Source organism: Pseudoalteromonas sp. KS88 (assembly GCF_004766475.1).
GTDB lineage: Bacteria > Pseudomonadota > Gammaproteobacteria > Enterobacterales > Alteromonadaceae > Pseudoalteromonas.
On sequence record NZ_PYHV01000004.1, the window covers coordinates 87,378 to 145,048 of the forward strand.

At 41.2% G+C, this 57,671-nt stretch carries 52 protein-coding genes, 5 tRNA genes and 1 riboswitch (1 of these 58 only partly in view); of the genes, 45 read left to right on the forward strand and 12 right to left on the reverse strand.

The genetic code is table 11. The features are described from left to right. The first annotated feature begins 865 nt into the window (after positions 1-865). Positions 866-1,105, forward strand: a complete 240-nt coding sequence (locus tag C7Y70_RS01570) for a helix-turn-helix transcriptional regulator (RefSeq protein ID WP_058560149.1) — start codon at positions 866-868, stop codon at positions 1,103-1,105. A gap of 46 nt (positions 1,106-1,151) precedes the next feature. Here C7Y70_RS01570 and C7Y70_RS01575 read toward each other — a convergent pair whose 3' ends face one another. The 4 genes from C7Y70_RS01575 to C7Y70_RS01590 are packed head-to-tail and all read right to left on the reverse strand — an operon-like array spanning position 1,152 to position 4,921. Next, entirely contained in the window at positions 1,152-2,534 is a 1,383-nt protein-coding gene (locus tag C7Y70_RS01575; protein WP_135473139.1) for an MFS transporter, read from the reverse strand. A gap of 58 nt (positions 2,535-2,592) precedes the next feature. Then, on the reverse strand, positions 2,593-3,213 hold the full coding sequence (locus tag C7Y70_RS01580; protein WP_099294887.1) for a peptidylprolyl isomerase: 621 nt from the start codon (positions 3,211-3,213) through the stop codon (positions 2,593-2,595). Positions 3,214-3,215: 2 nt separating this feature from the next. Next, positions 3,216-3,770 carry a YajG family lipoprotein gene (locus C7Y70_RS01585; RefSeq protein ID WP_099294886.1) on the reverse strand — a complete coding sequence of 185 codons (555 nt, stop codon included), beginning with the start codon at positions 3,768-3,770 and terminating at the stop codon, positions 3,216-3,218. A gap of 2 nt (positions 3,771-3,772) precedes the next feature. Next, complete coding sequence (locus C7Y70_RS01590) at positions 3,773-4,921, reverse strand: methyltransferase (RefSeq protein WP_135473230.1); 1,149 nt, start codon at positions 4,919-4,921, stop codon at positions 3,773-3,775. A 42-nt stretch (positions 4,922-4,963) separates the two neighbouring features. Between C7Y70_RS01590 and C7Y70_RS01595 the strand changes: the two genes are divergently transcribed. From C7Y70_RS01595 to ung, 21 genes are all read left to right on the forward strand, one after another. Further along, positions 4,964-5,560 carry an alpha-ketoglutarate-dependent dioxygenase AlkB gene (locus tag C7Y70_RS01595; RefSeq protein ID WP_135473140.1) on the forward strand — a complete coding sequence of 199 codons (597 nt, stop codon included), beginning with the start codon at positions 4,964-4,966 and terminating at the stop codon, positions 5,558-5,560. A 74-nt stretch (positions 5,561-5,634) separates the two neighbouring features. Further along, positions 5,635-5,946 (forward strand): BolA family protein, encoded by a 312-nt coding sequence (locus C7Y70_RS01600; protein ID WP_099294884.1) that lies wholly within the window; start codon positions 5,635-5,637, stop codon positions 5,944-5,946. A 100-nt stretch (positions 5,947-6,046) separates the two neighbouring features. Beyond that, on the forward strand, positions 6,047-7,240 hold the full coding sequence (gene fabV / locus C7Y70_RS01605) for an enoyl-ACP reductase FabV (RefSeq protein ID WP_099294883.1): 1,194 nt from the start codon (positions 6,047-6,049) through the stop codon (positions 7,238-7,240). A 380-nt stretch (positions 7,241-7,620) separates the two neighbouring features. After that, positions 7,621-8,964: a Na(+)-translocating NADH-quinone reductase subunit A gene (locus C7Y70_RS01610; protein ID WP_099295067.1), complete on the forward strand. Its 1,344-nt coding sequence runs from the start codon at positions 7,621-7,623 to the stop codon at positions 8,962-8,964. Between the two features lie 4 nt (positions 8,965-8,968). Beyond that, complete coding sequence (locus C7Y70_RS01615; RefSeq protein ID WP_099294882.1) at positions 8,969-10,171, forward strand: NADH:ubiquinone reductase (Na(+)-transporting) subunit B; 1,203 nt, start codon at positions 8,969-8,971, stop codon at positions 10,169-10,171. Next, entirely contained in the window at positions 10,164-10,916 is a 753-nt protein-coding gene (locus C7Y70_RS01620; RefSeq protein ID WP_135473141.1) for a Na(+)-translocating NADH-quinone reductase subunit C, read from the forward strand. Before C7Y70_RS01615 ends, C7Y70_RS01620 begins: the two co-directional genes overlap by 8 nt. Then, positions 10,916-11,548: an NADH:ubiquinone reductase (Na(+)-transporting) subunit D gene (locus C7Y70_RS01625; RefSeq protein ID WP_099294880.1), complete on the forward strand. Its 633-nt coding sequence runs from the start codon at positions 10,916-10,918 to the stop codon at positions 11,546-11,548. Before C7Y70_RS01620 ends, C7Y70_RS01625 begins: the two co-directional genes overlap by 1 nt. 10 nt (positions 11,549-11,558) lie before the next feature. Then, complete coding sequence (nqrE, locus tag C7Y70_RS01630) at positions 11,559-12,167, forward strand: NADH:ubiquinone reductase (Na(+)-transporting) subunit E (protein ID WP_058560140.1); 609 nt, start codon at positions 11,559-11,561, stop codon at positions 12,165-12,167. A 19-nt stretch (positions 12,168-12,186) separates the two neighbouring features. Beyond that, the gene (gene nqrF / locus C7Y70_RS01635; RefSeq protein ID WP_099294879.1) at positions 12,187-13,416 is read left to right on the forward strand and encodes an NADH:ubiquinone reductase (Na(+)-transporting) subunit F; all 1,230 of its coding nucleotides are present in this window, start codon (positions 12,187-12,189) and stop codon (positions 13,414-13,416) included. Positions 13,417-13,512: 96 nt separating this feature from the next. Continuing rightward, positions 13,513-14,544: an FAD:protein FMN transferase gene (locus C7Y70_RS01640; RefSeq protein WP_135473142.1), complete on the forward strand. Its 1,032-nt coding sequence runs from the start codon at positions 13,513-13,515 to the stop codon at positions 14,542-14,544. 81 nt (positions 14,545-14,625) lie between these two features. Next, positions 14,626-14,838 carry a (Na+)-NQR maturation NqrM gene (gene nqrM, locus C7Y70_RS01645; protein WP_135473143.1) on the forward strand — a complete coding sequence of 71 codons (213 nt, stop codon included), beginning with the start codon at positions 14,626-14,628 and terminating at the stop codon, positions 14,836-14,838. 65 nt (positions 14,839-14,903) lie between these two features. Beyond that, a complete protein-coding gene (locus C7Y70_RS01650; protein WP_135473144.1) occupies positions 14,904-15,521 on the forward strand; it encodes a histidine phosphatase family protein in 618 nt (205 codons plus the stop codon). A 27-nt stretch (positions 15,522-15,548) separates the two neighbouring features. Beyond that, positions 15,549-15,680: riboswitch (cobalamin riboswitch) on the forward strand. Positions 15,681-15,767: 87 nt separating this feature from the next. Continuing rightward, positions 15,768-16,589, forward strand: coding sequence for an ABC transporter ATP-binding protein (locus C7Y70_RS01655; protein WP_135473145.1), 822 nt, complete (start codon positions 15,768-15,770; stop codon positions 16,587-16,589). Beyond that, positions 16,573-17,583: an iron ABC transporter permease gene (locus C7Y70_RS01660; RefSeq protein WP_210114649.1), complete on the forward strand. Its 1,011-nt coding sequence runs from the start codon at positions 16,573-16,575 to the stop codon at positions 17,581-17,583. The genes C7Y70_RS01655 and C7Y70_RS01660 overlap by 17 nt, the downstream gene beginning before the upstream one ends. After that, positions 17,583-18,644 carry a nicotinate-nucleotide--dimethylbenzimidazole phosphoribosyltransferase gene (cobT, locus tag C7Y70_RS01665; protein ID WP_135473147.1) on the forward strand — a complete coding sequence of 354 codons (1,062 nt, stop codon included), beginning with the start codon at positions 17,583-17,585 and terminating at the stop codon, positions 18,642-18,644. Before C7Y70_RS01660 ends, cobT begins: the two co-directional genes overlap by 1 nt. Positions 18,645-18,647: 3 nt before the next feature. Beyond that, positions 18,648-19,451 (forward strand): adenosylcobinamide-GDP ribazoletransferase, encoded by an 804-nt coding sequence (locus tag C7Y70_RS01670; RefSeq protein ID WP_135473148.1) that lies wholly within the window; start codon positions 18,648-18,650, stop codon positions 19,449-19,451. Continuing rightward, positions 19,448-19,972: a bifunctional adenosylcobinamide kinase/adenosylcobinamide-phosphate guanylyltransferase gene (gene cobU, locus C7Y70_RS01675; RefSeq protein WP_135473149.1), complete on the forward strand. Its 525-nt coding sequence runs from the start codon at positions 19,448-19,450 to the stop codon at positions 19,970-19,972. The genes C7Y70_RS01670 and cobU overlap by 4 nt, the downstream gene beginning before the upstream one ends. After that, positions 19,972-21,447 (forward strand): cobyric acid synthase, encoded by a 1,476-nt coding sequence (locus C7Y70_RS01680; protein ID WP_135473231.1) that lies wholly within the window; start codon positions 19,972-19,974, stop codon positions 21,445-21,447. Before cobU ends, C7Y70_RS01680 begins: the two co-directional genes overlap by 1 nt. An 11-nt stretch (positions 21,448-21,458) precedes the next feature. Beyond that, positions 21,459-22,058, forward strand: coding sequence for a cob(I)yrinic acid a,c-diamide adenosyltransferase (gene cobO, locus C7Y70_RS01685; protein WP_099294869.1), 600 nt, complete (start codon positions 21,459-21,461; stop codon positions 22,056-22,058). Then, complete coding sequence (locus tag C7Y70_RS01690) at positions 22,058-22,915, forward strand: cobalamin-binding protein (RefSeq protein ID WP_135473150.1); 858 nt, start codon at positions 22,058-22,060, stop codon at positions 22,913-22,915. Before cobO ends, C7Y70_RS01690 begins: the two co-directional genes overlap by 1 nt. Next, the gene (ung, locus tag C7Y70_RS01695) at positions 22,912-23,574 is read left to right on the forward strand and encodes a uracil-DNA glycosylase (protein WP_135473151.1); all 663 of its coding nucleotides are present in this window, start codon (positions 22,912-22,914) and stop codon (positions 23,572-23,574) included. Before C7Y70_RS01690 ends, ung begins: the two co-directional genes overlap by 4 nt. Positions 23,575-23,620: 46 nt before the next feature. Here the strand turns inward: ung and C7Y70_RS01700 are convergent, their stop codons facing one another. Next, on the reverse strand, positions 23,621-23,809 hold the full coding sequence (locus C7Y70_RS01700) for a DUF3545 family protein (RefSeq protein WP_099294866.1): 189 nt from the start codon (positions 23,807-23,809) through the stop codon (positions 23,621-23,623). Between the two features lie 190 nt (positions 23,810-23,999). Next, entirely contained in the window at positions 24,000-24,950 is a 951-nt protein-coding gene (tal, locus tag C7Y70_RS01705; protein ID WP_099294865.1) for a transaldolase, read from the reverse strand. A 223-nt stretch (positions 24,951-25,173) separates the two neighbouring features. Here tal and yaaA point away from each other — a divergent pair, with 223 nt between their 5' ends. The 3 genes from yaaA to C7Y70_RS01720 all read left to right on the forward strand — a co-directional run bounded on the left by yaaA (position 25,174) and on the right by C7Y70_RS01720 (position 27,337). Continuing rightward, positions 25,174-25,953 (forward strand): peroxide stress protein YaaA, encoded by a 780-nt coding sequence (yaaA, locus tag C7Y70_RS01710; RefSeq protein WP_135473152.1) that lies wholly within the window; start codon positions 25,174-25,176, stop codon positions 25,951-25,953. A gap of 108 nt (positions 25,954-26,061) precedes the next feature. After that, positions 26,062-26,970 (forward strand): mechanosensitive ion channel domain-containing protein, encoded by a 909-nt coding sequence (locus C7Y70_RS01715; protein WP_135473153.1) that lies wholly within the window; start codon positions 26,062-26,064, stop codon positions 26,968-26,970. 172 nt (positions 26,971-27,142) lie between these two features. After that, positions 27,143-27,337: a DUF1289 domain-containing protein gene (locus C7Y70_RS01720; RefSeq protein ID WP_135473154.1), complete on the forward strand. Its 195-nt coding sequence runs from the start codon at positions 27,143-27,145 to the stop codon at positions 27,335-27,337. Positions 27,338-27,718: 381 nt separating this feature from the next. Here C7Y70_RS01720 and C7Y70_RS01725 read toward each other — a convergent pair whose 3' ends face one another. Beyond that, the gene (locus C7Y70_RS01725) at positions 27,719-28,048 is read right to left on the reverse strand and encodes a BON domain-containing protein (protein ID WP_099294861.1); all 330 of its coding nucleotides are present in this window, start codon (positions 28,046-28,048) and stop codon (positions 27,719-27,721) included. A gap of 418 nt (positions 28,049-28,466) precedes the next feature. On the opposite strand from C7Y70_RS01725, the gene C7Y70_RS01730 reads away from it, so the two are divergent. Next, a complete protein-coding gene (locus C7Y70_RS01730) occupies positions 28,467-30,554 on the forward strand; it encodes a S8 family serine peptidase (RefSeq protein ID WP_135473155.1) in 2,088 nt (695 codons plus the stop codon). A 102-nt stretch (positions 30,555-30,656) separates the two neighbouring features. On the opposite strand, the gene srmB is transcribed toward C7Y70_RS01730, so the two are convergent. Continuing rightward, positions 30,657-31,889, reverse strand: a complete 1,233-nt coding sequence (gene srmB / locus C7Y70_RS01735; protein ID WP_099294859.1) for an ATP-dependent RNA helicase SrmB — start codon at positions 31,887-31,889, stop codon at positions 30,657-30,659. 75 nt (positions 31,890-31,964) lie between these two features. Here srmB and C7Y70_RS01740 point away from each other — a divergent pair, with 75 nt between their 5' ends. Both C7Y70_RS01740 and C7Y70_RS01745 read left to right on the forward strand, forming a co-directional pair. Beyond that, positions 31,965-32,663, forward strand: coding sequence for a methyltransferase (locus tag C7Y70_RS01740; RefSeq protein ID WP_135473156.1), 699 nt, complete (start codon positions 31,965-31,967; stop codon positions 32,661-32,663). A 62-nt stretch (positions 32,664-32,725) separates the two neighbouring features. Next, a complete protein-coding gene (locus C7Y70_RS01745; protein WP_135473157.1) occupies positions 32,726-34,453 on the forward strand; it encodes a DUF4153 domain-containing protein in 1,728 nt (575 codons plus the stop codon). Positions 34,454-34,595: 142 nt separating this feature from the next. Here C7Y70_RS01745 and fldB read toward each other — a convergent pair whose 3' ends face one another. Further along, positions 34,596-35,117 (reverse strand): flavodoxin FldB, encoded by a 522-nt coding sequence (fldB, locus tag C7Y70_RS01750; RefSeq protein WP_099294856.1) that lies wholly within the window; start codon positions 35,115-35,117, stop codon positions 34,596-34,598. Between the two features lie 79 nt (positions 35,118-35,196). Between fldB and xerD the strand changes: the two genes are divergently transcribed. From xerD to C7Y70_RS01805, 11 genes are all read left to right on the forward strand, one after another. Then, entirely contained in the window at positions 35,197-36,150 is a 954-nt protein-coding gene (gene xerD / locus C7Y70_RS01755) for a site-specific tyrosine recombinase XerD (RefSeq protein ID WP_135473158.1), read from the forward strand. Positions 36,151-36,212: 62 nt separating this feature from the next. After that, the gene (dsbC, locus tag C7Y70_RS01760) at positions 36,213-36,941 is read left to right on the forward strand and encodes a bifunctional protein-disulfide isomerase/oxidoreductase DsbC (RefSeq protein ID WP_135473232.1); all 729 of its coding nucleotides are present in this window, start codon (positions 36,213-36,215) and stop codon (positions 36,939-36,941) included. Between the two features lie 77 nt (positions 36,942-37,018). Beyond that, complete coding sequence (recJ, locus tag C7Y70_RS01765; RefSeq protein WP_135473159.1) at positions 37,019-38,740, forward strand: single-stranded-DNA-specific exonuclease RecJ; 1,722 nt, start codon at positions 37,019-37,021, stop codon at positions 38,738-38,740. A gap of 131 nt (positions 38,741-38,871) precedes the next feature. Further along, positions 38,872-39,970, forward strand: a protein-coding gene (gene prfB / locus C7Y70_RS01770; protein ID WP_135473160.1) for a peptide chain release factor 2 whose coding sequence is annotated in 2 segments (ribosomal slippage) — positions 38,872-38,946 and positions 38,948-39,970 — 1,098 coding nt in all. Because the reading frame shifts where the segments join, the coding sequence is not laid out codon by codon here. A gap of 26 nt (positions 39,971-39,996) precedes the next feature. After that, positions 39,997-41,532: a lysine--tRNA ligase gene (lysS, locus tag C7Y70_RS01775; protein WP_058560114.1), complete on the forward strand. Its 1,536-nt coding sequence runs from the start codon at positions 39,997-39,999 to the stop codon at positions 41,530-41,532. 296 nt (positions 41,533-41,828) lie between these two features. Beyond that, positions 41,829-42,017, forward strand: a complete 189-nt coding sequence (locus C7Y70_RS01780; protein ID WP_135473161.1) for a hypothetical protein — start codon at positions 41,829-41,831, stop codon at positions 42,015-42,017. 129 nt (positions 42,018-42,146) lie between these two features. Next, positions 42,147-42,239: transfer RNA gene (locus C7Y70_RS01785), tRNA-Ser, on the forward strand. Positions 42,240-42,276: 37 nt separating this feature from the next. Next, positions 42,277-42,353 (forward strand) — tRNA-Arg (locus tag C7Y70_RS01790). Between the two features lie 24 nt (positions 42,354-42,377). Further along, positions 42,378-42,454: transfer RNA gene (locus tag C7Y70_RS01795), tRNA-Arg, on the forward strand. A 67-nt stretch (positions 42,455-42,521) separates the two neighbouring features. Further along, a tRNA-Arg gene (locus C7Y70_RS01800) sits at positions 42,522-42,598 on the forward strand. A gap of 110 nt (positions 42,599-42,708) precedes the next feature. After that, positions 42,709-42,785 (forward strand) — tRNA-Arg (locus C7Y70_RS01805). A gap of 846 nt (positions 42,786-43,631) precedes the next feature. On the opposite strand, the gene C7Y70_RS01810 is transcribed toward C7Y70_RS01805, so the two are convergent. Next, positions 43,632-45,647 (reverse strand): TonB-dependent receptor, encoded by a 2,016-nt coding sequence (locus C7Y70_RS01810; RefSeq protein ID WP_135473162.1) that lies wholly within the window; start codon positions 45,645-45,647, stop codon positions 43,632-43,634. A 184-nt stretch (positions 45,648-45,831) separates the two neighbouring features. On the opposite strand from C7Y70_RS01810, the gene C7Y70_RS01815 reads away from it, so the two are divergent. Beyond that, positions 45,832-47,007 (forward strand): DUF1343 domain-containing protein, encoded by a 1,176-nt coding sequence (locus tag C7Y70_RS01815; RefSeq protein WP_135473163.1) that lies wholly within the window; start codon positions 45,832-45,834, stop codon positions 47,005-47,007. Positions 47,008-47,051: 44 nt separating this feature from the next. Here C7Y70_RS01815 and C7Y70_RS01820 read toward each other — a convergent pair whose 3' ends face one another. Next, the gene (locus tag C7Y70_RS01820; RefSeq protein ID WP_099297846.1) at positions 47,052-47,840 is read right to left on the reverse strand and encodes an SIS domain-containing protein; all 789 of its coding nucleotides are present in this window, start codon (positions 47,838-47,840) and stop codon (positions 47,052-47,054) included. Between the two features lie 422 nt (positions 47,841-48,262). Here C7Y70_RS01820 and pbp4b point away from each other — a divergent pair, with 422 nt between their 5' ends. The 3 genes from pbp4b to C7Y70_RS01835 all read left to right on the forward strand — a co-directional run bounded on the left by pbp4b (position 48,263) and on the right by C7Y70_RS01835 (position 53,516). Further along, the gene (pbp4b, locus tag C7Y70_RS01825) at positions 48,263-50,707 is read left to right on the forward strand and encodes a penicillin binding protein PBP4B (protein WP_135473164.1); all 2,445 of its coding nucleotides are present in this window, start codon (positions 48,263-48,265) and stop codon (positions 50,705-50,707) included. 394 nt (positions 50,708-51,101) lie between these two features. Further along, entirely contained in the window at positions 51,102-52,478 is a 1,377-nt protein-coding gene (locus tag C7Y70_RS01830) for a Na+/H+ antiporter NhaC family protein (protein WP_135473165.1), read from the forward strand. A 219-nt stretch (positions 52,479-52,697) separates the two neighbouring features. Continuing rightward, positions 52,698-53,516 carry a class I SAM-dependent methyltransferase gene (locus C7Y70_RS01835; RefSeq protein ID WP_135473166.1) on the forward strand — a complete coding sequence of 273 codons (819 nt, stop codon included), beginning with the start codon at positions 52,698-52,700 and terminating at the stop codon, positions 53,514-53,516. Positions 53,517-53,598: 82 nt separating this feature from the next. Here C7Y70_RS01835 and C7Y70_RS01840 read toward each other — a convergent pair whose 3' ends face one another. Beyond that, on the reverse strand, positions 53,599-54,735 hold the full coding sequence (locus tag C7Y70_RS01840) for a PQQ-dependent sugar dehydrogenase (RefSeq protein ID WP_135473167.1): 1,137 nt from the start codon (positions 54,733-54,735) through the stop codon (positions 53,599-53,601). Between the two features lie 205 nt (positions 54,736-54,940). Here C7Y70_RS01840 and C7Y70_RS01845 point away from each other — a divergent pair, with 205 nt between their 5' ends. Both C7Y70_RS01845 and C7Y70_RS01850 read left to right on the forward strand, forming a co-directional pair. After that, positions 54,941-56,023, forward strand: coding sequence for a hypothetical protein (locus C7Y70_RS01845; protein WP_135473168.1), 1,083 nt, complete (start codon positions 54,941-54,943; stop codon positions 56,021-56,023). Between the two features lie 1,259 nt (positions 56,024-57,282). Then, positions 57,283-57,671: the start of a tetratricopeptide repeat protein gene (locus tag C7Y70_RS01850; protein ID WP_167850781.1), read on the forward strand. Its footprint extends 400 nt past the window's final position; only the first 389 of its 789 coding nucleotides appear in the window; it begins with the start codon at positions 57,283-57,285; the stop codon falls past the right edge of the window.

Below are 57,671 nucleotides of genomic sequence, written 5' to 3' on the forward strand. Positions count from 1 at the left end.
CTGGAGATAGATTTATTATCTAGAGTTCAGGTTAACTAGCGTTGTTTTGCGTAAATGTATGTTCATTGGGGGATGTTGAGCTGTAAATTGTTGTGAATAACAATATAGTGTTAGTCAAAATTTAAAACGATGTATTTACCTAAAGCGATTAATACAAATAGAGGACGAATGAAAAAAGTCCTAACAATTGTTTATATATTCAGCATTGCACCAAATCTTTAAAAATTTAAATTAATAGTATTAGAGTCTAAAGGGGCATAAACCCAAACGAAATGCTCATTTTGAATAGTTAACCTAAAGACTCTAAGCTCTTTGCCTGCTTATTTTATTGTGTGAAAAAGCACCTTTTAGTATTAAAAACCCCCATTTCTAATTTTGTGTGACTTGAATCATTAGAATAAAAAAGCCTAAGACAAGGGCTGAAAACGCTAAAATGTATATAAAGCCTTTTTTACCTTGTTTAATAGGGACGCCATTTTGCTTAAGAAAAAAGTACCAAATAATGCAAAGTATGACAGGTAATAAAAAGAGTAATCTAAACATAATTCCCTCAATTGGTTGAAACGTGTTCTTTTTCAATTTTAACTTATTGATTTTTAATTTAAAAAAAATTCATCGCAAAGTGAGTTTAAAAAAATAAATTATTTGATACATTAGGGGTATTCAAATAATTTAATATTTTATTTGTTGTTCTATTAACAATAGCTATTTTCATTCGTTAACTTTTAGTTTACCTTTTAGGTGTGCTCAAAGTTTTTTATTTCACATGCTTTTATATAGTATATAATGTATCCAAGAGTGAGACGGGCAAAATTTCATTCTTATTTTAATTTAACTCTAAATCATCTAGTAGGAGATGTTTTTTATGATGGGTAAAACAGTTTCTTCTGAAGAAAACTCAAAATTGACCAAGTGGCTTAAAGTAAAACGTCATGAGAAAGGCCATACAATGCGTAGCCTTGCACAGGTATTAGGTACACCGCATTCTTTTATTGGTAAAATTGAAAATCAAGAACGTCGTTTAGATGTGATTGAGTTTTTACGCTATTGCGATGCATTAGAAGTAGACCCGTATGAAGGTCTAGGCTTGTTAAAAGAAGATTAATCCGTTAATCATTTTTTTTGCTAGTGCAAGGAAGCGCTTTCACACTTTACTTATTATTGTGATAGCTATTTTCAAGCTCATAAAGCTTATGCCTAATGACATATAAAAATATCAAGGACGGTAGTACCATTAACGCAGTTAGAATAAAGAATAAAGACCAGTTCCCACCTAGCCAGTCATCTATCACCACCCCACTGTAACTTGAAAGTAGAGTTCGTCCTAAATTACCCAATGAGGCTAATAATGCATAATGTGTAGCGCTAAATGCACGATCACACAACATAGAAATAAACGCAACCATAGCAACTAAAGACCATGCTTGTGTAAAACCATCTACCACAATTGCCATCGCATACAAATGCTCCTTGGGACCTGCAAGAGCTATCCATGAGAACATTAAGTTGGATGCAGCCATTGCTACGCCACTAATAAACAAACCTTTAACAATACCGTACTTGTGATTAAATATACTCCCTAAAAATGCGAATATTATGGTGATTAGCCCTGTGCCTAGTTTTGAGTAATTGGCAATTTGAGTATTTGAGAAGCCGACCTCTTTATAAAATACAATCGACATACGTGCTAAGAAAGCTTCACCAATTTTAAATAGGAATATAAAGGCAAGCAGCGCTAAAGCTGTTTTTACGCCGTTTCGCGCGAAGAACGTCTTAAAAGGGTCTAAAACAGTTACAGCTAGCCAAGCAACGACTTTTGCTGATTGTGAGTCAGTGGCATTGCTAGCAAGCTTTGCTTGATAGATACGCTCTAACTCTTCGTGGACAGCTTCACGATTTGAAACCGGCTCTTTTGCCCAAAAAACACAACTCATTAGTAGTAGCATCAAACCCGCTAGAAAATAATAAACTTGTGGCCAACCAACGCTGGGAATATCCGCCATATAAAAAGGAATAGCGCCCAGTAATGCATAACCGCTCCACCAACCCGAAGTCGCCATTGCAGCAGCAGCTGTGGCTTTATGGCTTTCGTTCTCCTCGAGAGTATCAATCCTAAACGCATCGATGGCAATATCTTGCGTGGCTGATGCAATAGCAATTAATAAGCATAATGCAGCAGCGATGGCTAAATGTGCTGTTATATCTAAACCGGCTAGTAAAAGCACACCCAATAAGATAAAGCTTTGGCAAAAGAGTATCCAGCTACGGCGCTGGCCAAGCCATTTATACAACAAGGGCAATTTGATGCGATCAACTAAAGGAGACCATAAAAAGTTGATGCTGTAAGCACCAAATACGATGCCAAATAGGCCAATCATACTGCGGCTCAAACCTTCGTCTTTTAGCCACGCAGACATAACTGAGCCAATCAATACCCATGGAAAACCACTGCTCATACCAAATATGAAAACGTTAATTAAGCGTTTGTCTTTAAAGTAAGAAAAATATTCAGTAATTGATAAGTTGTTTTTCATAGCGCCTTCATTGGCAAAGAGGGATACGAGGGGCTTTATTTTTAAGCCCCCATAAATACTATAACGGAGTCGGTTCTAATACTGCCATATTTAAAATTACAACGGGGGTTTTAGGCACAAAATCGTACCCAATCTTTTCGTTAAACCCAGTCTCTACCTGCATGATTTTATCTAAGGTTTCATATCCGTCCATTACCATCCCAAATACCGCAAAGCCCCATTCACGGCCTGGGTTAAGGTGGTCATTATCATCCATATTAAAAAAGAACTGGCGAGTACCCGAGTGTGGTTGACGGTCTTGATAGGCCATAGCAATACTATACATATCATTTTTTGAGCCATTGCCACTTTCGTTAAATATAGGATCGCCTTCGTAAACGCCATCGTATTCTTTGTCGTAACCTCCGCCTTGTATTACAAAGTCACGCTCGTTTTCAATATCGCGTTCAACACGGTGAAATACGGTACCATTGTAGCTGCCATCCATTACATACGTTAAAAAGTTATTGACCGTAATAGGGGCTTTAGAGCGATCCATTTCAACGATGATCTTACCCATTGTTGTACTGATTTCCACTCGTGGGAACATATTGTTTTTTTGTACAAAACGCCCTTCAGTTGCAGCGGTTATGTTTTGGCTAATAAATAATAATGCAAAAAATAAAAAAATACGTTTCATATTTAACCTTCTAAAAATGCTAACAATTCTGGATCTGATACCATGCGTGTTATTAACTGCTCAGTCAACTTATTGAGTTGACCTTCAATTTTTGCTCTGTCGTGACCAAGCGGCGCTTCTAGACTGGCATTGCCACGGTACGTTTTACTAAAGTTGCTGGTACTTTTAATGACGCGCAGACCCAACTCGATTTTTGCGTCACTGGTGTGAGTTAGCATTTTTTCAATAACTACGGCCTGAAGTGTGTGAATATCAACCTCAAATCGTGTCGTTGCTAGATTAGATATACTGGCGCCGTTTCGACTTAACGCACTATCGATCACACTTTTTATTGATTCTGTTAAGCCTTGGCTCGCAATTGTTTGTGTTTTATCGTCGTTTATTAATTTAAGTGTGGCGCTGTCGCCCCTTAAGTCGATTACACTGGTGTTCAAGCTTTGGCTAATTGAGCTTATTTTTCCACCTTGGTATGAAGGGTTGAGAATCAATTGATTAGGTTGGCTACTACATCCGCCAAGGGCTAATAAAATACAGCAAGGTAATAGGTAGTTTTTCATCGTTATAGCATCCCATTATTTTTAGTTGCACTTAAAACAACAAACTTTTTATTTGAGCCAAGTAACTGGCAATTGCCAAACATGCGCTTTAGTTTGTCATGATAGTCTAAATGACGGTTTCCAATAATACGTAATTCTCCACCATTCTTTAAGGTGTCTTTAGCTTGTTTAAACATCTGCCATGCAATATGGTCTGTGACGGCTTGTGCTTGGTGAAAAGGCGGATTACATAAAACTACATCAACACTTTCACGCTTAAAACCAGTTAAACAATCATTTTCGATAAATGAACATTGCTCAAATTTATCTTCCATATTGAGCTCAATATTTAGTCGTGCTGACTCAACCGCCATGTATGACTCGTCAATAAATGTCATTTCAGCATTGGGACAGCGCGATAAGGTCATTAAACCAACAACACCATTACCACAGCCTAGATCAATAATTTTTTTTGTTTTAGTAGTTTGAGGTAAATAGTTAAAAAAGAACCTTGCACCAATATCTAAAGAGTCTCGAGAAAACACATTTGCATGATTACTAATTGTATAGTCAGTGCCTTCCAGCGGCCAATTAACGGGAAAGTCTGCCGCTTTGTATCCACCCTGAGCACTGCTGATTATTAAACGAGATTTTTTTACTGCTAAGCTGGTTTTCGTTTCGCCAATATATTGCTCAAAGGCTTTAATCGTCGAATTATGAATATCTTTGGTTTTACCCGCTGCGATGACAGGCGTTCCTGGCTTAAGTACTTCACTTAACTCTGAAAGTTGGTATTGCAGAAAACCAAGCGTGCGGGGTACTTTTAAAATAACTAAATCAATGTCATCAGGCAATGCTGATAAGCTATCGAGCTGACTAAATGAATGGGTCGAGACTTTGTTTTCAGCTAAATTGTATGCAGCAGCTTGATGACTAATGTAAGAGTCATTAACTGAACAAGCTGTTAACCCTTGTTTAGAAAAGTAACACGATAAAGCACCAAAGCTATCATTAAAAATTAGTAAAGAGCGACAACTAGGATAATGTTCAGTAACATAGTCAATAAGGTATTCGTCAGCTGAATCCCAAGCTTGAAGGCTACGGTTTTTTTGATCTAAAGGAAAACGTTCTAGAGTAAAGGTTGTTTCGCCGAGCTGTGCTTGCGTTGTCATAATAGTTAAGTGATCAGAATCAAATGATAGGTAAATTCTAACATGCAACGGCCAAACGCCAACCCCCAACAGCTACCAAATGGCTTTTCTTATCAAAGAAGTGCCCTCAGTGGACAAAAAAGTCTCGATTTATTTTATTATTTACAGCAAAACCTACCATGGCAACAGCCAGTAACGACGGTTTATGGAAAGACGGGGCCTATTCCAAGGCTACAATGCTTTATTAGTGATAGTAATATTGAATATGGATATTCGCAGAGCAAATTAACGGTAGAGCCGTGGCCAGATATGCTATTGGCTATGCGAAAACGATTAGAGCGCCATTTACAGCAGCCTTTTAACTCTTTATTGATTAATTACTATCGTGATGGCTATGACACGATGGGGTGGCACAGTGATGATGAAATTGAGCTTGGCGCACAACCCACCATAGTATGTATTTCTCTTGGCGCAGAGCGAGCGTTAAAAATAAAAAATAAAGCGAGTAATAAAGTGAGTGAAATAAAATTACACAGTGGTAGTTGTTTAGTTATGCATGGTGATAGTCAGCGTGATTACCAACATGCAATTGCTAAAAAAACGACATTAATTCATCCCCGTATAAGTTTAACTTTTAGATATATAAAGCAAACTCGTTAACTGTAATTTCGTTAGCCAAGGCGCTTTACAACTTGATATAGTAGAGAGATAAATTAGTTATGAGTGGGTCCTTTATGTCAATGCAAGAACAAATACAAAGCAAAATCGCAGATGCAATAGCTTGTAAGCACCTCAATGTAGTCAATGAAAGCCATATGCACAGCCGTGGTGAAGATTCACACTTTAAAGTGATTGTTGTTAGTGAAGAGTTTAGCGCAATGCGCTTATTGCAGCGACATCGAAAAATTAATGAAGTGTTAAAAGATGAATTAGCAAATCACATTCATGCATTAGCAATTCACACATTTACACCCGAAGAATTCAGTGAGCAAAGTGGTCAGATTGCTGACTCGCCAAGTTGTTTAGGTGGTTCTAAATTAGATTAATGGTCAGGTTTGACAGTTAATGTTACTGATCAGACCTGTGTTTTTACAATTAGCCTTTAAACTAGCGCTAATTTTTATTGAGATAGATATAGGATGATCAATGGTCATTAAGCCTAAAATTCGCGGATTTATCTGTACAAACGCCCACCCTGTTGGCTGTGCAGAGCATGTACAAGAACAAATTAACTATGTAAAACAACAAGGAGCATTAAAAAATGCACCTAAAAATGTATTAGTTATAGGTGCGTCTACAGGCTATGGTCTAGCGTCACGCATTACAGCTGCGTTTGGCGGTGGTGCCAAAACCCTCGGTATTTTCTTTGAAAAAGAAGGTACTGAGCGCAAGACGGGTTCTGCAGGTTGGTACAACACAGCTGCATTTCAAAATGCGGCGGACGAAGCGGGTCTTTGGTCTAAAAATATTAATGGCGATGCGTTCTCAAACGAAATAAAGCAAAAAGCGATTGATACAATTAAAGCGGACTTAGGTAAAGTTGATTTAGTAATATACAGCCTTGCTTCACCTCGTCGTACAGATCCAAATACCGGTGAAACTTACTCTTCTACGCTTAAACCAATTGGCGATGCAGTAACAACTAAAAACCTTAATACGTCAAAGCGTGAAATTGACGAGATTACAGTCGAAGCGGCAAACCAAGATGATATCGATAACACCATCAAAGTGATGGGCGGTGAAGATTGGGAAATGTGGATTGATGCACTTAAAGAAGCCGACGTACTAGCTGATAATTTCAAGACCAGTGCTTATACCTACATTGGTAAAGAGCTAACATGGCCAATTTACGGTCACGCCACAATTGGTAAAGCAAAAGAAGACTTAGATCGTGCAACCGTGGCTATTAAAGAGTCTACCAAAGCATTAAACGGTGAAGCGTATGTCTCTTCACTTAATGCGGTTGTTACCCAAGCAAGCTCTGCAATCCCAATTATGCCACTTTATATTTCAGCATTATTTAAAGTGATGAAAGCAGATGGCACCTATGAAGGTACGATTGAGCAGATTCACGCTTTATTTACTGAGAATCTATATGGTGATTCACCACGCTTTGATGATGGTGGGCATTTATTCCAAAACTACAAAGAGTTGGAAGATGATGTTCAAGCACGCATTCAAACAGTGTGGGACAGTGTAACCACAGAAACAATCGATGAGTTAACAGATTATGTTGGTTACCATAATGAGTTCTTACGCTTATTTGGGTTTGGTATCGACAGCGTTGATTACGACCAAGATGTAGAGTCTGTTGCACATATAACGAACATGATTGACTAATCTGTTCGTTAATTAAAAAAGTCGCTACGGCGACTTTTTTAATGCCTGTATTTTATTGTTAGGTTTATTTACAGCGATTTACCGTTTAATTCTCATCCTCACTCGCGAGCAATTGCACTTTGGTCTATATTGAATTTTATTCAAATGTGACTATTGAGCTAAATTACTGCTCCTGTCGTATAAATTTCATATTTCCACTCGCATAGTGACCCTGATTGATGTTAAAATTCGGGCAATATATGTGAGGAGTTTTACTGCGTTGCTTGTTTTGTATCTTAAACAGGCAGTTCTTTGATATCTTGAATTTGCTTGGTAATCAAAATGGCGACGTGGTTGGTACGATTTTTCAGTTTCTTTCCGTTAATGTAGTGCAAGTGCGTATGATCAACATAAAAAAAGGTCTGGACTTACCCATAGAGGGCGCACCTCAGCAAGTTATTCATGATGGCTCTGCCGTCAAACGTGTAGCTGTGCTAGGTGAAGAGTTTATTGGTATGCGTCCAACCATGCATGTTCGTGTGGATGACCAAGTCAAAAAAGGCCAGGTACTTTTTGAAGATAAAAAGAACCCAGGCGTATTATTTACTGCCCCAGCTGCTGGTACAGTAAAAGAAATTAATCGTGGTGCAAAACGTGTGCTGCAATCTGTTGTTATTGAAATAAACGGCAGTGAGCAAATCACCTTTGACTCTTTCAAGGCCGATGATCTTCCTAGCATCGACCGTGAGAAAGCCAAAGAAGTACTTATCCAGTCAGGTCAGTGGACGGCACTTCGTGTCCGCCCATTCAGCAAAGTAGCTGCTGTGGATGCAAATCCTAGCTCTATTTTTGTGACGGCTATCGACACAAACCCTTTAGCTGCAGATCCTGCGGTTATAATTGCCGAGAATGCGCAAGCATTTGAAGCGGGTCTTGCTGTGGTATCTCGTTTGACTGACGGGAAAGTATTTGTTTGTAAACAAGCAGGTAGCCAAGTGCCTAGTTCATCAATTGCTCAAGTAGAAGTACATGAGTTTGGTGGCGTACATCCGGCTGGCCTTGTTGGCACACATATCCATCACTTAGACGCTGTTTCTGCCAGCAAACAAGTTTGGCATATCGGTTACCAAGACGTTATTGCGTATGGTCACCTATTCCTTACTGGTGAAATCAGCACAGACCGTGTTATTTCTCTAGCGGGTCCTCGCGTTAAGAACCCTCGTTTAGTGAAAACTCAACTAGGTGCTTCGCTGGACGATTTAGTAGCGGGTGAATTAGAAGACGGCGATAACCGTGTTATCTCTGGTTCTGTTTTATCTGGTTCTACTTCTGCCGGTCCTCAAGCGTTTTTAGGTCGTTACCATGTTCAAGTATCTGTTTTACTTGAAGGTCGCGAAAAAGAACTGTTTGGTTGGATTCGCCCAGGTAGTGATAAATTCTCTGTAACACGCACTTTCTTGTCTCACCTTACACCAAGTCGTTTATTTAAAATGACTACGTCTACAGGTGGTTCAAAGCGTGCCATGGTGCCAATGGGTAACTATGAGCGTGTTATGCCGTTAGATATTCTTCCAACGCCTTTATTACGTGATCTAATTTCTCGTGATTTAGACGGTGCAATCACATTAGGTGCACTTGAGCTTGATGAAGAAGATTTAGCGTTATGTACCTTCGTTTGTCCAGGTAAATACGAGTATGGTTCAATCCTACGCGATTGCTTGACTACAATCGAGAAAGAGGGCTAGAGAGATGGGTTTAAAGAAATTTCTTGAAGATATCGAGCCGCATTTTGAAGCCGGTGGTAAACATGAAAAGTGGTATGCCCTGTATGAAGCAGCAGCAACTATTTTTTACACACCTGGTTATGTAAATAAAGGCGCGACACACGTACGCGATAACATCGACCTAAAACGCATGATGATTTTAGTGTGGATGGCAACATTCCCAGCGATGTTTTTTGGTATGTTCAATATCGGTCATCAGGCCGCCGGTGCATTAGCGCAAGGTTTTGAACTAGCAAATTCTTGGCAAGTTGGTCTGTTCCAGATGTTTGGTGGTACGTTAACCGCTGAATCTGGCTGGGGCGCTAAGATGTTCTACGGGGCATGTTTCTTCTTGCCTATATACGCAGTGACATTTGCCGTGGGTGGTTTTTGGGAAGTGTTGTTCGCTTCAGTGCGTAAGCATGAAGTTAACGAAGGTTTCTTCGTAACCTCAGTATTGTTTGCACTTATTCTTCCTGCAACTATTCCATTGTGGCAAGTTGCGTTGGGTATCACGTTCGGTGTTGTAATCGCTAAAGAAATCTTTGGTGGTACTGGCCGTAACTTCCTAAACCCTGCGCTTGCTGGTCGTGCGTTTTTATTCTTCGCATACCCTGCACAAATTTCAGGTGACACAGTATGGACAGCAGTCGACTCGTTCTCTGGTGCAACTATGCTAGGTCAAGCGTTTGTTGGTTCTCTTGATTACAGCAACATGGCTCTTTGGTGGGATGCGTTTTACGGTTTCATTCAAGGTTCAGTAGGTGAAACATCTACCCTTGCAGTGATGATCGGTGGCTTGTTCTTAATCTACGTTCGAATTGCTTCATGGCGCATCGTGCTAGGTGTATTCCTAGGTATGGTTGCAACTGCATTCTTATTAAATGCAATTGGTTCAAATACTAACCCTGTATTTGCAATGCCTTGGCATTGGCACTTAGTGTTGGGTGGTTTTGCCTTTGGTATGTTCTTTATGGCGACAGACCCTGTGTCTGCGGCATTTACAGACAAAGCAAAATTCGCATATGGCGCACTGATTGGTGTGATGGTAGTAATGATTCGTGTAGTAAACCCTGCTTTCCCTGAAGGCATGATGCTAGCAATCTTGTTTGCTAACTTATTTGCTCCATTATTCGATCACTTTGTAGTGCAAGCTAATATCAAGCGGAGGTTGGCACGTAATGTCTAGTAATAACGAATCAATCGGCAAAACGCTAACCGTTGTTGTAGCACTATGTTTAGTGTGTGCAATCATCGTATCGTTTGCTTCAGTTCAGCTTCGCCCTTTACAGCAAGCTAACAAAACACAAGATATTCAAAAGAATATCTTGGCAGCAGCAGAAATTGAAAACGCAGGTAGTGTGTCTGAAACATTTAACGCTAAAATTGAAGCGCGTGTTGTAGACATGGATACGGGTGAATTTGTTGAAGGTGCTGATCCAACTACTTTTGATTTTGAGAAAACAAAATTTGACCAAGCTAGAAGCTTTGCGTTGAAAGAAGAGGGCATCAAAGACATCGCGGGTATCCAGCGTATGACTAAGAATTCTCCTGTTTACATCTCGAAAAAAGCAGACGGTACTACCGATGCTATCATTTTACCAATTCAAGGTTACGGCCTTTGGGGTGTAATGTATGGTTTCTTAGCGCTAGAGAATGATGGTGAAACAGTTAAGAACATTAACTTTTTCAAGCATAATGAAACTCCGGGTCTAGGTGGTGAAATCCAAAACCCTCAGTGGACTGCTCAATGGCAAGGTAAAGAGTTACCAATCAACATTGTGAAAAGCGGCGCAACCAATGAGCATCAAATTGATGGTCTATCGGGTGCTACTTTGACGTCTAACGGTGTTGAATACACAGTTGACTTTTGGACTGGCGAAAACGGCTTTGGCCCTTTCCTTGCGAAAGTACGTGAAGGAGCGTTGAAATAATGGCTGATACTAAAGAAATGAAGTCGGTCCTATTCGGCCCGGTATTCGCAAATAACCCAATCGCGCTACAAGTACTTGGTGTTTGTTCTGCGCTTGCAGTTACGTCGAGCTTAAAAAATGCATTAATCATGTCAATCGCATTGACATTGGTTACGGCGTTTTCAAGCTTATTCATCTCTATGATCCGTAACCAGATCCCATCATCTGTGCGTATTATCGTGCAAATGACTATCATCGCATCATTGGTAATCGTTGTTGACCAAGTGTTACAAGCCTTCTCTTATGCTACGGCAAAAGAGTTGTCGGTATTCGTTGGTCTAATTATTACTAACTGTATCGTAATGGGTCGTGCAGAAGCATACGCAATGAAATCACCACCTATCATGTCATTCCTTGATGGCATCGGTAATGGTTTAGGTTATTCAGTAGTGTTACTGACTGTTGGCTTTATTCGTGAACTATTTGGTAAAGGTACATTGTTTGGCGCTGACATCATCCCACTTGTACAGGATGGTGGTTGGTATCAACCTATGGGTCTATTGATTTTACCACCTAGCGCATTCTTCATCATTGGTTTATTCATTTGGGTACTTCGTACTTATAAGAAAGACCAAGTAGAAGCGAAAGGATAAGGGGCAGACAATGGAACATTATATTAGTTTATTCGTAAAAGCGGTTTTCATTGAAAACTTAGCTTTAGCCTTCTTCCTAGGTATGTGTACTTTCCTTGCTGTATCAAAGAAAGTAACAACGTCTATCGGCCTAGGTGTGGCAGTTATCGTGGTATTGGGTATTTCAGTACCAGTTAATAACTTGGTTTACCATGCGGTTCTTGCACCAGGCTCACTTGAGTGGCTTGGTTACCCAGAAGCAGATCTTAGCTTTTTACGTTTCTTAACTTTCATCGGTGTTATCGCAGCATTGGTGCAAATCTTAGAAATGGCATTGGATAAGTTCTTCCCTGCACTCTATAACGCCTTAGGTATCTTCTTACCGTTGATCACAGTTAACTGTGCAATCTTCGGTGCGGTAGCTTTCATGGTAGAGCGTAACTATAACTTCGGTGAATCTGTGGTTTATGGTATTGGTTCTGGTGTAGGTTGGGCGCTAGCAATAACATTACTTGCTGGTATTCGTGAGAAAATGAAGTACTCAGACGTGCCTGACGGCCTTCGTGGTTTAGGTATTACCTTCATCACAGTTGGCTTGATGGGTCTTGGCTTTATGTCATTCTCTGGTATTTCACTTTAATAGGTCGCGAGGATAAATCATGAGTTATGAGATTTTCTTAGGCGTTGGTGTTTTCATCGCTATCGTTGTAATACTTGTTTTAGTCATCATTGGTGCTAAATCTAAGCTAGTTGCAAGCGGTGATATCATTATCGGCGTAAATGGCGATCCAGATAAAGCCATTAAAACATCTGCAGGTAGTAAGCTATTAGGTGCACTATCTGAATCAGGTATTTTCGTTTCATCTGCATGTGGTGGCGGTGGCTCTTGTGGTCAGTGTCGTGTACACATCAAAGAAGGTGGCGGCGATATCTTACCAACAGAGCTTGATCACATTTCTAAAGGCGAGGCCCGTGAAGGTTGTCGCTTAGCGTGTCAGGTAAATGTTAAAACTGACATGGAAATTGAACTTGAAGAGTCAATTTTCGGTGTTAAAAAATGGGATTGTGAAGTTATCTCTAATGATAACAAAGCAACGTTCATTAAAGAACTTGTGCTACAAATTCCAGATGGCGAGTCAGTACCGTTCCGTGCCGGTGGTTATATTCAGATTGAAGCCCCAGCGCATCACGTTAAATATGCTGATTTCGATGTACCAGAAGAGTACCGTGGCGATTGGGATCATTTTGGTTTCTTCAACCTAGAGTCAAAAGTAGACGAAGAAACAATTCGTGCTTACTCAATGGCTAACTATCCGGAAGAAGAGGGCATCATTATGCTTAACGTGCGTATTGCTGCTCCACCGCCAAGAGATTTAAGCTTACCTTGTGGTAAAATGTCATCGTACATTTGGTCACTAAAACAAGGTGATAAAGTAACTATCTCAGGTCCATTTGGTGAGTTCTTTGCAAAAGATACTGACGCTGAAATGGTATTCGTAGGTGGTGGTGCTGGTATGGCGCCAATGCGTTCACATATCTTTGACCAACTTAAACGCTTAAACTCTAAGCGTAAGATGAGCTTTTGGTATGGTGCACGTTCTAAACGTGAAATGTTCTACGTAGAAGACTTTGACGGCCTAGCAGCTGAAAACGACAACTTCGTATGGCATACAGCGCTTTCAGATCCACAACCTGAAGATAACTGGGAAGGCTATACTGGCTTCATCCATAACGTGTTATTTGAGAACTATCTTAAAGATCACGAAGCGCCGGAAGATTGTGAGTTCTACATGTGTGGTCCTCCAATGATGAACGCAGCTGTTATCACAATGTTGAAAGACTTAGGTGTTGAAGACGAAAATATCTTACTAGATGATTTCGGTGGCTAACACTGATACCAAAACACATTAGTTTTGGTTAGAATATCAGCCTCGTAACAATGATTGTTACGAGGCTTTTTTATTTCAAATTTTAAGTAGGCTGCCATGAATAAAGTATTTCACCCGCAGGCATTTGTTGCCTTTTTATTTATTTTTATCACTCTATTCATATCAGGTTGTGGCCAAAGCGATGAGCCTAAAGAGCTCTACCTTGAAGGCCGAACCATGGGCACGACTTATCACATCAAAGCATATGCAAAACAAGATAAGTTAGACTCGCTTAATTTACTCCCTGAAGTTAATCAATTGCTCAAAGATGTAAATCAATCTATGTCGACTTATATCAATGATTCAGAAATAAATAACTTCAATCGCATACCAGCAGGCCAAGTTATGCCGATTAGCACAGATTTTAGAGCGGTTGTAGCAGAGTCTATTCGTTTAGGTGAATCAACAAAAACGTTAGATGTAACCATGGGTCCGTTAATTGATTTATGGGGATTTGGTCCTGATAAAAAACCAACCAAACGTCCAACGGATGAAGCATTAGCTAGCATGGTTGCTAAAATAGGTGTTGATAAACTAAAACTGACTGAGCAGGGTTTAGCAAAAACTATCGATGGCTTAGAGCTTTCGTTTTCCGCGACAGCTAAAGGATATGGTATTGATAAAGTAGCAGAACTACTTGAAAGCCACGGCATAACTGATTACATGGTTGAAATAGGCGGTGAGCTGCGTATTTCTGGTAAAAAGCCGAATGCTAAAGAATGGCGTATCGCTATTGAGCAACCTGACGCCGAGCCGGGTACGCGAAAGGTGCACCGTATTTTAGCGCCAGGTAATAATGGTATGGCTACATCGGGTGATTACCGCATTTTTTATGAAATGGATGGTGTGACTTACAGCCACTTAATTGACCCTGTCACAGGTATGCCAACCCGACATGATTTGGTATCGGTTACTGTATTGCACCCCTCAGCGATGACAGCTGATGGGCTTGCTACTGCATTGACTATTATGGGCATGAATAAAGCCCAAGCCTATGCAGAAAAGAATGACTTAGCGGTCTATCTAATAGCTAAATCGAAGGATGGTTTAGTGACTTATTCGAGCCCAGCATTTAAACCCTATTTGTAGCCAAGCGCAAAGCGGTTTATAATACACACAGCTCAGTATTGATTGAGCGTTATTTTATTGCTGAACAACAGGGGCTAAGCAATGTCACTTTTTCTTCTTACTTTTGGTTTACTAATATTAATTGTCGCAGCAATGGCAATTGGCATGATAATGCAGAAAAAATCTATGGCTAGCAGCTGTGGTGGTCTAGGCTCAGTAGGTATTGATAAAGCCTGCGATTGTGACGATCCATGTGACAAGCGTAAAAAGCGCATGGCAAAAGAGCAGGTTTGGAAAGAAAACCAAATCTTATAAGCTCAAAATTATTTTATAAAAAGCGCCTATTGGCGCTTTTTTTGTCCTTTTTAAAGTGATAATCCATGCAGCCTTTTTCAACTAAAGTGTATTTTTTACGTCACGGTGAGCTTGAGCAGCAAAATGTATTAGCTGGGCGTAGCGACTTTGAGTTGAGCAAAAAGGGGGTTCAGCAGTTAGAAGATGCAGTTGTTGGGCTTTGCGATATCACCACTGTAACAAGCTCTCCCTTGAAGCGTTGTAAACTATTTGCTCAACAGCTAGCAAATACTCGCCAACTCCCACTCAATATAGACAGTACAATTGCAGAGTATGATTTTGGTGATTGGGATGGGCAAAGCTTTGAAGCACTTTGGCAGCAAGCCTGCTCACCGACAATTGGGGACTTTTGGCAAAACCCTTGGCAAATTACTCCGCCTAATGGCGAGCCAATGAGCGTGTTTTATAACCGAGTTGAAACGTGGTGGCAGCAATTGTTAGCGACAATAACGACACAAAATCCAGGTGCACATTTAGTAATAACCCACGCTGGCGTTATTAAACAAATATTAGCATTTGTTTGTCAGCTCCCGCGTGAATCTCTTATTAGCCAAAATGTGTTTTCAATCCCTTATGCTGGTCTGATTTGTGTTGATGTTTTCATTGATGAACAAGGTGAAGCTTGGCCTAAAATTGTTTTTTAGTGTGATTTTAGCCATCTAGAAAGATATTAATTGAAATATAAACTCACCCGCCCATAATAGGGGGGTATTTAGGAATGAGGTGAAAATCCTCAGCTGTTCCCGCAACTGTAAGCCACATTAGTGATAAGTCAGATACTAAATGCGTTTAATATTTTTGATTCATTGAGCGGGTAAACTCACTTATTTCACATGCATTTTGCGTGTGTCTATTGTATTGGGTTTTGCGCATGCTAGCAGAGATTAACATTGCAGACACCAATACCACTTCTTACAGTCAATAAACTATCTTGGGCTGTTGCTAATATACCCATTTTAAAAAATATAAATATCAGCATCGATCAAGGTAAATTTATAGGATTACTTGGACCAAATGGGGCAGGTAAATCGAGTTTATTGCGTTGTCTTTATCGGTTTAATAAACCAACATGTGGCCAAGTGCTTCTTGGGTCACATGATATTTGGCAATTAAGTGCTGACGATTTTGCCAAGCGAGTTGCAGTAGTTTTGCAAGAAACCCCCTCGCAATTTAATTTATCTTTGTATGATGTAGTGAGTCTAGGGTTAACCCCGCATAAGCGCCTTTTTAGTGGCACTACAAATAAAGATAAGCAGCTAATTCACCAAGCGATTGAGCAAGTAAGTTTAACAGAGCATGCTAACCAAACATTCGATTCGCTCTCTGGTGGTGAAAAACAGCGAGCTTTAATAGCGCGTGCCATAGTGCAAAGGCCGCAGCTTTTGATCATGGATGAGCCAACCAGTCACCTTGATGTAAAATATCAAATTCAATTAATGGAATTAGCTAAATCACTCGGTGTCACTGTGTTGGCATCGTTTCATGATTTAAATTTAGCGGCCAGCATGTGTGATGAGCTATTAGTGATAGATCACGGCGAAATAGTGGCATCTGGCACACCTGAGCAGGTTATAACAGAGAAAATGCTCAGCGATGTATTTGGTGTGTGCGCGCAAATTACTATGCATCCGCAAAGTAAAGCGCAATCCATTCCGCATATAACGTATTTTTATGGTTATCAATCAGGAGAGCATCATGCCACTGAAAAATAACCTAGCATTATTGCTAACCCTCGTGTTAAGCATGCTCAGTATTTTTGCAGCGTTGAGCTTTGGTGCAGCCCCCAGCAAGTTTATTGATGTTTACTACAGTGTAATTGGACAGTGGTTTGGCCAAGGGAGTGATTCCTTTCTGGAGCGAATCATTTGGCAGTTACGTTTTCCACGTACTTTATTAGCATTCCTAGCTGGCTCAGGACTCGCTATTGCAGGGCTGATTTTACAAACTGTAACCCGCAACCCGCTAGCGGATCCTTATTTGTTTGGCATTTCATCAGGCGCTTCCTTCGGCGTGGTCTGCTTTATCACGTTTACGGGTATTAGTGCAGGTTTTTCAATGTCGTTAGCAGCCTTTGTTGGCAGTATGCTGACCATGGTGCTGCTAGTATTTATCGCTGGACGAAAAGGCTCAGGCCAAGTAGAGACTATGCTATTAGCTGGGGTGGCATTGTCATTTTTATTTAGTGCGTTTACTAGTCTGCTGCTTTATTTTAGCGATCCACAAGCGATCACCGCGATTTTATTTTGGACGTTGGGAAGTTTTGCTCGTGCGCAATGGCAAGCTCTTTGGTTGCCAGCTTTAGTCATCATCAGCTGTATGGTTTTATTAATGAGTTTTAGGCGTCAACTCAATGCCATGTTGTTAGGTGATGAAAGCGCCGCTACCTTGGGTATTCCTGTGCAGCGCTTTCGCTTATTAATGTTGCTGTTAAGTTCATTGATCACTGCAGTGCTAGTCGCATTATGCGGTGGAATTGGCTTTGTAGGCTTAATGATCCCACACATAGTACGATTTTTTATATCTCAAGGAACCTTAACAGGCCTTGCGATGACAGCACTCGTTGGCGGTACATTTATGGTCTGGGTAGATGTACTCTCGCGTATTGTGATGAGCAACCAAGAACTACCAATCGGGGTGATCACCTCAGCTATCGGCAGTGTGTTCTTTTTATCTTTATTGTGTTTTCGTAAAAAGGTGTATCAATAATGTATTCTATTAAACCACTCAACACGCAATTTGATACGCTGATCAGCGATAAAATAAATCAAAAAACTAAACCGCTTGGCGCACTGGGTCTACTTGAACCACTTGCACAGCAATTGGTAACTATTTTTAGTCAAAACATTGCTACGCAAAATGGTTTTTTAGCTTTTCAACCAGCGATAAACCAGCCCACATTAATCGTGTTTGCGGGCGACCATGGTGTTGCAGCGCAAGGTGTGTCTATTGCCCCTAGTGAAGTTACTGCACAAATGGTCGCTAATTTTGCTGCGGGCGGCGCGGCAATTAATGTGTTTTGCAATCAGCTAGGCTGGCAGCTAGAAGTGGTTGATTGCGGTACTTTAACTAAACTACCTGATGCGGGTGTTCGTGATTGCCGTCTGGGGGATATAACCGAGCCATTGAATCAACAAAGGGCTTTGAGTATCGAGCAGGTACAGCAAGGTTTGAGTAATGCAAAACAACTTGTACTAGAGCTGAAAAAGAGAGGTTGTAATACCCTCGCCTTGGGTGAGATGGGCATAGGCAATACCACCAGTTCAGCCGCTATTATGGCGGCTATGCTTGAACTCCCTGCCAGTGAATGCGTGGGTAAAGGGACTGGTGTAAGTGATGAGGTGGTTGCGCGTAAAGTAAAGGTTGTGGAGCAAGCACTGTTTTTACACAAGACTCAGCTAGATAACCCAGTCACATTACTTGGTGCAGTGGGTGGCTTTGAAATTGTGCATATTGTGGGGGCTATGCTCAGCGCTGCTGAGCAACAAATGGCGGTACTGGTTGATGGTTTTATTTGTACTGCCGCGGCTTTAGTCGCGATAGCAATTAACCCCAATGTAAAAGCCTATTTAATATTTACGCATAGCTCAAATGAGCAAGGCCATAGTAAAATGCTGGCCCATTTAAAGGTTAGGCCTTTGCAGCAACTAGATTTGCGTTTAGGGGAGGGCACCGGCGCTGCATTAAGCTTACCCTTGCTACAGAGTGCACTGGGTTTTTATAACAAAATGGCAAGTTTTGCCGACGCTGCTGTAGATGATGTGGTGTAAGCGATGACCCAAGCACGTATCACGCAATGGCAATTGCTCCAATTAGCGGTTAGCTTTTTAACCCGCATCCCGGTAAAGCTTCGTTTTGAGGTAACGTCTCAGCACTTAAATCAAGCCAGCCGCTACTTTGCGTTAGTAGGCTTAGGGCTTGGTTTAGTACATGCTTTGTTGTTTTATTGCCTGCAATTTATATTACCTGCTTCATTGTGTGTGCTGTTAGTAATGGCACTTAGCTTACTCATCACAGGCGCATTTCATGAAGATGGCTGGGCTGATGTATGGGATGGTTTTGGTGGTGGCTGGCAGGTATCGCAAAAGCTTAATATTATGAAAGACAGTCGTTTAGGTACATACGGCGCGGCGGCACTCATTATTATACTGGTGCTGAAGTATCAAAGCTTAGTGATATTAAGTGATAAGATTGGTGTGTTGTTATTTGCTATCATTGCAGGACAATGCTTGAGCCGTGTCGTTGCGACCAGTATCATTTTTAGCATGGATTATGTCAGCGAAGATGCCAGCGCAAAAGTAAAACCATTGGCTATGCATTTATCTAAAATCAGCTTAGTCACTTTATTATTAACAGCTGCGTTGTTATTTGCCGCTACGTTGATTTTTCAGCTTGTCACTTGGCAGGCACTAGTAATAATAACCCTGATTTTAGTATTCGTACGTTTGATGGTTATGCATTGGTTTAAACGCCAATTAGGCGGTTATACCGGTGATTGCTTAGGGGCAGCGCAGCAACTTAGTGAGGTGAGTATTTATATAACCCTCATTGCTATAATGACGAGTACCGCTCAATGAAACCTAAACATACCTTAATCCTTGGTGGCGCCCGCAGTGGCAAAAGCCGCTTTGCAGAGCAGTTAGCAACAAACAGCCAGCAACCCGTAATATACATTGCTACTGCACAAGGCCATGATAATGAAATGCAAGCGCGTATTCATCGTCATCAGCAGCAACGCCCAGCACACTGGAAGCTCATTGAAGAGCCAATTGCGCTTGCCGATTCAATCAAAACACATAGCAAAGCTGATAACTGCATTTTAGTAGATTGCCTTACACTGTGGCTTAGTAATTGTTTATGCCAGGATGATAACTGCTGGTCGCAGCAAAAACAGGCATTGCTTGAAGTGCTGAACACGCTTCCCGGGCAGGTTATTTTTGTCAGTAACGAAGTGGGGCATGGCATTGTCCCGCTTGGGCAATTAAGCCGTGACTTTGTTGATGAGTCAGGCTGGTTGCATCAGGCAATAGCTGCAGAGGTTGCTCGGGTTGAATTTATAATGGCAGGCTTGCCGCTCACTTTAAAAAGTAGCCAATGATGAAAACAATAATGATCCAAGGCACCACATCTGATGCCGGTAAAAGTACATTGGTTGCAGCTTTGTGCCGAGTGTTTGCCGAGCAAGGTGTAAGTGTTGCACCGTTTAAGCCGCAAAACATGGCGCTTAATAGCGCTGTAACTGAAGATGGCGGCGAAATAGGCCGTGCACAAGCGTTACAAGCAATCGCGGCAAAGGTTGCTTCAAGAATCGATTTTAATCCGGTACTGCTTAAACCTAATAGTGATACGGGTGCCCAAGTGATCATTCATGGTAAAGCGATTAGCAACATGGAAGCGGGCGCATATCACGATTATAAAAAAGTCGCGATGGATGCTGTGCTCACCTCACAAAAAAGATTAAGTAAAGAATTTGATCTGCTCGTTGTTGAAGGGGCGGGGAGTCCCGCAGAAATAAACCTTCGTGCTGGTGATATCGCCAATATGGGTTATGCCGAAGCGGTGGACTGCCCTGTTATTATTATTGCCGATATTGATAAAGGCGGCGTTTTTGCTCACTTAGTGGGTACCTTGGCATTGCTCAGTGAGTCAGAGCAAGCACGCGTAAAAGGCTTTGTGATCAACCGTTTTCGCGGTGATATTGCACTGCTACAAGGTGGTCTTGATTGGCTCGAAGAGTACACGGGCAAACCCGTGCTGGGCGTATTACCTTATCTGCATGATCTGGCCTTAGATGCAGAAGATGCGGTTGCTATTGATAACACTGTAACGCAAGCCAAAGTGAGTATTGCGGTGTTATTGTTGCCACATATTAGTAACCATACCGATTTTGATGCGCTGCGGTTAAACCCGCAAATAAATATAAACTACGTGCGCCACACACAGGCTATTCCCAATGTTGATCTAATAATTATTCCTGGCAGTAAAAATGTCATCAGTGATTTAGCCTTTTTAAAAAATGAAGGCTGGGAAGAGCAAATTAAGCGCCATCTTCGCTATGGCGGTAAAGTACTGGGTATTTGCGGCGGCTTACAAATGTTAGGCACTGATATTTACGACCCTGCGGGAGTGGAGTCAAGCACTCAGCACTGTAAAGGGCTAGCACTGTGTGACTTTACAACTCAATTAGGCGTTGAAAAAGTATTGACGCAAGCATCGGCTGTTATGTATTTGAATGGCGGCGAAGCCCAAGTAACGGGGTATGAAATTCACGCTGGCCAAAGCCGTGGCCCTGCACTTGAACAGCCTTTGCTAAAATTTACCACACACCCACAAAGTGTGACACATGATGGTTTTGTATCTAGTGATAACAGCATAGCAGGTACTTACTTACATGGCTTGCTTGATAGCAGTGCAGCAAGCCAGCTGATACTAGACTGGGTGTTACCAAGCAGTGGTATAGAACAGCATATAGATATAAACACACATCGCGAACAGCAACTAACGCGCTTAGCTGATATGTGCAAACAACATTTAGATATTCCACAAATTACTAAAATTTACCAAAACTGGTAAGGAGCAAGCAGATGAGCGACACAAATAACGACAAACACCAACAACGTCAACAAAAAGTAAAAGACAAAGTGGACGAACGCATTGCTGCGGCGCAAACAGAAAAGGGCGTTTTTCAGGTAATTACTGGCAACGGCAAAGGTAAATCTACCTCAGGGTTTGGTACAGTAACTCGCTGTGTTGGTCATGGAATGAAAGCCGCTGTGTGCCAATTTATAAAAGGCACATGGCCGTGTGGTGAGCGAAACCTATTACAAGGCGCCGGCGTTGAATTTGCTATTATGAACACCGGGTTTACTTGGGAAACGCAAAATAAAGAGTCAGATACCGCCGCTGCGCAAGCTACCTGGCAAGACGCTAAACGCATGTTGAATGACGAATCAATCAACCTTGTGTTACTTGATGAAATTACTTACATGATCACTTATGGCTACATTGATTTAGAAGAAGCGCTAGAGGTCATTGCCAATCGCCCGCCGATGCAGTCGGTCATTGTAACAGGGCGTGGTGCGCACCGTAAGTTAACAGACCTTGCTGACACAGTAAGCGAAGTACGTAATGTTAAACACGCATTTGATGCGGGTGTTAAAGCGCAAATAGGGTTTGATTACTAATGTGGGTATTAAGGCTCGCATTATTTGCTGTACTAGGCTTGGTAAGTACCAAGCTTTTGGCTGAACCTAATAAGCAACAACTTAGAATTGTAGCCCTTGCCCCGCATATAGTTGAAAACCTTTATACCATTGGCGCCGGCGAGCAAATTGTGGGAACAGTTGAATACGCTGACTTTCCAAAGGCAGCGAATAAGATCCCGCGTTTAGGCGGTCACCAAGGTATTCAAATTGAAAAGCTGTTAGCGCTTAAACCCGATTTGGTACTTGCATGGAAAACAGGCAGTAAAGCTGACGACTTAGCCTTGATAGAGCGTATGGGTGTTAAGGTCTTATACAGTGAAGCCAATGAAGTCGATAAAGTGCCACAGGAACTGCTTCGTTTAGGTAAGCTGACAGGTCGTGAAAACACGGCAAAGCATGCCGCTAATGAATTTCAGCAAAAATTAGGTGCTATTAAAGCCAAACAACATGGCAAAACCAGTGTTGCTGTATTTTATCAACTGTGGCCTGAGCCGATGATGACGGTCAGTAAAAATACCTGGATCAATCAACTTATTGAGATTTGCCATGGCAGTAATGTGTTTGCCAATAGCCGTACCGACTATCCGCTTATAAGTATTGAAAACGTTATTGTTGCTAAGCCTGAGGTGATTATTCTTCCAGAAGAAAAATCAAAAACCAAACAGCCGGTTATCGATTGGCAGCAATGGCCTGAAGTTCCCGCGGTAAAGCATAATCAATTTATACAGGTAAATGCAGATTTACTACACAGATTCACTTTTCGTATCCTTGATGGACTGGGTGAGCTCTGTGATAAAATAGATCAATCAAGAGCTGTTTTAGAGGATGTACAATGAGTCAGTGGCAAACATTTTTACAAACTGAATGCGCTAAACCTTATATGCAAGACACGTTTGCCTATGTTGCTCAAAGGCGAAGTGAAGGGGTTGCAGTTTACCCACCAGAGCAGCAGGTTTTTAGTGCCTTTAAGGCAACTGAGCTTGACGATATTAAAGTGGTTATTTTAGGCCAAGACCCATACCATGGTGAAGGGCAAGCTCATGGTTTGTGCTTTTCAGTACTGCCAGAAGTGACTAAACTGCCGCCATCACTAAAAAATATTTATAAAGAATTAGCAACCGACGTCCCCGGGTTTGAAGTCCCACAGCATGGATATTTACAAAGCTGGGCAGAGCAGGGCGTATTTTTATTAAATACCGTATTAACTGTAGAGCAAGGACAAGCACACTCTCATAAACATCTTGGATGGGAGCAATTTACCGATAACGTGATTAATTATATTAACGCTCATACTAATGACGTGGTGTTTATTCTATGGGGCGCGCATGCGCAAAAGAAAGGCAAAGGCATAGATGCAACCAAGCACTTTGTGTTAAATGGCCCACACCCATCACCGCTTTCAGCGCACCGAGGTTTTTTTGGCTGTCAGCACTTTTCTAAAGCGAATAAGCTACTTAAGCAGCAAGGTAAAGCCACCATAAACTGGCAAGTGTAAGAATTAAAAAAGGCCGTTAGCTGTTAAGCATGCGGCCTTTTTTAAATTAAAAGTCTAACTCATCAACTGCAATATCGTCTGCAAAATAGTCTAACTCCTGTAGTTCTTTGCGTAAACGTTGCTTATCTTTTAAAGCTTCGATTTCGCGCCATTTTCTCTTTTTATTTTTTTGAGAGGTCTTTTTTGTTGTGCTAGGACCTTCTAATATTTCTAAAATATCATCTAGGCTATCCATGAACTTCTCCTATTGAATTTTGAACCTCGGAAATACCTATACCACAGGCCAAACTAAAATAGAATAAAAAAGTGATATTAATGTTACAGTAATGTGATGACTATATTAATTAGATTGATTCCAGAAAATAAAAAACGCCACATAGGTGGCGTTTTATAGAGTAAGTGTTTATTTACTTATCTTTAAATAGTTACATCGCTTTAAAACGGGCTTCTAATTGCTCTTGGGCATCAGCAAATGAGCGAATACCTTCAGCTAGCTTTTCTGTCGCCATAGCATCTTGGTTGTGTAACCAACGGAATTGCGTTTCTGTAAGTGGCTCTGGCTTTGGTTCTTTAGGAATATCACTATCAAGCAAGTATTCTTGTGCGCCTTCAAGGTTGCCTAAATCTTCTAACAGGTTAGGGCTAATAGTAAGCTTATCACAACCTGTTAGGGCAATAATTTCACCTGTGTTACGGAAGCTTGCGCCCATCACCACAGTTTTATAGTCATGGCGTTTATAAAATTCAAAAATGCTACGTACAGACTGAACACCTGGGTCTTGTAGTGGATCCGTTGGTTTTTCCATGCCATTTGCAACGTGCCAATCTAAAATACGGCCCACGAACGGCGAGATTAAAAATACGTTTGCATCGGCACATGCGCGAGCTTGGGCGTCGCTAAACAATAAAGTAAGGTTACATTTAGTCCCTTCTTTTTCTAGTTGCTCAGCGGCTTTAATCCCTTCCCATGTTGAAGCGACTTTAATTAAGATTTTATCTTTGCTCACACCTTCTTTTTCATACAGGCTAAGTAAAGTGTGTGCTTTATTAATCGTTGCTTGAGTGTCAAACGAAAGGCGCGCATCAACTTCGGTAGAGATATAACCTGGTACAATTTCGCTGATTTCTTTACCAAGCAATACAGCAAAGTAGTCACATGCTAACTCAAGTTGTTTAGCGGCATCTTGCTCGGTTTCTTTTGCGTAGCTCCAAGCTTTATCAAGGTATGGCTTATAAGCTTCAATCTCGCTCGCTTTTAATAAAAGCGATGGATTAGTGGTTGCATCTTCTGGTTGATGCTTTTTGATCGCTTCAATATCGCCAGTATCGGCTACAATAGATGAATGTTGTTTTAGCCTTTGTAGAGCTGAAGTCATTTGCTTTCCTCATTCCAAGCAAGTTAAAAGAAAATCTACACCCTTAATATACTTTGTTCATACTGCAACAGTGTGACAATGCTTGATAGGTCTTATGTCCTTATCAATTAAAAAACGGCGGCGTATGAATTTTTTAAGGGAGGATTTATTTAAACAAAACGTGCTTTTCGTTTCATTTAATGTTGAAATTGACATTAAATAATTTACAAGTCAATAGCTAACTATGATCACTGTTATTTCACCTGCAAAAAATCTTGATTACGAGACGCCACCGGCAACCGATAAGTTCACTCAGCCTGAATTACTCGAGCACAGCGAAGAGCTTATGAAAGTATGCCGTGAACTAACACCTGCACAAATTGGCAGTTTAATGAAAATTAGCGATAAGCTCTCAGGGCTTAACGCAGCGCGCTTTAGCGAATGGTCGCAACCATTTACTACCGACAACGCCAAACAAGCTGTGATGGCTTTTAACGGTGATGTTTACGGTGGTTTAGACGCAGGAACTTTAACTGCCGGCGAGCTTGATTACGCACAAAGCCACTTACGTATATTGTCTGGACTATATGGCCTATTAAAGCCGTTAGATTTAATGCAAGCGTACCGTTTAGAAATGGGCACTAAGCTTGAAAATAGCCGGGGTAAAAACTTATATGAGTTTTGGGGCAGTGTTATTGCGCAAAAACTAAATACAGTTTTAGCTGAGCAAGATAGCCAGTACTTAGTGAACCTTGCGTCTAATGAGTACTTTAAAGCGGTTGATAAAAAAACCTTAAACACACAAATCATCACGCCGCATTTTAAAGACTGTAAAAACGGCCAGTTTAAAATTATTAGCTTTTACGCTAAAAAAGCGCGCGGCTTAATGGCACGTTACATCATTGAAAATAAAGTAACGCAATTAAGCCAGCTCAAAGAGTTTACAGTTGATGGTTACTACTACAGTGAAGAAGCCACGGTAAAAGAGCTTGAACCTGTATTTTTACGCGACGAGCAAAGTTAGCTTTAATGACGATATTAATTTAAAACCACGCTATTGCGTGGTTTTTTCATTTTTGGCGCTTATTTTGCAGATACCTGATTATTATTAACGATTCCTCAGGATTAATGCATGTTAAAAATACCGACTATCAGTGAAGCTGAAAAGCTAATTGAAGAAAAACTAGGGGGCTGGGTTGATATTGTAATCAGCCACATTCCTAACTTTATAGTCGCAGTGATCATCGCTATTCTTTTTTCTATTTTGGCCCGCTTTTTGGGGTCTATGATACGTAATATATTACGTCGCTCATTGGACTCAAATCAAATAGCAGATTTAATGGCCTCTATTTTTAAGATGATTATCTTGTGCGTAGGTTTGTTTGTTGCGCTGGATTTTGTTGGGCTCAAAGGCACGGTTACGTCTTTACTTGCAGGTGCCGGTATTGTTGGCTTAGCTATTGGTTTTGCGTTCCAAGATATGACAGAAAACCTGATTGCAGGTATTGCAATGGGGATACGTAAGCCCTTTAAAACAGGGGATGTAATTAAGACAGATGATGTGTTTGGCACAGTAAAAGCAATTAACTTACGTAACACCTTAGTTGAGAATTTTTACGGGCAATTAAATTTAGTGCCTAACAAAATATTGTTTCGCAACGTTTTACGTAATTACAGCACGTTGGGGGTTAGGCGTATTGAGGTACCTGTTGGGATTTCATACGGTGATGACCCAGAACACGCTGCTGAAGTTATTGTTAAAAAAATTAACGAGTTCGACTTTGTAATAAAACAAGAGGAAACTGCAGTCTACGCATCTGGATTCGGTGATAGCAGTGTAAATTTACTGGTATGGTTTTGGATTAATTACCCTGGTGAGGCTGATTTCATGACAGTTAGACACAAAGCAATTGTCGCTGTGAAACAAGCATTAGCAGAGGCTGATATAAGTATTCCATTCCCAATTCGAACTTTGGACTTTGGTATTAAAGGGGGTGAAAAGCTTGATGCAATGATCAGCGATAAACAAAAGGATGATTAATACCCCAAAGAGCTAACTGCAATGTAAAAACGCGTGTTATTTAACACGCGTTTTTTGTATTTTTTACGAGTAAGTAAGACTAATTTACACAGCATTAAAAAGCCGTACTTTGAGTGGCAGCTTTATAAAAGCTATCTACATTTAAAGTAACCTCCTTTGATATGAAATATAAATGGTTAAAAGACTCCTAGATGAGCCTGGCACTCCTTGTATCAGGCGCTGCTGCCTTGATGCTGATGATACGTGCATAGGTTGCTTTAGAACGCTCGAAGAAATACTTAGTTGGCGAAGTTTAAGTGAAGCCCAAAAGAAGCAAGTAATGGCAGAGTGCGAGGTTCGTAAAGTAAAGCGAAAGAAGTGTGACTGAGAGAATACCCAAGCCATCTCAAGATGTGAGTGTCAGTTGGAATTAAAAGTGACTTAGGCAAGGCATTAATTGCATGGAGTCGTGGTTCTATTGTTTAAGTTAATAACGCAGTATAAGTCGCTTTTAAACCAACCCTTTGGACGTTCCACAGGCATTTACTGTCATCGTTGTTAGCTCTAAAAAGGGACTGCCATTGTTATGCAAAGTAGCACCTTGATATTAAGCCCCTTGAAACGCTGAATTCTGCATTTTGAGGTGGCTTGGTTATATTGCCATAAAAAAGGTGAATAAATTCAAAGTTTGGTGATACTTATGCAATGGAGGATATAAAAAAGAGCGCCAATGGCGCTCTGAAGGGGAGGGTGCGTAATAAGTTATGTATTATTGAGTCGCTTTTATTTTAATTTTATTTTCGATAATTTTGATGCCTTGGGTGTTTTCTAAAAACTTTTGTGCAAGGGCGCGTTCAAAGCCCGTTCTTGCAAAACCGTTCAATTCAATTTTATCTTTTGAGATAACGACGTTTAACTGAGATAAGTGTAAGTTAGGGTTGGTGCTCAATTTATTAACAGCGAGTTGTTGTAATGTTGGTTGCGTGGTTGCACTGCTGATCATAATGTTGCTAGGTGCTGCCATTACTTGTGTGGTGCAAGCGAGTAAAAAAATACAACAAAATGATATAAGTGATACTGTTAATTTAAAGCGGTTCATAATTCCCTCAATTTATCTAGCCAGTCTTAGTTCATGTTATCCAAATTCCATACCAATCTTAAGTTGTTGAAAGTAAATGGTTTATCTTTTTGCTTTTATTGGTGTACGTATTTTTTACACTTCATTGAGTAAAATGGGGAGTTTTCTACACGCTAAGGTTAAAAATTCACGCAAGTAAATTTAACTTTTTATTTACATTGTTTTTGAGTATTGATTCTGATATTTAACCGATTGAAAAATAAAAGGTTAAAGTATAACTCTTTGTTTTTAATTGGAAGGTTTGAGCTCTGTAAAATCACTTAATTGAACGTCTAATAAAGAAATGGCGTTGACAGCGTTGTCTTTGCGTGTTTCCATAAAAGGGTTGTGAATTAAATGTTAATTCACAACCTTAAATTTAACATCCAAGGAATTTAAAATGAGCGTGTCTAAACTACCTACCTTTAAGATCTCTGCTTTAGCAAGTGCGATTTTACTATCTACAGCCCCGGCAGCAATGGCGGAGCAAATTGAGTCAGAGCGATTTATTGTACATTTGTCAGAAAAAACAACAGCAGTTCACACAACATTTGCCCGCAGTCAAGCGCAGGTGAACGACATGAAACGCAGTTTGATGAATAACATTGCTACAGATGTAAATGTAGAAGTTGTTCAAGCACTACCTGACATTAATGCTATGGCCGTGGTATTAACAGCTGAGCAAAAATCACGTTTAGAGCAAAGTGCCGATGTAGTGAATATCGAAGTTGACCCTAAGCGCTATTTAATGGCTGAATCGACACCTTATGGAATTACCATGGTGCAAGCAAAACAGCTTTCTGACAACCTTACGGGGAACCAGAAAGTTTGTATTATGGATACTGGTTACACGTTAAACCATCCTGATTTACCTAACACCGGTGTGACAGGCAGTGACGGCTATGGCGCTAACAACACAGGTAATTGGTTTAACGATGGTAATGGCCATGGTACTCACGTTGCAGGCACTATCGCTGCATTGGGAGGCAATGGTCAAGGTGTGATCGGAGTTAACTCATCGGGTCAACTAGGGTTGCATATCGTTAAAGTGTTTAACGATCAAGGTCGCTGGGCATATGGCTCAGATCTTGTTGCTGCAATTGGTCAATGCCAAAGTGCAGGCGCAACTGTAACCAGCATGAGTTTAGGTGGTCCTCAGTCATCTAATGCTGAGCGCCAAGCTTTTGCCAGCAGTTATGCCCAAGGGATGTTGCACATAGCTGCAGCGGGTAATGATGCCAATAGTTCACTAAGTTACCCAGCATCGTACAATGAGGTTGTGTCGGTGGCTGCAGTAGATCGCAATGGTACTAAAGCGTCTTTCTCACAATATAACGCACAAGTTGAAATAGCAGCACCGGGTGTGGGCACTAACTCAACGTGGAACAATGGCGGGTATAAAAGTATTAGTGGTACGTCAATGGCAACCCCTCATGTATCGGGTGTTGCAGCATTAGTGTGGAGCCACTTCCCACAGTGTTCTAATCAACAAATTCGTGATGCATTAAATGCCACGGCGCAAGATAAAGGCGCGCCAGGGCGTGATACTTCGTATGGCTTTGGTATTGTTAAAGCAAAAGATGCTTATGACTATTTAGCTCAATCAGAGTGTGGTGGTGGTAGTGGTGTGGATAATGCGCCTGTGGCACGTTTTAGTGCGGTGGTAAATGCTAAGCAAGTTACCTTTTCTAACGCCTCAACTGATGATAAAGGCATAAGCAGTTACTATTGGAATTTTGGTGATGGTAATTCAGCCACCAGCGAAAACCCAATTCATACCTATGCTGCCGATGGCAACTATTCCGTTACGTTAGAAGTGACTGATACGGCAGGTCAAACAAATCAACGCAGCCAAACCGTTAAAGTAACGTCGGTGGTTGGTGGTGAATGTGATGGTGTTGCATCATGGAATGCCAGCAAAGCATACCGCATTGGTGATTTGGTTGAGTATAATCAAGCTAAATACAAAGCGACTTGGTGGTCAACAGGTGCAAACCCTGCAGTATTTTCAAATGTATGGTCTCGCCAAGGAGAGTGTAAAACGGGTGGCGGCACAGTTAACCAAGCACCTAAAGCGAATTTTGATTTTAGTGTAAACGGCTTAGCGGTGAGCTTTACTAATGCGTCCACGGATGATGCTGCTGTAACGGCATATAATTGGACCTTTGGCGATGGCAATGCTGCAAACACTAAAACCCCAACGCACACATATAAAGGCGCTGGTAGCTACAAAGTTGAGCTTACTGTAAGTGATGCGCAGGGGCTAAACCACAGCTTAACAAAAACCATTACGGTGAGTGACGGCGTAACACCGCCTAATGGCTGTAGTGATCTGGCAGTATGGTCTGAATCAGCTGTCTATAACCAAGGTCAAGAGGTTGCATTTAATAGCCGCCGTTATAGTGCCAAGTGGTGGACTCAAGGTGCTAACCCTGCGGATAATTCATCAGCATGGGCTGTGTGGAAAGATTTAGGCGTATGCCAATAACACTAAATAACTATAGTTCAGGTAAAAAGTAAAAAGCCGAGGCTCAAATTAATGAGTCTCGGCTTTTTTAATAACCTTAAAAAATCAACAGATCCTAAATTATTATTTCTTTTTCTTCACTTTCGTTTTTGCTTTTTTGCGCGCTTTAATTTTAGCTGGATCTTTCACTTTTTTGATAGGCATTTTCGCTTCTTTATGCTGAGGCTCAATCCCTTTAATTACACGGCGTTTTAGCTTTTGCTCAGTGTAACGTTCAACCTTAGATAAAACAGCAATATCATGTGCTTCAACGAGTGAAATTGCGATGCCTTTTTTACCTGCGCGGCCTGTACGGCCAATACGATGAACATACACGTCAGCAGTGCGCGGCATATCAAAGTTTATAACGTGGCTAATATCAGCAACATCAATACCACGGGCAGCAACATCGGTAGCAACCAAAATTTTAGTGCGTCCACTGTGAAAGTTTTCCATGGCTTTCATGCGTTTATCTTGTGGCATTTCGCCACGCAACCATGCAGCTTTAACGCCGTTGTTGGTTAACTCACCAATTAAGGTTTCTAAACGCTCACGGGTTTTTACAAACACAATGGCTTTTGTTACATCTGGTGCATTTAAAGTGTTAACTAATAGCTCTAGTTTGTGATGATAATCATCAGCTAAATGCACCCATTGGTGGATCTTGGCTTTTTCTTTACGCGATGATTCAGCCTCCAGCAGTGCAGGGTCATTTAATATTTGCTCAGCAAACCTCTCAACACTGTCGCCTTCAAGTGTTGCTGAGAATAAAAAGCACTGACGGCGGTTCTTCGCTTCTTCACAAATGCGCATCATTTCTTTTCGAAAGCCCATGTCGAGCATGCGGTCTGCTTCATCTAAAATAAGCATCTCAACATTTTCAGCGTGAAAGTTTTCAGTTTCTAAATATTCCATTAAGCGCCCAGGCGTGGCGATGAGAATATCGTTGTTTTTTTCAAAAATTTCTTTATGCGTACCGTAGTTTATCCCACCAGTAACGACACCAATTTTTAAGTGTGTTTGTTTGGCAAGTAACTCACATTGTTCATGAATTTGATAAGCAAGCTCGCGAGTCGGTGTCATAATTAACACTCGCGCAAAACCAGGTTCACGGCGCGGGAAATCCAATAAGTATTGAATTGCTGGAATTAAAAATGCAGCGGTTTTGCCTGTACCCGTTGGCGCAGATGCTAAAATATCACGCCCTTGCAGCGCTTCAGGAATAGCTTGTTGCTGAATACTAGTAGGGGTTTCATAACCCATTTTAGCGACGGCGTTTAGTAACTTGTTATCGATATCAAAATCAGAAAATTGCATAGAGTGTCAAAAATAGAGGACAATGCAGATAATTATACGCGCTATACAGCGGTTGGTGAATGAAAAGGTGAAAAAATGTCAGGGTTTGTGTTTAAACAATTTAAAGTTGAGCATGAGCAGTGCGCAATGAAGGTATCGACCGATGGCATTTTATTGGGTGCCTGGGCTAAATTAACTCACGGCCAACGAGCGCTCGATATAGGTACAGGCACAGGGTTATTGGCTTTGATGTGTAAACAGCGAGCTGTGCACTTAGCCATAACAGCTGTTGAAATTGATGGGTCTGCTTATCAACAAGCAAGGCAAAATATTGCGCAAAGCCCGTGGCCCGACATCGCACTGTATCACCAACGTATTCAAGAGTTTGAGGCCGATTCGCCCTTTGATGTGGTGATTAGCAACCCGCCTTATTTTAATAATAGTTTAAAAGGGGATGATGCGGGGCGAAACACAGCACGCCATACAGACGATTTAAGTTTTACCCAGTTAATCACTGCTTTTAAACGCTTAACAAACACCAATGCGCTATTTAATGTGATATTACCCTGCGAAGAGGCGAAATTATTTATTGCCGATGCGTTATTACAAGGGCTTTATTTACAACATCATTGTTTAGTACAAACTAAAAAAACTAAGCCTGCAACGCGCAGCTTAATGTGTTTTGGCTATCAAGAGGTTGATTGCACACCTCAGCACTTAATTATTCATAATCAAGACGGTCAATACAGTGATGATTTCGTAAACCTATGTAAGGACTTTTACTTAAAAATGTAAGCTTTATTGAATAACAGGTACAAATAACGCACACTAACTAAAATGACTCGGAGTAAATAGATATGGATAATCAATTGCCTAAATCATTCATGATACTGTTAGCTGTGTTACAAGGGATTGCTCTAACACTGTTATATCGCAGCCTTGAAGGGGCAACATGGCCCGCCTCAGACCCGATTTGGTTTACCTCTTTGGCTACATTTGTAATCAGTTTTCCTTTACTGACGTTACTCGTTGTGGAGCAAGGTAAGATAAAAAAACTGCTTATTTATTTGCTTCCTTTTTGCTTATTGTTGTCACTATTAGGTGCATATATTGGATCTGAGCATTACCCGTTAGCATTGATTGATAATGATTGGCTAACAGCTACGTTCGTAATGACCTCTTTGGTCGCAAGTTTTAAAGCTTTAATGTATATCCAGCAGTTTATAGATAAAGAGGCGATTCATTATGCTCAGTTGTTCAAACTTTCATGGCAAAATTTTCTTTTATTTATAGAGTGTTGGTTATTTGTATTAATTTTCTGGGGCATTTTGAATTTAGGCGCTGCCTTATTTGATGCGCTGGACATTGAATTTTTTACAGCGCTATTAAGAAAAGAATGGTTTTGGATCCCTACAATTTCTTTAGCGTTTGCTTTTGCGAGTATTGTATTTAGAAGTTTGTTAAATGTAGAGCAAAGCATAGTCACATTACTGCAAGTTATAATTAAGTTTTTACTGCCTGTTTTAACCATTGTTTCTTTGGGGTTTTTAGCGACTTTACCCTTTGCAGGGCTTGAAAAATTATGGCAAACAGGCAGTGGTACTTCGTTGGTTTTATGGCTGCAATTGCTAACACTGTTTTTTATAAATACGGTTTATCAACATGCGTCATTGCAGCGCCCTTATAATGTTGTATTGCATAGGCTGATTATTATAGGTGTTGGTTTATTACCTATTTATAGCCTAATTGCAGCTTATGGGCTGTGGCTACGTGTTGACCAATATGGTTTAAGTGTTGCCAGATGTTGGGCCATTTTAATATGCTTTTTACTGGCGTGTTTTTCGTTTGGCTATTTGGTGGGGATTATTAAAAAGCGTGACGCTTGGCTCGAGGTGCAAAACAAGGTCAATATTGGCATGGGCCTTATTGTGCTGGTAAGTATGCTGCTGGTAAATTCACCTTTGTTGAATTTTCAACGTATCGCGAGTGATAGCCAGATTGCGCGCTTAAATGATGGTAAAGTGACGCTTGAAGAGTTTGATTATAATTACTTTGCATCAAATCTGGGACGGCAAGGTTATCTTGCAATGCAAGATTTGAAAGCGCAAATAAAAAACTCGCACCCAGAGCAAGTGGCAATTATTGAGCGAATGTATGTAAACCCTGATTTTGAGACTGTTAAAGAGCTTGAAACTCTCTCAGAATTTATCGAGCACAGTGTATTTTGGCCGCAGCAAGAAGCGTTTCCAGATGAACTGATTAAGGCCACTTTCGATACTCTGCATTTTAGTAATTGGGCACCTTTAAACAGCCACTCTTTTTATTTTATCGCCATTGATTTGAATAACGACAACCTGCCAGAGTATGTCTTTATTGATGAAACGAATCACTTTACAGAGGCCAAACTTTGGTTTGAAAATGACGGTGGGTGGCAACAAAAGTACATGAACACAGATAACCCAGCGCAAATAAAGTTATTAAAAACCTTATTAGAAGCAGGCAAAGTCGAAGTAGAAAAACCGCGCTATAATCATTTAAAGGTAGGCGATGTGGTGTTTAAAGTAGCTAACGATGTGCCTAATTAGTTTTAAAACCGTTTAATTTTATGGCGTTTACAGAAGTAAACGTCATCTATTTTAAAAGCCACTACATTTACTCAGTAGTTAAGGGGTTATGTGCCACCCCTTTTTGTTCAGCTTCCAGTAGAAGTTAAAATACTTCTGACTGTTACAAAGTTTCGCTGTATTCAGTCATTATTTGCTCAACCCAATTGGCAATTCTCTCATCACTGTGCTCGTACTGACTGTCTTCATCAAGCGCAAGGCCGACAAAATGCTTGCCATCAGGGGTGAGTGCCTTTGAGGCTTCAAATTCATAGGTGGCATCATTTGGCCACAAGCCTAACAAGGTAAATTCTTGGCTGCTCATTTCATCGTGTAGCATGCCTAACGCATCTTGGAACCATTGGCCGTAACCTTGTTGGTCACCCATACCAAATAGGGCGATGGTTTTTCCCGTTAGGTTAACGTCTTTAATGTCATCCCAGATTGATTCCCAATCTTCTTGTAGCTCACCAAAGTCCCATGTTGAAATACCAAAGATGATAAAATCGTAATTCTCTGCATTTTTTAGTGGCTCATCTTTGATATTGTGCAGGCTGACAATGTCTTGCCCAATGATATCGCGGATTTTTTCTGCTGCTATTTCAGTATAACAAGTTGTAGAGCCATAAAATAAACCAATTTGCATCGTATTTATCACTGTGTGTTTGCTTGATATGATAGGCTCAAGTTTACCGTAAGGTATTACTAATTGATACCTTGATTACATGGGAATAACTGTGACATCGTTAAACAAAAACAAGCCATTAGAAACACTTAATGACGTTGATAATGAGGTATTAACTAATATCGATTATTTAGAATCGTTTTTAGATAACCTCTATCTTGAACAGCATGTCAGTGAAAATACGTTATCAGCGTATCGCAGTGACTTAGATAAATTTTGTTTATTTCTTGAGGGGCAAGATTTACTCACAGTATCCGCCTTAGACATTGAAAGTTATTTAGCCCACCGAGTTGATTTAGGTTTAAAGCCACGCAGTACAGCGCGAAGTATTAGTGCATTAAAGCGCTTTTATCAGTATTTAGTGCGCGAAAAGTATTTAAGCGAATCGCCGATGGTGAATATCGCTCAGCCAAAAGCGGGCCAGACACTACCTAAAACACTTTCTGAAAATGAAGTTGAAGCATTACTTGCTGCACCTAATGTTGAAGAACCCATGGGACTGCGCGATAAAGCCATGTTAGAGCTTTTATATGCAACGGGCTTGCGGGTTAGTGAGCTTGTTGGCTTACGAATGGAGCAAATAAATCTTCGTCAATCAGTCGTGTTTGTAAAAGGCAAAGGAAATAAAGAGCGTTTGGTACCACTTGGCGAAGAAGCCATGCATTGGCTTGAGCAGTTTTTAAAAGTAGGCCGAGCGCAAATGATCAAGCATGCCACCGATTTTGTGTTTCCTTCCAAGCGCGGAGTGGGTATGACGCGACAAACTTTTTGGCATCGGATTAAACACTATGCTATTTTGGCATCAGTTGAGTCGCCTTTATCACCGCATACACTGCGTCATGCTTTTGCAACGCATTTACTAAATCATGGTGCAGACCTGAGAGTTGTACAAATGATGTTAGGGCATAGCGATTTATCAACAACACAAATTTATACCCATGTTGCCAATGAACGGTTAAAATCGGTACATCAGCAGCATCACCCGCGCGCTTAATGAAATTTTTTAGTGCAATAGCGGTCATAGTAAAGACGAATTATCAGGATATAGAGAACATGATGAAAAAGTTAGTATTAGCCGGTGCAATGTTAGGCACCAGTTTAAGTGCGTTTGCAAATGGTGTATTAGCCGTACCTGATGCCAATGACCCGATTGTGACTAAGTTTGCAGAGCTTGGAGTGACTGTAAAGCACATTAATCCAAGCCCAGTGGCTGGTTTAAAAGAATTAATCACTGATAAAGGTGTGCTTTACGCAAGCCCAGATGGTCAATTTTTAATGCAAGGCACATTAATTGATTTAAGTAATCGCAGTAATTTGACCGAGCAAGCATTAAATGGTGTTCGCAAAGAAGGGTTGTCAGATTACGAAGAATCAATGATTGTGTACAAAGCAAAAGATGAAAAACACAGCATTACCGTTTTTACCGATATAAGCTGTGGTTACTGTCGTAAGTTACACCGAGAACTTGATGACTTGCTTGAAGCGGGTATTACAGTTAAATATTTAGCATTCCCACGTGGTGGTTTACAAGGTTCTGGTTATACTGATTTAATGAATGTTTGGTGTGCTAAAGATCAACAATCAGCACTTACTGAGGCAAAAGCTGGAGCTGAAACAATGGCAGTACAAGGCTGTGCAGCACCAATCGCTGAGCACTACCAATTAGGGCAAAGCTTTGGTATTAGTGGCACACCAGCCATTATCTTAGAAGACGGTACTATGATCCCAGGTTACCAACCTGCAGCAGCGCTCAGTGCTGCACTTGAAGCGAAAAAGTCTTCATAATTAAATAAAACGTTTTAAAAAGGCCGTTTTAGGCCTTTTTTTGTTAGCTCTCCTAGCTTAAAAGTACCGCCAGCTGCATGAAAAAAATAATTCAAGCTCGACAAACTGTGGATGACTCACACCTTCCTAGTAATCTACACCCAGTTATTAAGCAAATTTACGCCACTCGCCAAGTAAGCCATGCCGATGAATTAAATAATAGCGCAGCCACATTGCATGACTTTAGGTTGTTTAAAGATATTGATAAAGCCACTGAGCTATTAATTTGGGCGCTGCAAACTCAAAGTAAAATTCTTATTGTGGGTGATTTTGATGCTGATGGTGCTACCAGTACTGCAACATTAATGCACGGCCTGACCATGTTTGGTTTTGCGCATTTAGATTATCTGATTCCAGATAGGTTTAGCTTAGGGTATGGGCTGAGCCCTGCGCTTGCTGAGCAAATAGTCACCATAGCGCCCGATTTAGTAATCACTGTTGATAATGGGATATCTTGCATTGCAGGTATTGAGATTGTTAAAGCAGCAGGTATTAAAGTCCTGGTTACTGACCACCACTTGCAAGGTGAGCAATTACCCAATGCCGATGCCATCGTTAACCCAAACCGTCACGACTGTGAGTTCCCATCAAAATCAATTGCAGGTGTGGGGGTTGCGTTTTATTTATTAATCGCACTGAGAAGTGCTTTGCGCGATTCAGGGCATTTTACTGCGCAGCAGCCCCCTAATTTAGCAGCGTTACTTGATATTGTTGCACTGGGCACGGTTGCTGATGTGGTCGCGCTGGATGCGAATAATCGCACTTTAGTGCACCAGGGTCTAGCGCGTATTCGTAGTGGTAATACGCGCCCTGGGATCACCGCATTAATAGAAGTTGCAAATCGCAATGCTGCACGCTTAAGTGCCAGTGATTTTGGTTTTTCATTAGCGCCACGCTTAAATGCTGCAGGGCGCTTAGACGACATGAGTTTAGGTATAGCGTGTTTGTTATCAGCGGATTTAAATCAAGCAAGGCGCATCGCTGGAGAGCTCGATAGCTTAAATCATGAGCGCCGTGAAATAGAGCAGGGTATGCAAACAGAGGCACAGGCGGTGCTTGACCGGCTTGCATTTAGTAGCGATACAGTGCCCGATGCAATTTGCTTGTATCAAGAAGATTGGCATCAAGGTGTGATTGGTATTTTAGCGGGGCGCTTAAAAGAAAAGTATCACAGGCCCACCGTTATATTCGCTGGTGGCGATAATGGCGAAATTAAGGGCTCATGCCGTTCGATTGAAGGGCTGCACATGCGCGATCTTCTCGAGCGTTTAAATACTGTGCATCCTCACTTAATAAGCAAATTTGGTGGCCATGCCATGGCTGCGGGGTTGAGCATCAATGAACAGCATTTCGGTGAATTTAAACAGGCATTTGAGCAAGCGGTAACAGCGCAATTAAGCGAAGAGCATAAACAGTGCATTATTCTGACCGACGGCGAATTACCCAGCGATTGTTTTAATATGGATTTTGCGCAGTTAATTAAACAAGCAGGGCCGTGGGGGCAGCAATTTCCAGAGCCAGTGTTTGAACACACCTTTGAAGTTGTTCAGCAGCGAATTGTTGGTGAAAAGCATTTAAAGCTGGTGCTTAAACATCAATCTGGCCGTTTGGTCGATGCGATTGCTTTTGGCGTTGACGTTAAAGCGTGGCCTGACACTGAAGTACATTTTGTTGATGTTGCTTATCAGCTCGATATAAATGAGTTTAGGGGTAAATTTAGTCTGCAATTAATTGTCCGTGAGCTGCAAAAGAGCCCTTAAAAAATATCGCACTAGGGTGTATAAAATACTAATAAAACGCGCGGTTTTTTGTTAAAATCGGGCGTTTTTATTATTTAAAGAAATTTATAGGGCAAATTGCCGTGTAAATCAGCCATTTTGGAGTAACGTAGATGTTTGAAGTGAATCCTGTGATTAATCAAATCAAGGAAATTCGCGAACGTACCGAGCTGCTTCGGGGGTACCTTTGACTACGCTCATAAACAAGAGCGCCTAGAAGAAGTTAACGCCGAACTTGAAGATTCAGCGGTATGGAATGAGCCTGAACGTGCGCAAGCACTTGGCCGTGAAAAATCAGCACTAGAGGCCGTTGTTGAAACAATTGATAATCTTGTTGCCGGTGCTGACGATGTTGAAGGTTTACTTGAACTTGCTATAGAAGCTGAAGACGAAGAGACTTTTAACGAGGCGCAAAGCGAGCTGGATGACTTAAACGAGCAGCTCGAAGGTTTAGAGTTCCGTCGTATGTTCTCAGGCCCCCACGATTCAAACGATGCTTACTTAGATTTACAATCTGGCTCAGGCGGCACCGAAGCACAAGACTGGTGTAACATGCTACTACGTATGTATTTACGCTGGGGCGAAGCGAAAGGCTTTAAAGTTGAGTTAGTTGAAGCCACTGACGGTGATGTTGCTGGTATTAAAGGCGCCACTGTACGCTTCGTTGGTGAATACGCTTATGGTTGGTTGCGCACAGAAACTGGCGTGCATCGTCTAGTACGTAAGAGCCCCTTTGATTCAAGTGGTCGTCGTCACACATCCTTTGCTTCAGCATTTGTATACCCAGAGATAGACGATAATATCGAAATTGATATTAACCCGTCTGATTTACGAATTGACGTATACCGTGCATCAGGCGCGGGTGGTCAGCACGTAAATACCACCGAATCTGCAGTACGTATTACCCACGTGCCAACGAATACGGTTGTACAGTGTCAAAACGAGCGCTCACAGCATAAAAATAAAGCGCAAGCGATGAAGCAGCTAAAGGCCAAATTATTTGAGCTTGAACTGCAACAACAAAATGCTGAAAAACAAAGCCAAGAAGACGCTAAATCTGATATCGGTTGGGGTAGTCAAATTCGTTCATACGTACTTGATGACGCCCGCATTAAAGATTTACGTACCGGTGTTGAAAACCGTAATACCCAATCGGTACTTGACGGTAACTTAGACAAATTTATTGAAGCCAGCCTAAAATCTGGTTTATAACCACCAAGCTAAAAAAGAGCTAAAAAATGACTGATCAAATCCAAGACGAAAATAAGTTAATCGCTGAGCGTCGTGGCAAGTTAGACGCTATTCGCGAAAATTGCCCAGCCAACGGTCATCCAAACCAATTCCGTCGTGAGCATTACACGGCAGATTTGCAGGCTGAGTTTGGTGATAAATCAAAAGAAGAGCTAATAGAGCTTCAGCATGTAGTGTCAATTGCTGGACGTATCCTTGCTAAGCGTGGTCCGTTCATGTCTATTCAAGATATGAAAGGCCGTGTACAAGCGTATGCATCTAAAGATGTACAAAAAGATTTAAAAGCAAAATACGGTCAACTTGATATTGGTGACATCATCGGTGTTAAAGGTGCACTTAATAAATCAGGAAAAGGCGATTTATACGTAGAAATGACAGAGTATGAATTACTTACTAAGTCATTACGCCCACTTCCTGAAAAATTCCATGGCTTATCGGATCAAGAAACGAAGTATCGCCAACGTTATGTTGATTTGATCACTAACGAAGCAACCCGTGAAACGTTCCGTATTCGTTCACAAGTGGTTGAAGGCATTCGTCGTTTCTTAGCTGACCGTGATTTCATGGAAGTAGAAACACCGATGTTACAAGTTATTCCTGGCGGCGCAACAGCGCGTCCATTCGTGACTCATCATAACGCCCTTGATATCGACATGTATTTACGTATAGCACCAGAGCTTTACTTAAAGCGCTTGGTAGTAGGTGGTTTTGACCGCGTATTTGAAATTAACCGTAACTTCCGTAACGAAGGGTTATCAACACGTCACAACCCAGAATTCACTATGATTGAGTTCTATCAAGCGTACGCTGATTACATTGATTTAATGAACATCACCGAAGATATGCTTCGTACAGTGGCAACAAACGTACTTGGCAGCCCAATTGTTGTTAATACAACGAAAGATGAAAACGGTGAAGTGATTGACTCAGTAGAGTACGACTTTGGTCAACCGTTTACTCGTTTAAGCATGGCAGATGCTATCTTAAAGTATAACCCTGAGTTTGATGCTGCGGTATTTAACGACCCAGAAAACCACTTTGAAGAATTAAAAGCGTACGCTAAACAAGTACACGTTAAAATTCCTGAAAACTGCGTTTGGGGCCCTGGTAAATTCCTGTGTGAGATATTTGAAGAAACGGCTGAGCACATGCTTATCCAACCTACATTTATCACAGGTTACCCATGGGAAGTATCTCCTCTTGCACGTCGTAACGATGAAAACCCATTTGTTACTGACCGTTTTGAGTTCTTTGTTGGCGGCCGTGAGCTTGCAAATGGTTTCTCAGAACTTAACGATGCGCAAGACCAAGCAGAGCGTTTCACGCGTCAAGTTGAAGAGAAAGACGCCGGTGATGATGAAGCAATGCATTACGACGAAGATTACATTCGCGCACTTGAGTATGGCTTACCGCCAACGGCAGGTGAGGGGATTGGTATTGACCGTTTAGTTATGCTGTTTACCGATTCATCAACAATCAAAGATGTTATCTTGTTCCCGCACATGCGCCCGCAAGCTGACTAATACTACTTTTATTAAATAGTAGAAAAGCGCCGCTTAAATGCGGCGTTTTTGTGTGCGATATATCTGTAAGGCAGGTGCGCTATTTCGGGATGTTAAGCTGAGGGGAGTCAAAAATTACCTATTCATTACTGTAATTAACTGATTTTTATTAAGTTAGAGAATCAGTTAGATATAATTTAATAAAAAAATGCAAAGTAATAATTTTAGGCTAAACTGTTCAGTGTAAATACAGCGTAAAGTATGTACTTTGATTTAAAAGTTAACCCTAAAGTGTTTTTACATAAATGGATTTAGATATGGATGATAAAAAACAGCCAAAGTTAAACTCTTTGGATAGCTTCACAAATGAGCAGCAAAGACAAAATTACTATCGTGCGTGTATCGCCGAGTTCCAACAATTAGGTTATCAAGATCAATACTTAGAGCAGCTAGGTGATGAGCTTGTTCCTTTGATGGGTGTTGATACTAGTATAAAAAAATCCTAAACAGCTTAATCATCAAGCTTAAAGCGTTCTTTTTTTATACTAATGAGTGTTCTCTGACCGAACAGCCACTTTTAACAAGAAAAGTGTTTGACATATTTTCTGAAATCTTTATTATACGCCCCACAAGACGGAGAGGTGGCCGAGTGGCCGAAGGCGCTCCCCTGCTAAGGGAGTATAGGGTTTGTAGCTCTATCGAGGGTTCGAATCCCTCCTTCTCCGCCATTTATTTTTATAAATGGTATCTTGTAATGTAAAGAATGGGCGCATAGCTCAGCTGGATAGAGTACCTGGCTACGAACCAGGCGGTCGGAGGTTCGAATCCTCCTGCGCCCACCATCCTTTACTAAAAAATCAAAAAGTGGGCGCATAGCTCAGCTGGATAGAGTACCTGGCTACGAACCAGGCGGTCGGAGGTTCGAATCCTCCTGCGCCCACCACTTTTGAATACAATTAGTTTAGCAACTGATTAAAGTCAGATAAGACCTTAAAATCAAAATAGATTGTGGGCGCATAGCTCAGCTGGATAGAGTACCTGGCTACGAACCAGGCGGTCGGAGGTTCGAATCCTCCTGCGCCCACCACTTTCTATAAATTCACCTTTATAGAAAAAGTAACCGACAAGTGTCGGTTTTTTTATGCTTCAAAGCAGGTGTAAAAGTCAGATAAGACCTTAAAATCAAAAATAGAATGTGGGCGCATAGCTCAGCTGGATAGAGTACCTGGCTACGAACCAGGCGGTCGGAGGTTCGAATCCTCCTGCGCCCACCACTTTCTATACATTTACAGAACGATGTAAGAAAGCTGCAACCGACGAAAGTCGGTTTTTTTATGTCTGAAATAAAGTGAAATTAAAAAAAGTAGTAGGCTACGAACCAGACTATCAGAGGTTCACTCTTACAAGCTACGTCCTGCGCCCACCACTTTCTATTACTATTAAAGTTAATAGAAAAGCAACCGACGAAAGTCGGTTTTTTTATGTCTAAAATAAAGTGAAATTGAAAAGAGTAGTAGGCTGCGAACCAGACTATCAGAGGTTCACTCTTACAAGCTACGTCCTGCGCCCACCACTTTCTATTACTATTAAAGTTAATAGAAAAGCAACCGACGAAAGTCGGTTTTTTTATGTCTGAAATAAAGTGAAATTGAAAAGAGTAGTAGGCTACGAACCAGACTATCAGAGGTTCACTCTTACAAGATACGTCCTGCGCCCACCACTTTCTATACATTTACAGAACGATGTAAGAAAGCTGCAACCGACGAAAGTCGGTTTTTTTATGTCTGAAATAAAGTGAAATTAAAAAAAGTAGTAGGCTACGAACCAGACTATCAGAGGTTCACTCTTACAAGCTACGTCCTGCGCCCACCACTTCCTATTACTATTAAAGTTAATAGAAAAGCAACCGACGAAAGTCGGTTTTTTTATGTCTGAAATAAAGTGAAATTAAAAAGAGTAGTAGGCTGCGAACCAGACTATCAGAGGTTTACTCTTACAAGCTACGTCCTGCGCCCACCACTTTTTCTATCACTTAGTTGTTATGGCTTATATTTGGTGAAGTTAAAACAGCTGATAATGCTCTATGGCTCAATTGATTTGAGCCATATTAAGATTATCAATTAAAACAATAAACTCACATTAAGGCGTATGGTACGTGGTTCAATAGGGTGGAAGTGGTTATCTTCAACACCTTCGTTTGGCTCACCAGCTAATCGAGAGGCATAGTAGTAATCAATGTCATGATCAGTGCTGTCAAACATGTTTAATAGCTCCAAGCCAACCTTCCAATGAGTTTGTTGATAGCTAACCAACCCGTTTACGACTGTAAGCGGTTCAGAGCGCTTACTACCATCATCATTAAGTGTGCGTTTACCAATATGACGAATACGAACTGAACTCTGCCATTGCTCATTTAAGTGCCAGTTAATACCTGCGCTTGCTACCACGGGCACTGCACCTTCAACGCGATCGTTGTCACCACTAATATCTAGTCTTGAATGTGTAAATGACGCTTCTGCATCAAGGCTAACAGCTTCGTCTAACCAATAATAAGCACTTACCTCAAGGCCATAACGATTAGATGCATCACTGGCCTCTGTATTACCTGCATCGCCGACAAATAATAGCTCGGAGTCTAATTGCAGCCACCACATAGCAGCCGAAATATTAAAACGTTTTTCATCAAAGTACCGAACACCCAGCTCACCACCTTCGCTCTGTACAAGAAGATCAACTTTATCGGTTGGTGCTAAGCTAACTGGATCTAGAGTGATAGTTGCGCCGCGAGCATCATTAGAGTGAAATGACTGCCCCCAATTTGCATAACCTGCCAACTTATCAGTAAACACATAGCTAAGGCTTGCTTTAAAGCTAACTAAGTCGTCGTTGGCATCACCTGAATTTAAGCGGTTATCGCCACTTACTTGGGCATCAAGGTAATCGTAACGAGCACCTAGAGTAGCCTCTAAGCGTTCAGTTAAGCTCAATACGCTTTGCCAATAGGCTGAGTAGCTTGTTTCACTTATATCATCTTCTCTCACTGTAGATAGATACTCCCTCGCTTGGGTATTGTATAAACCAACCTTATCAATATTGTCATTGCGAAGGTCTAAGCCAACAGTGTGAGTAACAGGTATTTGACTGATTTGTTGAGCAAATTGATAGCTAAGTGCAGCGCCAGAAATAGTACGGCTATCACGCTGTCTAAACTGATCGCCGTTGATTGGATCATTTAAAAAGTAAGAGAAATTTGAATACAAGCTTAGGTCGTAATCAATCACATAAGCGTTTGCTGAGAGGTTTTGACCTTGCCAGTTAGTTGATAGGCTATAGCGACTTGAGCTGCCTCCTAGAGTTTTATCGAGCGAACCAAGCTGTGAAATAATGCCTTGATCAACAGCTCGCTGCGGTATTTGATCTGCTGAGTTCCATTGGTTATCGTAAGCCATAGCCGTGATTGATAGGTCGCCACCTGCTAGGCTACCCGCATAACGCAGTAGTGCATTTTTCTTGTTTACATCTTCATCTATATCTTGCCAAGGGCCATCATAACCTTGCCACTCAACAGCACCAATAAGCTTTCCTTGCCCCACATTAGTGTGGCCCAATGCTACGCCTCTAAGGTAGCTGTCTTCACCAAGGGTAAAATCAAGCTGCTGATGTTTAGGGTTATCGGCTAAATTAAAATAGGCGCTACCAGCGGCAGAAAAATCGCCTTGCGATGCATCGTAACTGCCTTTTTTATAGCTTACTGTTGCGATTGTTTCAGGGATAATAAAGTTTAAGTCAGTGTAACCTTGGCCGTGCCCGTGGCTGCGCATGTTAATTGGCATGCCATCAATGTTAGTGGCAAAGTCAGTGCCGTGATCAAGGTTAAAGCCGCGAATAAAATATTGATTCGCTTTGCCAGAACCACTGTGCTGGGTAACAGCCATACCTGGGATAAGTTCCAGCATTTCAGTACTGCGCAGCATGGGTCTGTCTTCAATTTCGCCTTGACCGATAATGCCGCTTGATGCGCTTATCGACTCGCCAATAAGCCCTGTACGATGACCATAAACAGTTATTTTTTCAATATTTGCCAACGCTTGCTCGTGGCAAAAAATGTAGCTAGTCAATAAAAGCAGTTTTTTCATTTTATCAATCCTTATGTAATTATACTCAAGTAACGATTGGTCAAGCGGTTTGGATGCAATAAAATTTAATAAACTCAAGTTTGAATTAACCTCCTGTGCTTTTGGGCAGAAAAACCAAATCCTAAGCAGCTCTTTAAACTAGGCTGTGTTATTTTAAACACCTTGTTTAAAAGGAGCTTGCTGTATGTTTCCAATAAGATTTTTTATGGTACTTTTTATACTCAGTACCGTGACTACGGTTACCGCTCAGGCTAATGACGCCAAAAATGCTATTTCAGTTGGTGCGCAGCAGTTTGCTTTGTACTTACCGCAATTAAAAGATAAACAAGTTGGGTTGGTGGTTAACCAAACTTCTGTGGTGGGGCGCACGCATTTAGTCGATAGCTTATTAGCTAAAAATGTAAGCATAACTAAAATCTTTGCACCTGAGCATGGTTTTCGTGGTGACTATGACGCCGGAGCACATGTTAAAAATACCGTTGATAGTAAAACAGGTATTCCACTCATTTCTATTTACGGTAAAAACAAAAAGCCAAGCGCAGCCCAATTAAGCGGCCTTGATGTAATTATTTTTGATATTCAAGATGTTGGTGTGCGGTTTTATACTTATATCAGCTCTATGCATTACATGATGGAGGCAGCAGCTGAGCAAGGCATAGAGTTTATTGTGCTTGATAGACCTAACCCAAATATTAGCCATATTGATGGGCCAATTTTAAAGCCACAGTTTAAATCGTTTGTGGGCATGCACCCAATTCCTGTATTACACGGTATGACGGTAGGTGAGCTTGCTAAAATGATAAAAGGCGAGAAGTGGATTAATAATGCCGCTGATCTAAAGTTAAGCGTCGTTCCAGTCGGTCATTACACGCGCACCAGCCGTTATAGTTTACCAATTAAACCGAGTCCTAATTTACCTAATGATCAGGCTATTGGGCTTTATCCTTCGTTGTGTTTTTTTGAGGCAACGCCCATTTCAATTGGTCGAGGTACCGATTTCCCGTTTCAAGTGATTGGCTTTTCGCCTCTACCATTGGGTGAATTTAACTTCACTCCTCGTGCAATCAAGGGAGCAGCAATGAATCCTAAGTTTAAAGGCATTGAGGTATCTGGGTTAGATTTACGCCAAAGTGATATTAAGGGGCTGGAGTTAGCGCTTTTTATTTCGGCATACAAGCAATTAAAAGCTAACGATATAACTTTTTTTGAACGAAAAGACTTTATGGATAAGCTTGCAGGCACAGATCAGTTACGCTTGGCTATTGAAGCAGGGCATTCAGTGGAGCATATTAAGCAAAGTTGGCAGCCAGAGCTTAGCCGCTTTAAGTTAAAGCGTGCGCCTTATTTATTATATCGATAGGCCAGTTAATCGGCCTCAATAAAAGTACTGAGGCCGCAGAATGCTTAACGAATTGACTGGGTGAGTGACATAAATAACATATCAATCACAAAATCTTGTGCTGTACGCGTCAATATAGACTGAAGCCGAGCCGACTTCTCATCTGCAATAGTATACAGTTGCACATGAGCTGAGTTTGCAACGGGGTTACTGCCATACTTAGTTAATGATATTACATTGCAGTTGTTTTGCTTTGCGTGCTTGATGACATTTACAATATTTGGTGTGCAGCCAGATTCAGTGATCGCAATAATTAAATCATTGTTATCAAATGTTTTTACATAAGGAAGTAGCACTGCATGGTTTAATTCTGCTATTGCAGGTATGCCAAGCTGTTGCAGTTTGTGTGAAAAGCCTTTTGCAATCAGCCCTGAATCATCTTCACCACATATTAAAATGCGTTTGGACCCTTTAATTAACGCCACCGCGCGTTCAAATGCCGCTGTTTCATTAAGGTCTTTAGTTTCGTTCAGTACAGCATGTTGGTTGCTGATCAGTTTTTCACTTAATTGTTCAATGGTATCACTACGCGTGATTTTGCCCTGAGGTTTAGGCTCAAACGGTTCTCCATTTAATGCATCAATAACGGCTAGTTTAAATGCTGGAAAGCCTTTATAACCGAGCTTTTGCGAAAACTTTACAACACTAGATTGACTTACACCCACTGCAATTGCGAGTTCGTTAGAGGAAAGGTTTCTAATTTCATTTGCCGAATTTAATGTGAAGTCTGCAAGCTTTGCTTCACTGCTCGAAAGAGACTGACGTAACGCTTTGATTTTAATAAAAGTGGACATACTACTCACTTATTAAGGTATTTGTCGTATTTATAGCATTAAATAGAATAATTTTGTACCTGTTTTGTGTTCAGGTGTTACCACCTGTAAATTGAGAGCACCGACTAGTAAATAAAATTTTTCAGTTGTATTTTGCAAGGGGACTGTTTCTATTCTCAATGATTTTTATTTTACCTCATAAATATTATGGAGTTACTGCTATTTTTTATTTAATTTAATGGTTCGCATAAATAAAAAACTCTAACCTCCTCCCACTTTGTACTGTTTGAAACGTTATAAACTATTGCGCTTAACGCTGAATTAACTCTAGAGGTCATAAAAATAGAAAACCACCTAAATTGGCGTTATGCTTAATGGGTTGTATATAAATAAATTTGCCACATAAATTGGATGATAATTCGCTGTTTTATAATGAGAAGGCTATGACGTTTGTATCTTGGTTTAAGAACATCAGTTTATTTATCATCGTATTTTTTTTGATGAGCTGCGCCTCTTCACTTTATGAATATTCACAATCTGAAAATTACAGTCACCGTGTTAAGTTTTTAGTGATGCATTACACCGGAACAGATTTTAACTCATCACTGACTCGGTTAACGCAAAAAGGCGAGGAAAGTGCACATTACTTATTACCCGCCCAAAATGATGCAACTTACCTCAACGACAAACTTAAAATAATTCAGTTAGTTGATGAGCAACACAGAGCTTTGCATGCTGGCCCGAGTTTTTGGCAAGGGCGAAATGAACTCAACGATCATGCCATTGGTATTGAAATTGTTAACATACCAACATGTCATGCCCCAGAGTTAAATACAGCCCTTCAGCAGCATACTAGTGCCTCCAAGCTATGTATTTATCCTGATTATGATGCAGAACAAATTGCCTTATTAATTAAACTCAGTAAATCAATTTTAGAACGTAACCCTGATATAGGGCCTACACAAGTTGTTGGTCATGCTGATATTGCACCGAGCCGCGAAAATGACCCAGGCCCGCGTTTTCCATGGTATCAATTATACCAAGCAGGTATTGGCGCTTGGTATGACAATGAAACCGTTGAAAAATATTGGCAGCATTTTAGTGTGGCTAAGCCTTCAATTGTTTTAATGCAAAAAGCGCTTCGCGATTATGGTTATGACGTACAGCCAAGTAATCAATTAGATTCACAAACGCTCGATACCTTAAACGCGTTTCAAATGCATTTTTTACCCTGGCATGTCAGTGGTGATGCAGATGCACGCACTGCATCAGTGCTATTTGCTTTGCTCGAAAAGTACTTTCCTGAAAAAGTAGCGCAATTAATGCGGCAATATCACCAATCGCAAAAACGAGGCACTAAGCCAATAAAGCCTTTAGCGGACGCGCAGGTTACTGCCAGAGTTCCCGCTTTGAACCCAAGCAGCAGAGCATTGGTGAATGATCGAGGTACATTTAAAGCGTACCGAGGTCGAGGGGAATTAATTATTGAAAATGATAATGCAACCAGTGCAGATATTTTTATTAACGGTGAAAAAATCAATATTGCTAATCCACTTAATCATCAGCAGCTTTATCAATACAGTTTAGCTAAGCGTACGCATAATGGTATGAATACCTTTAAAGTTGAAAACGTTATGCCAGAGGGTGCGGGTTTAACGTTGCGTTTCCCTTATCCAACTTTGAGCGATAGGCAAAGCACACACATTAACTTTGATGCTGTTGATGAGCTAATCAATGACGAGATAAACAATGGCTTTCCAGGTGCTGTATTAGCGGTGATAAAAAATGGCAACATCATCAAGTTGAGCCAATATGGTGATGCTAAAAAGTACCACAGTGATGGCACTCTGCTAGCTCGTCCGCAAAAAATGCAAGCCGATACGCTATTTGATATTGCCTCTAATTCAAAAATGTTTGCTACTAATTTTGCACTAATGCGGCTGGCAAGTGAAGGCAAGTTAGATGTTGAAAAACCGCTTATTAATTACTTACCAGAGTTTAGAGGAAATGGGCGAGAACAGCGGACTGTTAAAGACTTGTTGACTCATCGAGCAGGCTTTCCTGCTGTGGTTGATTTTCATCGCAAAGATAATAAGTTAGGTGAGCAATTTTTTTCACAAAATAGCACGCGTACTAAAAATTTATTGCTAACCGGTGTGCCGTTTATTGCTGGGCGCAACGTGAGTCATATCTACTCTGATATTGATTATATGCTGTTGGGTATACTCGTTGAGCGTTTGTCGGGGCAATCATTAGATAGCTACGTTGAAGGTCATATTTATCAACCCTTGGGGTTAATGAATACTGTGTTTAACCCATTGCAAAAAGGGTTCATTAAACAGCAAATTGCTGCCACTGAGCTTCAAGGTAATACCCGAGGTGGCCGTATTGAGTTTGATAATGTGCGCACGGATGTTCTCCAAGGCCAAGTACATGATGAAAAAGCTTATTATTCTTTTGATGGAGTAGCAGGGCATGCAGGGCTGTTCAGTACAGCACGTGATTTAAGTGTACTTACACAGGTGCTATTAAATGGCGGTGGTTACGCTAATAAGCAACTATTTAACGCCCAAGTGCTTGAGCAGTTTATTGCGCCGCAACCGACCAACCAAACCTACGGTCTTGGTTGGCGCCGGGCAGGCCATCAAGCGCGTAAATGGCACTTTGGCCCGTATGCAAGCCCGCAAGCTTATGGACATACAGGATGGACAGGCACAGTTACAGTGATAGACCCAACTTATGATTTAGCGATTATTTTACTCACTAATGCTCGACACACACCTGTTGAAGGCGGTGATATCCATTATGAATTTGCCGGGAAAAAGTTTGAAACCGGTAAATATGGTTCAGTGATCTCGCTTATCTATGAAGCGATATTAAATCATTAGTCGAATTAAGTTGAGTTTATTACACAACCGATTAAGCTACTTGGGTCTGTTAGTCTTTCAAGATTGAAATTTGTTCAATTTGGAGATGCTAAAGCGCGGCGCTAGATTTTTAAGCTACTGGACTAGGTAAAAATTGGGCTACAAAGAGCTAATCGCCCTTAGGCCTAATAATCCTTCGGTCAGCGCAAGTTTGGCGTTGATGCTGCGTTATTGTCTATTTATGTGGTACAACCACACTGCATACACTCTGTCTTGTCTAATAACTAAACATGCAGCTGCAAATTTAATCTCAAAGATAAACAGGCCCTAGGTTTGTTCTACCCTTCATCATATAATTGAAGGCACATAACTATAAGAGTGGGCACGACTCACTAATTATTAAGGTTAACGTTTTATGCATTGGTATTCTATTTTACCGCCGCTGATCGCGATTGCTATCGTGTTTTGGCGAAAAGAAGTGATTATGGCATTGCTTGTTGCAGTGGCATCTTCAGAGTTCTTACTCGCTTTGCAAGGCGATGGGAATAGCGTATTTACGACATTTTTAAATACCATTGAGCGTATTATTTCGGTGGCAAGCTCGCCGGGTAACACCCGTATACTCATATTCAGTATTTTAATTGGGGCGTTACTTGCCTATATTCGCGAATCAGGCGGTGTTGCCGCCACAGTAAACATGTTGATGAATAAAGGCATCGCCAAAAACAAACGCCAAGTGGGCTTTTTAACCATGTTTACTGGTGTGGCGGTGTTTATAGAATCAAACTTAAGCGTGCTTACCTCGGGTATTGTGTCACGTGGGTTGTTTGATAAATTTAAAATGAGCCGCGCGCGTTTGGCCTACATTATTGATAGTACCAGTGCGCCAGTGTGTATTTTGATATTGCTTAATGGCTGGGGCGCGTTTGTGCTTGGCTTATTAGGCAACTACGAACTGGGTGAGTCGGCTGTAGCTGTGCTGTGGGGCAGTGTTGGTTTTAACTTTTATGCCATAATTACCTTGGTTATCGTATTTTATACCATTGCGTTTGACAAAGTTCACGGCCCAATGAAACAGGCTGAGGAAAAGCTAGAGTTACAAAAAAACGAGCTTAAAGAAGACGTTAAAGGCTCTAAAGCGCGCTTTATGTTGGTGCCTTTACTCACGCTGATTGTTAGCATGGTTGGCTTTATGTTGTATACGGGTAATGGGGTACTGGCAGAGGGCAGCGGCTCTAAATCGGTATTGTATGCCACGGTACTGGCTATTGTTGTAGCTTATTGCTTAATGATTAGCTCACGCCAATTTACGCACCATCAATTAGTCGATACCGGCTTTAAAGGTATGGGTGAACTGCTGCCATTGGTGAGCATTGTTTTGCTGTCGTTAACATTGGGTGCCAGCTTAAAAGAGCTCGGTACAGGTGTATTTGTGGCATCACTTGTTGGTGATTACTTGCCTATCTACTTAATTGTGCCGGTGCTGTTTTTAACCGGTGCTGTGATGTCGTTTACCACAGGCACATCATGGGGCACGTTTGCGATTTTGATTCCTATCGGCGTACCGCTTATTCAAGCGCTTGGTTTACCGCCATCGCTAGTGGTGGGCGCTATTTTAGGTGGCGGCATTTTTGGTGATCACTGCTCGCCAATATCCGACACCAGTGCGGTATCAGCGCTGGCATCCGGGTGTGATTTACTCACTCACGTTAAAACCCAAATGCCGTATGCACTATTCGCTGGTGGCTTGACGTTTGTGGCTTACCTGATTACCAGTATTATTGTGTTGTAGGTTGGGTAGAGCGTAGCGAAACCCAATACGGTAACAGATAAAAGCCTGCATTGATGCAGGCTTTTTTGTAGTGTGCGACCAGCTAAGTGGTTAAATAGCCGTTTATTGATGGCTTGCTCCTTGTTAATAAATCAATAATTTTTTTATCGCAAACAGTGAGCCTTAATCGGATTGTGAGTGTATAACCGTATTAAATCTAATTAGCTCAAGGAAATAAGAATGAAAAAAACAAACCTCATGTTGCCTCTGGCTATTCTTGTAAGCGCAGCGGTGCCATTAAGTGCATTTGCCGATGGTCATGGTAAACATCATGTCGATCATTCGCACCGTAGTGACGCAAATCAACAGCGTGATGAATTTCGTAAACCCTATCAAACACTCGCATTCTTTGGTGTAAAACCATCAGACAAAGTCATCGAAATCATGCCAGGTGGCGGTTGGTACACGGAAATTTTAGCGCCAATGCTAAAAGAAAAAGGCGAGTTAGTCGCTGCCCATTACCCGATGAGTACACCTTCAGAATACCGCAAGCGTTCACGCGTGAAGTTTGAAGAAAAGCTCGCTGATAATAAAGGCGTGTATGGCAAGGTGACGATGGCAGATTTTGACCCTAAAGCAGCGGTTGATGCCAAAGCGATGAATGCTGACGTTGTATTAACGTTCCGAGGGTTGCACGGCCTGCAAAACGGTAATGATTTAGCAGCTTCATTCAGCCAGTTTAATCAAATGCTTAAAAAAGGGGGTACCTTGGGCGTGGTGCAACATCAAGCGCCAGAAGGGGTTGACGCTGTTGCAACGGCTAAAAAAGGGTATTTACCTAAATCACACGTAGTTGCTGTTGCAAAAGCGGCTGGGTTTGATTTAGACGCCGAAGCGTATTTTCATAATAATAGCTTAGACCGCATTATTGTAGATGGCGTTGAGCGTGGCGTATGGGCACTACCACCGTCATTAAATGTTGAATCAGATACAGATAAAGAAAAGTTTAAAAAAGTGGGTGAATCAAACCGCATGACGTTGCTATTTAAAAAGCGTTAATACATAAAGTAATTAAAAAAGCCGGGGCTTAAAACTAAGTCCCGGCTTTTTTTATATCAGCAAAATGATGCTGGTGGTTAAATTAGCTTTTTGGCACAATTTTGAATATACCCATGCCATCAATGCCTAGGTATAAATCACCATTTGGATGGGTTGAAATACTTCTTACTCGGCCTGCCCCTTCAAATAACTTACTGTGGCCCGTTATTTTACTGCCATCGAGTTCAAGCAGTACTAAGTGAGCAAACTTCATCGAGCCAATCACGATGCTGCCTTGCCATTGTGGGTATTTATCACTGCTAACAAACTCCATACCCGATGGCGCAATAGATGGCACCCAAATCCAATCAGGTTGTTGCATGCCTTCGCGAGATGTTTCATCAGTAATGGTGCTGCCGTTGTAATTAATGCCGTAGGTTATTTCAGGCCAGCCATAGTTTGCACCGGGTTTAATTACATTCACTTCATCGCCCCCACGTGGGCCATGTTCATGAGTCCATATTGCACCTGTTTCTGGGTGCATCGCCATGCCTTGTGGGTTACGGTGGCCGTATGAATAAATACTTTGGCGTGCATCTTTTTTATTATAAAACGGGTTTGATGTTGGAATAGAGCCATCTGCATTGATACGGTGAATTTTACCCGCATCATGGGCGAGGTTTTGCGGGTGTACATCGCGGTTACCACGATCGCCGATTGAAAAATAAAGGTACCCGTCTTTATCAAACTCGATGCGCGAACCATAATGGTAGGTTGTTTTGGTGTTTGGGCCGCCATCGAACAATAACTGCTGATCTATGAGCGCCATGTCTTTTAATCGGGCACGCATAATCGAGGTGTTATAGCCTTCCTCATCGCCTTCATAGCCGGAGTAAGATAAGTAAATCCAGCCATTGTCTTTAAAATTTGGGTCAAGCTCTATATCCAGTAAACCACCTTGTCGCTCAGCATGTACTTTTGGCACACCACTAATAGGCTGCTCGAGAAGTTTACCATTGCGGATCAATCTAAGCTCACCGGCACGGTCTGTCACTAAAAGGTCTTGTTCGTTAAGCCACACCATGCCCCATGGAATTTGAACTCCTTTGGCAACTAATTCAAGTTCATACTTATCTGCGCTTTTAGCAACTGGAATAGGCTGCTCAGGTTGCGCGCTGGCAAACATAGAGCCCAGCCCCAGCAGGCTCAAAACTACGCTGGTGCACAAAGACTTTTTCATATTAACTCCATCAATTAAATCGGCTGATACTACAATAGCGTGATACGCACGAAATTGTTACTAGGATTCAACAAAGTGCGATTAGCGGCAGAAAAATAAGATAGGAGGAAGTATAAAGCGACGCATGCTTTGCGCTGTATTAGGGGTGTATTGACGTTAGAAATAGAATATATTAACTGTGTTTACAATAGTATAGGGATTTACCGTGTCAGCTCAGAGCAATTTTCAAAATAATGTACTAGAAAAAATAACAAAACAAAATGCATTGGCAGCCGCACTCGGCGCTGTCTTTTGGTGTATACCAATTTTAGTGTTATGGATGTTTGTTTATGAGTTAAAACCAGCAGCAGCGACTGTCATGTTATGGCTCAGTGGCGCGTTAATAGGTTTAGCTGTTAGGTTTCATGGCCGTGGCTATGAACGGCTATTTTCTGTAATCGGTTTTGTGTCTCACGCGTGTATTGTTTTAATTGCCTGGGATGTGCAAATAGTGATTGGTGGCAATGTGCTGTCAGTTATTTTGATTGGCGTTTATGTACTCGGCGCTTGGAGCGCTGCCTACCTTTCACGTATCAACATCTCGATGCATGACTACAAAGCATTTAATGCGTTTTTTGCATGCCCTGATTACTTACAACAAAAAAAGTTAAAAAACAGGTGGTTTGTGGTTCTACCTCTGGTGCTAGTGCTGACTTTTGTGGTTGGTTATATTGTTGCCATTGCGGTGCTCATTTTTCAAGAAGGGCAGTACATAGAAAATGAAAAGAACCAGCAAGCACTGCATGCAGCCGATTTTCGCGATAAGCACATAGATACCAGTGATGAAGCGCTCGCTGCAATAAGCCAGCATAAAGCACTTACTTATGCTTTTGCTTACCACTCAGGTAGGCAGTTTGATGTTCAAGGGCGCTACTTAGGTAAATACCCACAAGATAGCTACCAAGCGCAATTAATTCTGCGTTATTTAGCAGAGCAAAAAAGTAACCCCCGCGCTCAATTTATACTAGGCAAAATACTCGATAGCAAAAAAGGCGACGCACTCATTAAGCAAGCACAACAGGGCGGCGATACTTTTGCAAGGCTTTACAGTATTTATGAATTTGGTTGTTTTATGGATGCTAAAAAAGGCAGGCAGTTACTCAACAGTTTTGCTAAAAATATTGAAGAGCAATCAGTAAAAATTGATATCCATGGCATGCTCAGTGATGACTTTAACAATCATTGCCAAGTATTAGACAACCCCGAATTTGATTATCGTTATATAAAAGATTACCAGTTTAAAAAGTAGATCGCCCCTTAGGGCGAAAAAGTGAATGTCACCACAGAGGGCACAGAGGCGCTTCGCGCTGCACCGAGGTTAAATAATGTTTGCAGGGCAAAGCTTTAGCATGAACGCTTTAACATCAATTTTAAGTGAGCCACCGTAGGCGCCAAGCTTGCTGGCGCGTGTGTTTGTAGGTTGGGTTGAGTGCAACGAAACTCAAAGGGTTTTAATTGTAGGTCGTCCTTTAGGGCGACAAAAGTGAATTTCACCACCGAGATGTATGGACACAGAGGCGCTTAGCCGCGAAGAATTTAACACAAGTGATAAGTTAAACACCGTAGGCGCTAAGCTTGCTGGCGCGTGTGGCTATGGCTTCGTGCGGCGGGCGACGAGCTACGGCACAATCTTGCTAACTCTTGTCGGGATAAATCCGCGACCTACATTAAAAACCTTATTTAAGATTTTGTCGCGCTGGTGACGGCAGCCAAAGAGGGTCTAGAGCTTTTCAAACTTAGCTCTGCTGAAAGTAATTCATCCCTGAAGCTGGGTTCCTGTCAGCATCCATGCTTACACTTCCTCGCGCTGCGAAACTTCGTTTCGGTCACTCGTCATCCAGCGGCCCCGAGCATCACGCTATTTCCTTCAAATAATCAATTGATGTGAACGTAAACGGCGAAGATAGGTCAACTTACACATCCTTGTACGCTCCCCAGTTCGGCCATCCATGGCCTCTCGTTCAAAGCTACGTTTTTCACCCATGGCTTAGCTTCGCCTCATCGCGCATTGCCTACATGGATGTAGGTACTTAGGATTTGTCGGGAACAAAATCCTGCCATGCGCGATATTACTCATCAATTACTTATTTTCAGGGTGTGATGACGGGGAAGGGTGTTAAACGTGAGATCGTTTTTCGGCCTTGGCAAGAAGCAAGTCTTGTGCTCTGATTTTAGAATCGGCGATAAATGTTATCTGATTAAAGCTGGCAAAAGTTACAACTCTAGATTGCTCGTAATGATTGCTTTTTGTCTGTGAATGTCCTTTTACAATAACCACTTTGTGTTTGTACTGATGTAAATCGTAAGTTATGCTTCCCAAATTAGAAATTGAGCGTCTTTTAACTTTTTTGTAAATTTCGATTTCTTTATGGTGAGTATACTGGTAAGTGAGAGAGTTTTAAAACAGGTCAGAAGTACTCTGAAGACCTTGATATAGCTTAAATCGTGAAATATAAAACGATAAACAATTCCATAATACTTCATTAGGCTTTGAACAGGAGTGGAGTTATGGTGGTTAAGTGTATTACTTTTATTAATATTTTTGTTTTTTGCTTATTGAGTTCAGCACAGGGTATGGAAACTAAGCAAGATATGAAGCTATATGAGGGGTTAAAAGTAGCCATATTAGAAAATGATAGTAGTAAAAAGAAGTGGGTGTTATTAAATCTCGAAAAGCTACAAAATATAAATGTTACAGAGTATAACTATCTTTATGGCGTAATGGCTTTATTTGGTGTGTTCATCAATAAAAGTACAGAATTAGCGGTAAGTAAATTAGATCTAGCAGCCAGTGCTGGCCACATAGATGCCAGTTACCTACTTGGCTCTTATTATGCTCATTCTGAGTCACCCTCTAGAGGAGCTGATGAGGTGAAGTTACTTACATATGCAGCTCA

What these genes read in the sequence shown, in the direction of transcription:
- C7Y70_RS01570 (WP_058560149.1), top strand. Translation starts at nt 866, where the DNA reads ATGATGGGTAAAACAGTTTCTTCTGAAGAAAACTCAAAATTGACCAAG.
- C7Y70_RS01575 (WP_135473139.1), bottom strand. Translation starts at nt 2,534, where the DNA reads ATGAAAAACAACTTATCAATTACTGAATATTTTTCTTACTTTAAAGAC.
- C7Y70_RS01580 (WP_099294887.1), bottom strand. Translation starts at nt 3,213, where the DNA reads ATGAAACGTATTTTTTTATTTTTTGCATTATTATTTATTAGCCAAAAC.
- C7Y70_RS01585 (WP_099294886.1), bottom strand. Translation starts at nt 3,770, where the DNA reads ATGAAAAACTACCTATTACCTTGCTGTATTTTATTAGCCCTTGGCGGA.
- C7Y70_RS01590 (WP_135473230.1), bottom strand. Translation starts at nt 4,921, where the DNA reads ATGACAACGCAAGCACAGCTCGGCGAAACAACCTTTACTCTAGAACGT.
- C7Y70_RS01595 (WP_135473140.1), top strand. Translation starts at nt 4,964, where the DNA reads ATGCAACGGCCAAACGCCAACCCCCAACAGCTACCAAATGGCTTTTCT.
- C7Y70_RS01600 (WP_099294884.1), top strand. Translation starts at nt 5,635, where the DNA reads ATGTCAATGCAAGAACAAATACAAAGCAAAATCGCAGATGCAATAGCT.
- fabV (WP_099294883.1), top strand. Translation starts at nt 6,047, where the DNA reads ATGGTCATTAAGCCTAAAATTCGCGGATTTATCTGTACAAACGCCCAC.
- C7Y70_RS01610 (WP_099295067.1), top strand. Translation starts at nt 7,621, where the DNA reads ATGATCAACATAAAAAAAGGTCTGGACTTACCCATAGAGGGCGCACCT.
- C7Y70_RS01615 (WP_099294882.1), top strand. Translation starts at nt 8,969, where the DNA reads ATGGGTTTAAAGAAATTTCTTGAAGATATCGAGCCGCATTTTGAAGCC.
- C7Y70_RS01620 (WP_135473141.1), top strand. Translation starts at nt 10,164, where the DNA reads ATGTCTAGTAATAACGAATCAATCGGCAAAACGCTAACCGTTGTTGTA.
- C7Y70_RS01625 (WP_099294880.1), top strand. Translation starts at nt 10,916, where the DNA reads ATGGCTGATACTAAAGAAATGAAGTCGGTCCTATTCGGCCCGGTATTC.
- nqrE (WP_058560140.1), top strand. Translation starts at nt 11,559, where the DNA reads ATGGAACATTATATTAGTTTATTCGTAAAAGCGGTTTTCATTGAAAAC.
- nqrF (WP_099294879.1), top strand. Translation starts at nt 12,187, where the DNA reads ATGAGTTATGAGATTTTCTTAGGCGTTGGTGTTTTCATCGCTATCGTT.
- C7Y70_RS01640 (WP_135473142.1), top strand. Translation starts at nt 13,513, where the DNA reads ATGAATAAAGTATTTCACCCGCAGGCATTTGTTGCCTTTTTATTTATT.
- nqrM (WP_135473143.1), top strand. Translation starts at nt 14,626, where the DNA reads ATGTCACTTTTTCTTCTTACTTTTGGTTTACTAATATTAATTGTCGCA.
- C7Y70_RS01650 (WP_135473144.1), top strand. Translation starts at nt 14,904, where the DNA reads ATGCAGCCTTTTTCAACTAAAGTGTATTTTTTACGTCACGGTGAGCTT.
- C7Y70_RS01660 (WP_210114649.1), top strand. Translation starts at nt 16,573, where the DNA reads ATGCCACTGAAAAATAACCTAGCATTATTGCTAACCCTCGTGTTAAGC.
- cobT (WP_135473147.1), top strand. Translation starts at nt 17,583, where the DNA reads ATGTATTCTATTAAACCACTCAACACGCAATTTGATACGCTGATCAGC.
- C7Y70_RS01670 (WP_135473148.1), top strand. Translation starts at nt 18,648, where the DNA reads ATGACCCAAGCACGTATCACGCAATGGCAATTGCTCCAATTAGCGGTT.
- cobU (WP_135473149.1), top strand. Translation starts at nt 19,448, where the DNA reads ATGAAACCTAAACATACCTTAATCCTTGGTGGCGCCCGCAGTGGCAAA.
- C7Y70_RS01680 (WP_135473231.1), top strand. Translation starts at nt 19,972, where the DNA reads ATGAAAACAATAATGATCCAAGGCACCACATCTGATGCCGGTAAAAGT.
- cobO (WP_099294869.1), top strand. Translation starts at nt 21,459, where the DNA reads ATGAGCGACACAAATAACGACAAACACCAACAACGTCAACAAAAAGTA.
- C7Y70_RS01690 (WP_135473150.1), top strand. Translation starts at nt 22,058, where the DNA reads ATGTGGGTATTAAGGCTCGCATTATTTGCTGTACTAGGCTTGGTAAGT.
- ung (WP_135473151.1), top strand. Translation starts at nt 22,912, where the DNA reads ATGAGTCAGTGGCAAACATTTTTACAAACTGAATGCGCTAAACCTTAT.
- C7Y70_RS01700 (WP_099294866.1), bottom strand. Translation starts at nt 23,809, where the DNA reads ATGGATAGCCTAGATGATATTTTAGAAATATTAGAAGGTCCTAGCACA.
- tal (WP_099294865.1), bottom strand. Translation starts at nt 24,950, where the DNA reads ATGACTTCAGCTCTACAAAGGCTAAAACAACATTCATCTATTGTAGCC.
- yaaA (WP_135473152.1), top strand. Translation starts at nt 25,174, where the DNA reads ATGATCACTGTTATTTCACCTGCAAAAAATCTTGATTACGAGACGCCA.
- C7Y70_RS01715 (WP_135473153.1), top strand. Translation starts at nt 26,062, where the DNA reads ATGTTAAAAATACCGACTATCAGTGAAGCTGAAAAGCTAATTGAAGAA.
- C7Y70_RS01720 (WP_135473154.1), top strand. Translation starts at nt 27,143, where the DNA reads ATGGTTAAAAGACTCCTAGATGAGCCTGGCACTCCTTGTATCAGGCGC.
- C7Y70_RS01725 (WP_099294861.1), bottom strand. Translation starts at nt 28,048, where the DNA reads ATGAACCGCTTTAAATTAACAGTATCACTTATATCATTTTGTTGTATT.
- C7Y70_RS01730 (WP_135473155.1), top strand. Translation starts at nt 28,467, where the DNA reads ATGAGCGTGTCTAAACTACCTACCTTTAAGATCTCTGCTTTAGCAAGT.
- srmB (WP_099294859.1), bottom strand. Translation starts at nt 31,889, where the DNA reads ATGCAATTTTCTGATTTTGATATCGATAACAAGTTACTAAACGCCGTC.
- C7Y70_RS01740 (WP_135473156.1), top strand. Translation starts at nt 31,965, where the DNA reads ATGTCAGGGTTTGTGTTTAAACAATTTAAAGTTGAGCATGAGCAGTGC.
- C7Y70_RS01745 (WP_135473157.1), top strand. Translation starts at nt 32,726, where the DNA reads ATGGATAATCAATTGCCTAAATCATTCATGATACTGTTAGCTGTGTTA.
- fldB (WP_099294856.1), bottom strand. Translation starts at nt 35,117, where the DNA reads ATGCAAATTGGTTTATTTTATGGCTCTACAACTTGTTATACTGAAATA.
- xerD (WP_135473158.1), top strand. Translation starts at nt 35,197, where the DNA reads ATGGGAATAACTGTGACATCGTTAAACAAAAACAAGCCATTAGAAACA.
- dsbC (WP_135473232.1), top strand. Translation starts at nt 36,213, where the DNA reads ATGAAAAAGTTAGTATTAGCCGGTGCAATGTTAGGCACCAGTTTAAGT.
- recJ (WP_135473159.1), top strand. Translation starts at nt 37,019, where the DNA reads ATGAAAAAAATAATTCAAGCTCGACAAACTGTGGATGACTCACACCTT.
- lysS (WP_058560114.1), top strand. Translation starts at nt 39,997, where the DNA reads ATGACTGATCAAATCCAAGACGAAAATAAGTTAATCGCTGAGCGTCGT.
- C7Y70_RS01780 (WP_135473161.1), top strand. Translation starts at nt 41,829, where the DNA reads ATGGATGATAAAAAACAGCCAAAGTTAAACTCTTTGGATAGCTTCACA.
- C7Y70_RS01810 (WP_135473162.1), bottom strand. Translation starts at nt 45,647, where the DNA reads ATGAAAAAACTGCTTTTATTGACTAGCTACATTTTTTGCCACGAGCAA.
- C7Y70_RS01815 (WP_135473163.1), top strand. Translation starts at nt 45,832, where the DNA reads ATGTTTCCAATAAGATTTTTTATGGTACTTTTTATACTCAGTACCGTG.
- C7Y70_RS01820 (WP_099297846.1), bottom strand. Translation starts at nt 47,840, where the DNA reads ATGTCCACTTTTATTAAAATCAAAGCGTTACGTCAGTCTCTTTCGAGC.
- pbp4b (WP_135473164.1), top strand. Translation starts at nt 48,263, where the DNA reads ATGACGTTTGTATCTTGGTTTAAGAACATCAGTTTATTTATCATCGTA.
- C7Y70_RS01830 (WP_135473165.1), top strand. Translation starts at nt 51,102, where the DNA reads ATGCATTGGTATTCTATTTTACCGCCGCTGATCGCGATTGCTATCGTG.
- C7Y70_RS01835 (WP_135473166.1), top strand. Translation starts at nt 52,698, where the DNA reads ATGAAAAAAACAAACCTCATGTTGCCTCTGGCTATTCTTGTAAGCGCA.
- C7Y70_RS01840 (WP_135473167.1), bottom strand. Translation starts at nt 54,735, where the DNA reads ATGAAAAAGTCTTTGTGCACCAGCGTAGTTTTGAGCCTGCTGGGGCTG.